The 57,671-nt window shown below is 72.2% G+C and carries 42 protein-coding genes and 2 pseudogenes (1 of these 44 running past the window's edge); 21 read left to right on the forward strand and 23 right to left on the reverse strand.

What is annotated here, in order from left to right; translation table 11 throughout:
* The 9 genes and pseudogenes from DN069_RS40810 to DN069_RS39755 all read right to left on the reverse strand — a co-directional run.
* Positions 1-427: pseudogene (locus DN069_RS40810) on the reverse strand (hypothetical protein); the annotation flags it as partial.
* A 401-nt stretch (positions 428-828) separates the two neighbouring features.
* Positions 829-1,371, reverse strand: coding sequence for a hypothetical protein (locus DN069_RS00645; protein WP_111498692.1), 543 nt, complete (start codon positions 1,369-1,371; stop codon positions 829-831).
* Positions 1,372-1,482: 111 nt separating this feature from the next.
* Complete coding sequence (locus DN069_RS00650) at positions 1,483-2,580, reverse strand: S1C family serine protease (RefSeq protein ID WP_111498693.1); 1,098 nt, start codon at positions 2,578-2,580, stop codon at positions 1,483-1,485.
* A gap of 138 nt (positions 2,581-2,718) precedes the next feature.
* Entirely contained in the window at positions 2,719-5,595 is a 2,877-nt protein-coding gene (locus tag DN069_RS00655; RefSeq protein ID WP_111498727.1) for an NHLP bacteriocin export ABC transporter permease/ATPase subunit, read from the reverse strand.
* 166 nt (positions 5,596-5,761) lie between these two features.
* Positions 5,762-8,053: an NHLP family bacteriocin export ABC transporter peptidase/permease/ATPase subunit gene (locus DN069_RS00660; RefSeq protein ID WP_111498694.1), complete on the reverse strand. Its 2,292-nt coding sequence runs from the start codon at positions 8,051-8,053 to the stop codon at positions 5,762-5,764.
* Positions 8,050-8,889: an HlyD family efflux transporter periplasmic adaptor subunit gene (locus DN069_RS00665; RefSeq protein WP_111498695.1), complete on the reverse strand. Its 840-nt coding sequence runs from the start codon at positions 8,887-8,889 to the stop codon at positions 8,050-8,052. Before DN069_RS00665 ends, DN069_RS00660 begins: the two co-directional genes overlap by 4 nt.
* 126 nt (positions 8,890-9,015) lie before the next feature.
* Entirely contained in the window at positions 9,016-9,279 is a 264-nt protein-coding gene (locus DN069_RS00670) for a type A2 lantipeptide (RefSeq protein WP_111498696.1), read from the reverse strand.
* Positions 9,280-9,868: 589 nt separating this feature from the next.
* On the reverse strand, positions 9,869-10,135 hold the full coding sequence (locus DN069_RS00675) for a DUF4190 domain-containing protein (RefSeq protein ID WP_111498697.1): 267 nt from the start codon (positions 10,133-10,135) through the stop codon (positions 9,869-9,871).
* 20 nt (positions 10,136-10,155) lie between these two features.
* A complete protein-coding gene (locus DN069_RS39755) occupies positions 10,156-10,311 on the reverse strand; it encodes a hypothetical protein (RefSeq protein WP_165845327.1) in 156 nt (51 codons plus the stop codon).
* Positions 10,312-10,444: 133 nt separating this feature from the next.
* Between DN069_RS39755 and DN069_RS00680 the strand changes: the two genes are divergently transcribed.
* Positions 10,445-11,065, forward strand: a complete 621-nt coding sequence (locus DN069_RS00680) for a TetR family transcriptional regulator (RefSeq protein ID WP_111498698.1) — start codon at positions 10,445-10,447, stop codon at positions 11,063-11,065.
* Between the two features lie 7 nt (positions 11,066-11,072).
* Here the strand turns inward: DN069_RS00680 and DN069_RS00685 are convergent, their stop codons facing one another.
* Positions 11,073-11,495 carry a VOC family protein gene (locus DN069_RS00685; RefSeq protein WP_111498699.1) on the reverse strand — a complete coding sequence of 141 codons (423 nt, stop codon included), beginning with the start codon at positions 11,493-11,495 and terminating at the stop codon, positions 11,073-11,075.
* A gap of 74 nt (positions 11,496-11,569) precedes the next feature.
* Between DN069_RS00685 and DN069_RS00690 the strand changes: the two genes are divergently transcribed.
* Positions 11,570-13,273: a DUF885 domain-containing protein gene (locus tag DN069_RS00690; RefSeq protein WP_111498700.1), complete on the forward strand. Its 1,704-nt coding sequence runs from the start codon at positions 11,570-11,572 to the stop codon at positions 13,271-13,273.
* Between the two features lie 38 nt (positions 13,274-13,311).
* Here the strand turns inward: DN069_RS00690 and DN069_RS00695 are convergent, their stop codons facing one another.
* From DN069_RS00695 to DN069_RS00705, 3 genes are read right to left on the reverse strand one after another with little or no spacing between them, the layout of a single operon-like run.
* A complete protein-coding gene (locus DN069_RS00695) occupies positions 13,312-14,202 on the reverse strand; it encodes a hypothetical protein (protein ID WP_111498701.1) in 891 nt (296 codons plus the stop codon).
* 42 nt (positions 14,203-14,244) lie between these two features.
* Positions 14,245-14,724, reverse strand: a complete 480-nt coding sequence (locus DN069_RS00700) for a DUF3291 domain-containing protein (RefSeq protein WP_111498702.1) — start codon at positions 14,722-14,724, stop codon at positions 14,245-14,247.
* Between the two features lie 55 nt (positions 14,725-14,779).
* The gene (locus tag DN069_RS00705; RefSeq protein WP_111498703.1) at positions 14,780-15,433 is read right to left on the reverse strand and encodes a helix-turn-helix transcriptional regulator; all 654 of its coding nucleotides are present in this window, start codon (positions 15,431-15,433) and stop codon (positions 14,780-14,782) included.
* 297 nt (positions 15,434-15,730) lie between these two features.
* Between DN069_RS00705 and DN069_RS00710 the strand changes: the two genes are divergently transcribed.
* Positions 15,731-17,086: a lipase family protein gene (locus DN069_RS00710; RefSeq protein WP_111498728.1), complete on the forward strand. Its 1,356-nt coding sequence runs from the start codon at positions 15,731-15,733 to the stop codon at positions 17,084-17,086.
* Positions 17,087-17,109: 23 nt separating this feature from the next.
* Here DN069_RS00710 and DN069_RS00715 read toward each other — a convergent pair whose 3' ends face one another.
* Positions 17,110-19,308 carry an MMPL family transporter gene (locus tag DN069_RS00715; RefSeq protein ID WP_111498704.1) on the reverse strand — a complete coding sequence of 733 codons (2,199 nt, stop codon included), beginning with the start codon at positions 19,306-19,308 and terminating at the stop codon, positions 17,110-17,112.
* A 100-nt stretch (positions 19,309-19,408) separates the two neighbouring features.
* Between DN069_RS00715 and DN069_RS00720 the strand changes: the two genes are divergently transcribed.
* Positions 19,409-20,029, forward strand: a complete 621-nt coding sequence (locus tag DN069_RS00720; protein ID WP_111498705.1) for an L-threonylcarbamoyladenylate synthase — start codon at positions 19,409-19,411, stop codon at positions 20,027-20,029.
* On the opposite strand, the gene DN069_RS00725 is transcribed toward DN069_RS00720, so the two are convergent.
* Positions 20,030-21,772 carry a putative Ig domain-containing protein gene (locus tag DN069_RS00725; protein ID WP_207892009.1) on the reverse strand — a complete coding sequence of 581 codons (1,743 nt, stop codon included), beginning with the start codon at positions 21,770-21,772 and terminating at the stop codon, positions 20,030-20,032. It abuts the gene before it with no gap.
* Positions 21,773-22,075: 303 nt separating this feature from the next.
* On the opposite strand from DN069_RS00725, the gene DN069_RS00730 reads away from it, so the two are divergent.
* The 7 genes from DN069_RS00730 (at position 22,076) to DN069_RS00760 (ending at position 32,370) form a co-directional block, all read left to right on the forward strand.
* Positions 22,076-23,029, forward strand: coding sequence for a carbohydrate ABC transporter permease (locus DN069_RS00730; protein WP_165845324.1), 954 nt, complete (start codon positions 22,076-22,078; stop codon positions 23,027-23,029).
* A 52-nt stretch (positions 23,030-23,081) separates the two neighbouring features.
* Entirely contained in the window at positions 23,082-24,401 is a 1,320-nt protein-coding gene (locus DN069_RS00735) for an extracellular solute-binding protein (protein WP_111498707.1), read from the forward strand.
* A gap of 4 nt (positions 24,402-24,405) precedes the next feature.
* Positions 24,406-25,284 (forward strand): carbohydrate ABC transporter permease, encoded by an 879-nt coding sequence (locus tag DN069_RS00740; protein WP_111498708.1) that lies wholly within the window; start codon positions 24,406-24,408, stop codon positions 25,282-25,284.
* A complete protein-coding gene (locus DN069_RS00745) occupies positions 25,277-26,044 on the forward strand; it encodes an HAD family hydrolase (RefSeq protein ID WP_111498709.1) in 768 nt (255 codons plus the stop codon). Before DN069_RS00740 ends, DN069_RS00745 begins: the two co-directional genes overlap by 8 nt.
* Positions 26,041-27,315, forward strand: a complete 1,275-nt coding sequence (locus DN069_RS00750; protein ID WP_111498710.1) for an MBL fold metallo-hydrolase — start codon at positions 26,041-26,043, stop codon at positions 27,313-27,315. The genes DN069_RS00745 and DN069_RS00750 overlap by 4 nt, the downstream gene beginning before the upstream one ends.
* 79 nt (positions 27,316-27,394) lie before the next feature.
* Positions 27,395-30,151, forward strand: a complete 2,757-nt coding sequence (locus DN069_RS00755) for a SpoIIE family protein phosphatase (RefSeq protein ID WP_111498711.1) — start codon at positions 27,395-27,397, stop codon at positions 30,149-30,151.
* Positions 30,152-30,252: 101 nt separating this feature from the next.
* Positions 30,253-32,370, forward strand: coding sequence for a SpoIIE family protein phosphatase (locus DN069_RS00760; RefSeq protein WP_243638809.1), 2,118 nt, complete (start codon positions 30,253-30,255; stop codon positions 32,368-32,370).
* Here DN069_RS00760 and DN069_RS00765 read toward each other — a convergent pair.
* Positions 32,357-33,007: a TetR/AcrR family transcriptional regulator gene (locus tag DN069_RS00765; RefSeq protein ID WP_111498730.1), complete on the reverse strand. Its 651-nt coding sequence runs from the start codon at positions 33,005-33,007 to the stop codon at positions 32,357-32,359. The two genes, DN069_RS00760 and DN069_RS00765, sit on opposite strands and share 14 nt — an antisense overlap.
* 105 nt (positions 33,008-33,112) lie before the next feature.
* Here DN069_RS00765 and DN069_RS00770 point away from each other — a divergent pair, with 105 nt between their 5' ends.
* Positions 33,113-34,144: a medium chain dehydrogenase/reductase family protein gene (locus tag DN069_RS00770; protein ID WP_111498712.1), complete on the forward strand. Its 1,032-nt coding sequence runs from the start codon at positions 33,113-33,115 to the stop codon at positions 34,142-34,144.
* A 111-nt stretch (positions 34,145-34,255) separates the two neighbouring features.
* The gene (locus tag DN069_RS00775; protein WP_111498713.1) at positions 34,256-34,828 is read left to right on the forward strand and encodes a hypothetical protein; all 573 of its coding nucleotides are present in this window, start codon (positions 34,256-34,258) and stop codon (positions 34,826-34,828) included.
* A gap of 37 nt (positions 34,829-34,865) precedes the next feature.
* On the opposite strand, the gene DN069_RS00780 is transcribed toward DN069_RS00775, so the two are convergent.
* Positions 34,866-36,026 (reverse strand): serine hydrolase domain-containing protein, encoded by a 1,161-nt coding sequence (locus DN069_RS00780; protein ID WP_111498714.1) that lies wholly within the window; start codon positions 36,024-36,026, stop codon positions 34,866-34,868.
* A gap of 147 nt (positions 36,027-36,173) precedes the next feature.
* Positions 36,174-37,922, reverse strand: a complete 1,749-nt coding sequence (locus tag DN069_RS42265) for a serine/threonine-protein kinase (RefSeq protein WP_279387861.1) — start codon at positions 37,920-37,922, stop codon at positions 36,174-36,176.
* Between the two features lie 465 nt (positions 37,923-38,387).
* Here DN069_RS42265 and DN069_RS00790 point away from each other — a divergent pair, with 465 nt between their 5' ends.
* Complete coding sequence (locus DN069_RS00790; RefSeq protein ID WP_111498715.1) at positions 38,388-39,497, forward strand: hypothetical protein; 1,110 nt, start codon at positions 38,388-38,390, stop codon at positions 39,495-39,497.
* Between the two features lie 60 nt (positions 39,498-39,557).
* Here DN069_RS00790 and DN069_RS00795 read toward each other — a convergent pair whose 3' ends face one another.
* Entirely contained in the window at positions 39,558-42,098 is a 2,541-nt protein-coding gene (locus DN069_RS00795) for a bifunctional lysylphosphatidylglycerol flippase/synthetase MprF (RefSeq protein WP_111498716.1), read from the reverse strand.
* A gap of 127 nt (positions 42,099-42,225) precedes the next feature.
* On the opposite strand from DN069_RS00795, the gene DN069_RS00800 reads away from it, so the two are divergent.
* Positions 42,226-43,875: a bifunctional aspartate transaminase/aspartate 4-decarboxylase gene (locus tag DN069_RS00800; protein ID WP_243638810.1), complete on the forward strand. Its 1,650-nt coding sequence runs from the start codon at positions 42,226-42,228 to the stop codon at positions 43,873-43,875.
* Positions 43,876-43,903: 28 nt separating this feature from the next.
* Here DN069_RS00800 and DN069_RS00805 read toward each other — a convergent pair whose 3' ends face one another.
* A complete protein-coding gene (locus DN069_RS00805) occupies positions 43,904-44,227 on the reverse strand; it encodes a hypothetical protein (RefSeq protein WP_111498718.1) in 324 nt (107 codons plus the stop codon).
* Positions 44,228-44,563: 336 nt separating this feature from the next.
* Between DN069_RS00805 and DN069_RS00810 the strand changes: the two genes are divergently transcribed.
* Positions 44,564-48,151: a GH92 family glycosyl hydrolase gene (locus DN069_RS00810; RefSeq protein WP_165845325.1), complete on the forward strand. Its 3,588-nt coding sequence runs from the start codon at positions 44,564-44,566 to the stop codon at positions 48,149-48,151.
* 194 nt (positions 48,152-48,345) lie between these two features.
* On the opposite strand, the gene DN069_RS00815 is transcribed toward DN069_RS00810, so the two are convergent.
* Positions 48,346-48,813: a hypothetical protein gene (locus DN069_RS00815; protein WP_111498720.1), complete on the reverse strand. Its 468-nt coding sequence runs from the start codon at positions 48,811-48,813 to the stop codon at positions 48,346-48,348.
* A gap of 289 nt (positions 48,814-49,102) precedes the next feature.
* On the opposite strand from DN069_RS00815, the gene DN069_RS00820 reads away from it, so the two are divergent.
* Both DN069_RS00820 and DN069_RS00825 read left to right on the forward strand, forming a co-directional pair.
* Positions 49,103-49,297, forward strand: a complete 195-nt coding sequence (locus DN069_RS00820) for a ferredoxin (RefSeq protein ID WP_111498721.1) — start codon at positions 49,103-49,105, stop codon at positions 49,295-49,297.
* A gap of 5 nt (positions 49,298-49,302) precedes the next feature.
* Entirely contained in the window at positions 49,303-50,502 is a 1,200-nt protein-coding gene (locus tag DN069_RS00825; RefSeq protein WP_111498722.1) for a cytochrome P450, read from the forward strand.
* Between the two features lie 83 nt (positions 50,503-50,585).
* Here the strand turns inward: DN069_RS00825 and DN069_RS00830 are convergent, their stop codons facing one another.
* Together DN069_RS00830 and DN069_RS00835 are read right to left on the reverse strand one after the other, a co-directional pair.
* On the reverse strand, positions 50,586-53,168 hold the full coding sequence (locus DN069_RS00830; protein ID WP_111498723.1) for a DUF7825 domain-containing protein: 2,583 nt from the start codon (positions 53,166-53,168) through the stop codon (positions 50,586-50,588).
* Positions 53,165-54,601 carry an SWIM zinc finger family protein gene (locus DN069_RS00835; protein ID WP_111498724.1) on the reverse strand — a complete coding sequence of 479 codons (1,437 nt, stop codon included), beginning with the start codon at positions 54,599-54,601 and terminating at the stop codon, positions 53,165-53,167. The genes DN069_RS00830 and DN069_RS00835 overlap by 4 nt, the downstream gene beginning before the upstream one ends.
* A gap of 187 nt (positions 54,602-54,788) precedes the next feature.
* On the opposite strand from DN069_RS00835, the gene DN069_RS00840 reads away from it, so the two are divergent.
* The 3 genes and pseudogenes from DN069_RS00840 to DN069_RS00850 form a co-directional block, all read left to right on the forward strand.
* A complete protein-coding gene (locus DN069_RS00840) occupies positions 54,789-56,066 on the forward strand; it encodes an alpha/beta hydrolase family protein (RefSeq protein ID WP_111498725.1) in 1,278 nt (425 codons plus the stop codon).
* 176 nt (positions 56,067-56,242) lie between these two features.
* Positions 56,243-57,322 (forward strand): hypothetical protein, encoded by a 1,080-nt coding sequence (locus DN069_RS00845; RefSeq protein WP_111498726.1) that lies wholly within the window; start codon positions 56,243-56,245, stop codon positions 57,320-57,322.
* A 137-nt stretch (positions 57,323-57,459) separates the two neighbouring features.
* Positions 57,460-57,671 (forward strand): annotated as a pseudogene (locus tag DN069_RS00850) (hypothetical protein) (its annotated part continues 295 nt past the right edge of the window); the annotation flags it as partial.

The raw sequence follows: 57,671 nt of genomic DNA on the forward strand, positions 1-57,671 counted from the left end.
CCGTCGCCTTGGCGTCGGCGGCAGCCTTCGCGTCGGCGGCGGCCTTGGCCTTCGCGGCGGCGTCAGCCTTCGCCTTGGCGTCGGCGGCAGCCTTCGCGTCGGCGGCGGCCTTGGCCTTCGCGGCGGCGTCAGCCTTCGCCTTGGCGTCGGCGGCGGCCTTGGCGGCGGCCGCGGACTGGCTGGCCAGCGGGGCGCGCTGCTCGGAGCGGTTCGCGGTGTCGGTGGTGGGACGCGCGGCGGCCTGGGTGCTCGCGGCGGCGGCCATGTGGGTCGAGCCGTCGTTGCCGGTCAGGGCGACGGCGGTGCCGGTCGCGGCACCGGTGACGAGCAGCGCGGCGCCGATGCCGGCCGACACGCGCTTGTTCAGGCGCACGGTGGCGAGACGCTTGTTGAGCTGCACGAGGGAAAGGCGGAAGCGGGGACGCATGTCACTCCAATGTCGACGGAACTGCCCGAGGCCGAGGACGTACGCATCCGCGCGCTCGCCGAGAACGGCGTCGCTACGAGAGGGGTCTCGCACACGGCTCATCGGGACTGGCCCGACCGAGCAGGGGAGCGGATCGGCGTTTGACAGGTCGGCGCTGTGTGCACCGGATCGCCGCGCTCCCGGCGGGTTCTCTTTCGACCCGCCTCAGGCACATTCACATGAGCTTTACAAGCGGAGCAAGCGTTACCGCTAGTAAGTGCCGCACGCCACAGCAGGCCCGTGACCTGCGTCTCAGCGGCTCCGGAAGGGACCTACGTCCCCGAACTGCCCCCCGCGAACGGCGGAAGGCCGCCCCCGCCGAGCGGCGGGGGCGGCCTCCTACCTGGGCTTTAGTGCGGAACTCAGTGGAGAACGGCCGTGCACTGACCGTCGGAGAACATCGGCGTCGTGTCGACCGTCAGCCCCGGGTCCGGGTTGACCACGATGTCCGCGTTGTCCCGCGTGACGGAGGCCTCGCAGTCGTCCAGGGCGGGCTCGGGCTGCATGGCGTCGTTCGGACCCATCCAGAGGTCGACGTGGCGGACGCCGTTGTTCCAGTCACTGGTGCACTCGACGCAGCCGTCCTCCATGATGAAGTACTTCTGCAGGTGCGGGACGTAGATGATCGTCCCGGGGGCGAACTCGTTCTCGTCGGTCGCGAAGGTCACCGGGTCGTCGTAACTGCCGCTGCCCTCGGTGGCGATGCTGTGGATCTGCGGGTAGGCGATCACGGCGTTGCCGTAGCTGCCGTCACCGTTGTCGTTGTCGTTGTATCCGTAGGACGTGACGTTGACCTGCAGCGTCTGGCTGTCCGCGGTCTGCGCGTGGGCGGGCGAGGCCACGACGAGCAGGCCGAGTGTGGCGAGAGCGGCCGCCACGGCGCGGGGTGCGCGCGAGGAACGCATGCGGGGACTCCTCTGCGAGATTGAGTGGTGGGGGACATGTCAATCTGCGAGCTCGCAAGGGGAGCCTAGGTGGGGGACGAGTCGCCCCACAAGGGTTGTTAATAAACTTTCTTAACCAGCCGGCCCGTTGCCCAGGGCGAGGCGGGACGACTGCGCCTGGCCGTTGCCGTCGGTCCAGCCGAGGGTGACCGTGTTGCCGGGGTGGTAGCGGCCGAGCAGCGCGGTGAGCGCGTTGGCGTCCGCGACCGAGGAGCCGTCGAGCGAGGTGATCACGTCGCCCGGGACCAGCCCCAGCTGGTCGGCGGGGGAGTTCGGCACCACCTGCACGACCGTCGCACCGGCGCCGGCCAGGTTCTGGTTCGAGCTGCTGACCGCGATGCCCAGCCAGGCCGTCGCGCCGATGTGCACGGTCGAGGAGGACTGACCGGCGGCGATGGCGTTCGCCGTCGCCCGGGCCTGGTCGGCCGGAATGGCGAAGCCCTGGGCGGGCGCGTTCTGGAACTGGTAGCCGACGGAGGCGGCCGTGTCGATGCCGATCACCTGGCCCTGGGCGTTCACCAGCGGGCCGCCGGAGTCGCCGGCCTGGATCGGGGCGTCCACCTGGATCAGGCCGCTGAGCTGCTCGGAGCTGCCGGTCGACTCGTCCGAGGCGGTGATCTGCTGGTCCAGCGCGGTGACGGAACCGCTCGCCCGGCTCGGCTGACCGCCCCGTCCGCCCGCGTTGCCGAGCGCGGTGACCGCCTCGCCCACGGAGACCCGCGTGCCCGACGCCAGGTCGAGCGTCTGCAGGCCGGAGGCCCCGTGCAGCTGGACCAGGGCGAGGTCGTGGCTGCGGTCGTAGCCGATCACGGACGCGCTGTAGCTGTGGCCGTTGCCGATGTCCACGGCGGTCAGCGAGGTGGCTCCGCTGATCACGTGGTTGTTGGTGAGCACCTCCCCGTCGGAGGTCAGCACGATGCCGGTACCGGCCGCCTCGGTGCCGGACAGGCTCTGCTCGCTGACCAGGTCGACGCTGCCCGCGGCGACCTGGGCGAGCGTCCGGGACCCGGATCCGCCGCCCGCGCCGGAGGACGTCGACGAGGTCGACGACGCCGGCGTGTGCGTGGGCCACGACGACGTCGTGGACGTCGACGACGAGACCGTGCACCCGGCGATGCCGAGGGACACGGCTATTCCGCAGGCCGTGAGTCCGGCTGCGCTCCACCTCATGGCGCCACCTCCGTGCTCGGCGCGCCCCCTCTCCGATGACTGACCAGTGCCCGCCGGACCGGACCGTCACGCCTGAGGTGGGGTGATTTGAAGGCCTTTCTCATACTGCCCGGCCCTCATGAAGGACGCAGCCCGGGCTCACTGCATCTGGCGACGGGCCAGCTGGTGGAAGGGGCCGGTGGTGTCCGCGAGCAGCGCGGTCGGGGTGCCCTCCTGGACGATCCGGCCGCCCGCCATCACGATCACCCGGTCCGCGTCCAGCACGGTCGACAGCCGGTGCGCGATCACGACGCGGGTCGCCCGCAGCCGCCGGGTGCTCTCGATCACGATCCGCTGCGTCTCGTTGTCGAGCGCGCTGGTGGCCTCGTCGAACAGCAGGATGCGCGGACGGCGGACCAGCGCCTGAGCGATCATCAGACGCTGTCGCTGGCCGCCGGAGACTGTGCCGCCGCCGTCGGACAGGACGGTGTGCAGGCCCATCGGCATGGCCTTGATGTCGTCCGCGAGACCGGCCATCGCCGCGGCCTCCCAGACCTCCTCCATGGTGTGCGGCTCGGTGCCGCGGATGCAGTCGAGGATCGAGCCGTTGAAGGGCTGCGCGTTCTGCAGCACCACGCCGCACTGGCGGCGCACCGCCGCCTGGTCCAGTGAGGTGAGGTCCTGCCCGTCGAAAAGCACCCCGCCCGAGTCGGGGCGGTCGAAGCCGATCAGCAGCCGCAGCAGCGTCGACTTGCCGCTGCCGCTCGCCCCCACCACCGCGACGAACTCGCCCGGCGCGATCCGCAGGTTCACGCCGTCCAGCACGACCGGACCGTTCTCGGTGTAGCGGAAGGAGAGGTCGCGGACCTCGATCTCGCCGGTCAGCGTGCCGGGCGCGGCGCTGCCGCCGCGCACCTCGGGGACCTCCTGCAGCACCGGCTTGATCTGCTCGAACAGCGGCAGCGAGGCGGCCGCCGAGAGCAGCGAGCCGGTGAGCTGGGTGACCGAGGTCAGCACCATCGTCACCGAGCTGCTGAAGGTGAGGAAGCTGCTCGCCGACATGCTGCCGCGCGCCGGACCGGCCAGCAGCATGAACATCACCAGCATGCACAGCGGCAGATAGACCGAGTTGGCGACGGTGATCAGGTTCTTGATCCGGCCCACCCGGCGCTGCAGTTCGCGGCTGCGCGCGAACTCGCTCGCCCAGGCGCCGTAGGCGAAGTCCTCGGCCGCGGCGACGCGCAGCTTGGGCAGGCCGCGCAGGGTCTGGAAGGCCTGGTTGTTCAGCTTGTTGTTGAGCGCGGTCAGCTTGCGCGCCCAGCGCAGCTGCCACAGGCCGAGGCCCAGGAAGAGGGCGGCGATCAGGATCAGCATGCCGATCGCGGCCAGGGCGAGCGGGACGCTGTAACAGAGCAGCAGCACCAGGTTGACCAGCCCGACCGTGCCGGCCTGCACGACCACCGAGCTGATGCCGGACAGGATCCGGCGGATCGCGCTGATGCCCATCGCGGCCGAGGCCAGCTCGCCCGTCGACCGTCCGGTGAAGAAGCGTGTCGGCAGCCGCAGCAACCGGTCCCAGACCGCCGGTTGCAGGGTCGCCTCGATACGGCCCTCCAGCCGCAGGATGGAGAGGTTCTCCATCAGCATGAAGGCTGCGGAGACCAGCGTGGTGGCGACGATCGCCAGTGAGAACAGCACGATGAGGTCGTTCTCGGCGTTCGGCACGAAGTCGCCGAGCACCTGACCGGTCGCGATCGGCACCAGCGTGCCGAGCACGACCGCGACCAGGCCGCTGACGACCAGCCGCCGCACGTCCGCGCGGGTGCCGCGCAGGCTGAACCGCAGCAACTGCCGGGCCGAGAGCGGCTTCTCGGGCAGCGGGCGGTAGAACATGATCGCCAGCGGCTCGAACTGGTCCGCGTTGTCCTCGTCGATCCGGGTGCGCCGGCCGCCCGACGGCTCGACCGCCTCGTAGCCGCCGCGCCGCCACAGCAGCGCCAGCGGCGCGCCGTTGGCCAGCTTGAACCCCAGCAGCGGCCCGGCGTCCTGACGCCACCAGCGCCCCTGCAGCCGCACCTGCCGGGTGCGGAAGCGCGAGGCGACGGCGATCTTCTCGATGGGCGAGAGCCGGTCCTCCGTGGGGCCGCCGCCGGTGGGCGTGGTGAGGGTGATCCCGGCCGCCTCGCCCACCATGCGGCAGGCGGCGAGCACCGCGTCGTCGAGTCCGGCCGCGGAGCCACGCCCGCCCGCCGCTCCCGCGCGCCCGCGGTCCGAGCGCTGCAGCGAGGTGAGCAGCGCCTGGTCGGCCTGGGCGCGCGCGGCCTCCCCGGCCTTGACGCCGGCCTCGGCGCGGTCCTCGTAGGCCCGCTCCAACTGGTCGATCCAGCGGTCCAGCGCGAACAGCAGCCGGCTCTGCTGGTCCACCAGCCGCTGCCAGGTCGCCGGATCGATGAACAGGTCCTGTGCGGTCTCCTGGCTGTAGACGCCGCCGAGCACCAGGCTGCCCGGGGTCACCGACATCCACTGGATGTCGTCGCCCATGTCCTCGACCACCGCGTCGCGCCCCGCCAGCCGGCCGTCGGCGCGCGCCTCGAAGAGCAGCCGCAGGCTGCGGCCGATGCCGCGCGCGAAGGCGTCCTCCAGCGGGGTCAGCAGGCCGTTGGCGCCGTAGTAGTTCCACTCGGGCGCGTACTGCGGGCCGAAGAACAACTCGCGCAACTGGATCCGGCGCAGCACGCAGCCGGTCAGCGGCCGCCCGATGACGGTGTGCTGCGGCCCGTCCACGGGCCCCGGCAGCAGCGCGCCCGCCTCGAGCCGGCCGAGGAAGTGCCAGCGCCCTTCGAGCACCGCGTCCACGGCGAACAGGTCCATCGCCCCGGCGACGACCAGCCAGACCACGTGCGGTCCCTCCAGCGACAGCCGACGCACGCCGGTGGTGTCGACGCCGGTCCCGAGCGCGCCCAGCGTGGCGAGCACGCCGTCGTCGGCCGGGCCCGGCTGCCCGCCGTACTCGGCCTGCGGCGGGACCTGGGGCAACTGGCCGGTGTGGTACGCGTCCTGCTGCACCTGCGGCAGCTGCCCGGTCCCGTACGAGTCCTGGGGGACCGGAGGCACCTCTCCCGTCCGGTACTGCGGGATCTGGCCGGACTGGTACGGGTCCTGGGCGTCCTGGGGGAACGTCGGGGGGTTGGCGAACGACACGTCAGTGCTCCCTGACCAGCTGGGCGTAGGGCCCTCCGGCCACGACGAGGTCCTCGTGGCGGCCGCGCTCGACGACCACGCCGCGGTCCAGCACGACGATCTCGTCGCTGTCGCGGACCGTGCTGAGCCGGTGGGCGATGACCACGCAGGCGCAGCCGCGGCGGCGCAGGTTGTCCATGACGACCAGTTCGGTCTCCGCGTCCAGCGCGCTGGTCACCTCGTCCAGCACCAGCACGCTGGGCTGGCGCACCAGGGCGCGGGCGATCTCCAGGCGCTGGCGCTGGCCGCCGGAGAAGTTGCGGCCGTCCTGCTCGACCCGGCTGTGGATGCCGCCGGGACGCCGGGAGACGGCGTCGAGCACGGCGGCGTCGCGCAGCGCGGCGGTGACGGCCTCGTCGGAGATGGAGGGGTCCCAGAGCGCCACGTTGTCGCGGACGGTGCCCTCGAAGAGGAAGACGTCCTGGTCGACGAAGGAGACCGACGCGGAGAGCGAGCTGCGCGGAATGTCGGTCAGCCGCCGGCCGTCGACGGTGATCTCGCCCTCCCACGGCTGGTAAAGGCCGGAGATCAGCCGGGACACCGTGGACTTGCCGCTGCCGGACCCGCCGACCAGCGCCACCTGGCGGCCGGGGCCCACGTCGAGCGAGAAGCCCTTGAGCAGCGGCGCGTCCAGCGCGCTGTAGCCGAAGGTGACGTCCTCCAGCAGCACGTGGCCGCTGAGCCGGCGCGTGCCGGCACCGGCGCGGGAGCGGGCGAGCCGGGCGTCGGCCGGAAAGCTCTCGACGTCCTTGAGCCGGGCCATGTCGGCGGTGAAGTCCTGCACCCGGCCGGCCACGCCGTTGAGCCGGGCGACCGGCGCGGTGAAGCTGGCCACCAGCGCCTGGAACGCGACCAGCAGACCGATGGAGATCTGTCCCTCGACCGCCCGCAGACCGCCGATCAGCAGGATCAGCGCGCTGTTGAGCGCGGCCAGCGTCGGGGCGACGACGCTCAGCGCCGCACTCGGCACGCCCAGCCGCTGCTCGCCGTTGAGCGTGACCGCGTGCTGTCCGGCCCAGCGGCGGAAGTAGCCCGTCTCGCCGCCGGTGGCCTTCATCGTCTCGATCAGCTGCAGGCCGCTGTAGGAGGTGTTGGTCAGCCGGGCGCTGTCGGCGCGCAGCTTCTGCACGCCGGTGCCGCGGATCCGCACCACCACGCGCAGCGCCACCACGTTGAGCAGCGCGATGCCGATGCCGAGGACGGTGAGCTGCGGGTCGTACGTCCACAGCAGCACCGCGTAGAGGACGACGACGATGGCGTCGACGCCGACCGCCGCGAGGTCCCGCGCCAGGGTCTCGGCCACCGAGTCGTTGGACTGTAGGCGTTGCACGAGGTCGGCCGGGTTGCGCTGGGTGAAGAAGGCCACCGGCAGCCGGAGCAGATGACGCAGGAAGCGTGCGCTGCTGAGGGTGGAGGCGAGCATCCGGCCGCGCAGCAGGTTGGCCTGCTGCACGCCGGTGAGCACACCGGTCAGCACCACCATGGTCGCCATCGACGCGAACAGGACCGGCAGCAGCGAGGTCTGGCCGCCGATCAGGAAGGAGTCGATGTACGTGCGGCTCAGCGCGGGCAGCGCCACGCCGACGGCGACGAGCAGCAGGCTCGCCAGCAGCACGGCGGGCGTGGTGCCCTGGGTGCCGCGCAGCCGCGCCGGCAGCGCGCTCAGCACGCCGGGCCGCTTGCCGCCGGGACGGAAGTCGGGACCTGGCTCCATGGTCAGCACCACGCCGGTGAAGCTGGAGTCGAAGTCCTCCTCGGCCACGAACCGACGCCCGCGCGCGGGGTCGTTGAGCTGCACGCCGCGCTTGCGCAGCCGGCGGCTGATGCCCTCGTAGACGACGAAGTGGTTGAACTCCCAGAAGAGGACGGCCGGGGTCTGCACCTCCTCCGCCAGGGCGGTCGGCTCCATCTGCATGCCCTTGGCCGTGAGCCCGTAACTGCGGGCGGCCTTCAGCACGTTGCTCGCACGCGAACCGTCGCGGGAGACGCCGCAGGCGATGCGCAGCTCCTCCAGCGGGACGTGCCGGCCGTAGTGGCCGAGCACCATGGAGAGCGCGGCGGCACCGCACTCCACGGCCTCCATCTGCAGGACGGTGGGGGTGCGGACGGTCTTCTGGCGCTTGGCGCTCTTCCGCGCCGGGGGACGTTGGCGGGCGCGGCCGCGCCCGCCGCTCGGCGTGGGCGCGGCCGTGCGGTTCGCGGCGCGCGGGTTCGAGGCCGGGCGCGGGTTGGCGGCGGCGCGTCGTCCGCTCACGGCAGGATCCAATCGATCGGGTGCTGTCCGGCCAGATGCACGGCAGCGCTCAGCAGTTGCGTCGACTGCAACGCGTACGGCGGACCCTGCTGCGAGGACCAGGCGTAGCCCGACTTCGTGCCGCTCGACCGCTCCAACTGGACGACGACCGGCACCGGCTCGCCCTGCGTGCTGAACGCCTGGCCGAGCTGCGCGCTGCCGAGGAAGTCGGCGATCTGCTGCGCGGCCTCGGGGCTGTGGCCGATCGACACGACGTGTCCGCGCAGCAAGCCGTACTGGGAGACCGGCACGGACTGGACCGTGAGGTCGACCTCCGCGCCGACAGGGATCGACTCGGCGTTGTTCGGGGCCGCGTACAGCACCGCGACCAGCGGCTCGTCGGCGCTGTTGATCCGCTCCACGGTGGCCAGCTGGGAGCCGACCGTGACGACCGAGCCGAGCGCGGCGGTGAACGTGCTGAGGCGTCCCGCCGACACGGCGCGGACGAGCTGCGTCTTCGGCGCCGCCGTGCCCGTGCCCGTGCTCACGCTTGCACTCGTGCGCACGCCGAGCAGCGGCGCGTTGGCGGCCACCGTGTCACCCGGCTGTGCGTACACGGCGACGACCTGGCCGGCGACGGGGCTCTGCAGCGTGTAGCTGCCCTCCGCGTGGAAGAGGATCCCGGGCGCGCTCACCTTGGACGAGACCGTGCCGGTCACTGCCCAGAAGCACGCGGCCGCCACCACCGCCGCCGTGACCAGGAGCACGAGGCGCCCCTGCGGACGGGCCAGATGAGCCGGCACGTCGAGATCCTCGGGCGACTGCTGCTTGGCCAGCGCCTGCTGCCGGAACTGCACAGGGTATTTCCTTAGAACTGCTCGACGTCAAATACACCGAATTGAATCAGAGCGCGATACAGGCCCTGGAACAAAATTGTTCCAGGGCCTGATCCCGAACCGTTCGGCTCGGCGGAGATATCTGAATCAGATACCCGAGACCACGGAGGTCAGGTTGCCGACGGTGCCGGTCAGGCCGGTCAGGCCGGTGACGGTGGAGACCAGGCCGCCCACCGGGACGATGTTGCCCACGGTGGTCAGTGCGTCGCCGACGCCGTTCACGTGAACGCCGAGGCCGCCAAGCCCGTTCAGGCCGGCACCGGCGCCGAGGCCGAGGCCGCCGGCCACGCCGTCAAGGTCGGTGTCGGCGATCTCGCGGGTCTCGACCTGCGGCGTGAAGTCGCTGCGCATGAGTGTATTTCCTCTCAATGCTCTGAGCATTACCAGTAGAGGGAACGGGAAAAACCCGCCCCTTTCTTGGCATGATCCAACCAGCAGATGAGCATACATGTCCACTCGGGCCGATCGGGTTTTTGTGTGAACGTTCGCAATGGTTCGTGAGCGGGTGGATTCGCGGGTCCGCCGAATTTATGGGGCTCTCGTGAACAAGAGTGAACGACCTTGGTGCATCTGCGTTCGTTCTGTGATGCCCCGGAGGTGCTGATGTGTCCGGATCGGGTGCTCGTGTGCCGAACGCGCAGAAGGTGCGCACGAAGTGAGGAGTCGTCCGATGTTTGCCCGGCGCGGAACCGCGTGTGAACGTTCTGCGAAGCATCCGGCTCCGGATCCGTCGATCGGCGGTACGGGTGCCTCCGAACGGTGGTACCCGACCCCCGGGCGGATCCGGAACCATGGGATGCGGAACGCCCGTCCGCGACCGTGGACGGGGGCCGCCCCGGCCGTCGTGCTCGGCCGGGGCTCAAACAGACGTCGGCACAACGCACTCGGGGCCCGGTGAGAAGTCACCGGGCCCCGAGGGGTGTTGCGGGGGGAGACGCCGTCAGGCGGTGTGCCAGATGGTGCCGTGGCTGGCCATGACCGTGACCGCGAGGACGGCGAGGTCGGCGGCGCCCAGGGCGATGCCGAGGCCGGCCCGGACGGGGCGGCGGGTGCGGCGGAACAGGGCGACGACCGCGAGGCCGATCGCGCACGGGCCCAGCACCAGGTTGAAGACGAGCAGCCCGAGCAGGCCGAGGATGAACGACGCGACGGCCATCTGGTCGGCGTCGAAGACGCGTTGACGTTGCGTGGTGACGGTGGTGTCCACGGTGTGACTCCGGGGGATGGTCAGTGCTGCTTCCGGCGGGCGATTGCCTCGCGTGCGGCGAAGGCGAGCAGCCAGGCGGTGATCACCGTGGCGCCGTAGACGAGGGCGGACGTGCTGGTGTGGAACGCCGCGCCCGGCAGCAGGCTGACGGCGACGAGGGCGAGCAGGAGACTCACAGCGAGGCTCTTCTCTTGGCGGAGGTGCGGGCGGCGTGAACATTCAGCGAACACTTGAGATGACAACTGTTCGCTGACTTCTTCATCCTACGCCGAGTGGCGGATTTCAGCAAACAGTTGTTTACTCAATGGCGTGAGTCACACGACAGGGGTCCGCCAGGCCCAGAAGCAGCAGTCCCGCCGCGCTCTGATGGACGCGGCACTGCAGCTGTTGGAGCATCAGAGCTTCTCCAGCCTCGGCATGCGCGAGGTCACCCGGGAGGCGGGCATGTCCCCGGCCGGCTTCTACCGGCACTTCCGCGATCTCGCGGACCTGGGCGTGGCGCTGGTCGAGGAGGCGCTCGACAGCCTGCACGCGATGGTGCGCGCCGCGTTCGCCGAGCAGGGCGACCCGGAGGAGCTGATAGACCACGCCGTGCAGGTGATCGCCGACCACGTCCGCGAGCACCGCGCCCACGTCCGCTTCATCGCGCGCGAGCGCTTCGGCGGAGTGCGCCCGGTCCGCGAGGCGATCGATGCGGAGCTCGCGCGGTTCACCGACGAGGTCGCGGCGGCGCTGGCGGCCCAGCCGGTCTCGGCGAAGTGGAGCCCCGAGGACATCCGGATGGTCGCCCAGCTCTACGTGGACCACATGGTGCTCACGGCGGCGGCGCTGCAGGAGGCGGACGCCGAGGGGGAGCGGCGGATCGCCGCGACCGCCCGCCGCCAACTGCGCCTGATCAGCCTCGGCCGGCATCACTGGATGGCGGACTGAGGACGGCTCAGTCGCCCCCGCCCGGGAGCGTCAGCTGCCAGGAGACGCCGAACCGGTCGTTGACCCAGCCGAACCTGGCGCTGAAGCCGTAGGAGCCCAGCGGCATCAGCGCCTGGCCCCCGTCGGCGAGCGCGGCGTAGAGGCGGTCGATCTCCTCCTCGCTGTCGCACTGCACGTAGAGCGACATCGAGGGCGTGAAGCCGAAACCGTGCTTCGCGGGGCTGTCGATGCACATGAACGGCTGCCCGGCCAGGCTGAACAGGGCGTGCCGCACGGTGCCCTCGGGGCCGTCCTCGCCCGGGCCGTAGTGGCTGACGGACAGCACCTCGGCGTCCGGGAACAGCGAGGTGTACCAGCGCATGGCCTCCTCGGCCCGGCCCTCGAACATGAGGAACGTGGTGATTTTCTGGGGCGACGTCGAGATGGCCATCGGGATCGTCCGCCTTTCCGGGTGTTGTCGGTGACCGTGTCCGTCTACCAGGATGATCGAACACGCACCGACCGATGGGGGAGACACTCTTGACCACGCCGAACACCCCGCGGGCCCTCGCCGACGACCACGTGACCCGGGTCGCCGCCCTGGACCCGGGGGTGACCACCTGGCTGGGCCTGGACCCGACCGACGACCGGCTGCCGGACGTCTCGCCGCAGGGCCTGGAGGCGCTCGCCGAGGTGGCGCGCGCCACGCTGCGGCAGCTGGACGCGCTGCCCGGCGACGCGACCGCGGACCCCGCCGAGCAGGTCTGCGCGCGGCTGATGCGTGAGCGGCTCACCGCCGAACTGCAGGTCTTCGACGCGGGCGAGCACCACCGCGCCGTGCGGAACATGCAGACTCCCGTGCACGGGCTGCGCGGCATCCTCACCCAGATGCCCACCGCCACCGACGCGGACTGGGCGCCCGTGCTCGGCCGGCTGCGCAAGCTGCCCGCCGCGCTGGAGGGCCACCGGGCCACCCTCGCCGAGGGCGTCAAGCGCGGGCTGCTCGCCGCTCCCCGCCAAGCCGAGGTGCAGGCCCAGCAGTTGACGGAGTGGACGGGCGAGAACGACGGCGGGGCCGGCTGGTTCGCCGAGTTCGTCGAGCCCGCGCCGCAGGCGCTCCGCCCCCAGCTCGACGCCGCGGCCCGCGCCGCGACCGAGGCCGTCGCCTCCTTCCGGGACTGGCTGCTGGGTGACTACGCGGCCGCCGCCGAGGGCACCCCCGACGCCGTCGGTCGCGAGCGCTACCTGGTGGAGGCCCGCGAGTTCACCGGCTCGGACCTCGACCTGGACGAGACCTACGCCTGGGGCTGGGAGGAGTTCCACCGCGTCTGGGCCGAGCTGCGCGCCGAGGCCGAGCGCGTGCTGCCCGGCGCCACCGTGCAGGAGGCGCGCGAGCACCTGAACCGGAACGGGCACGTCGTCCAGGGCGCCGAGCAGATGCGGGCCTGGCTCCAGCAGCTCACCGAACAGGCCATCGAGGACCTCGACGGCACCCACTTCGACATCCAGGGCCCGCTGCGCCGCGTCGAGACCCGGATCGCCCCGTCCGGCAGCGCCGCCGCGCCGTACTACAGCGGCCCGAGCCTCGACTTCAGCCGTCCGGGCCGCACCTTCCTGCCGCTCGCCAACGGCGACGCCGAGGAGCGGTTCCACACCTGGCGGCTGGTCAGCACCTGGTACCACGAGGGCGTGCCGGGCCACCACCTGCAGATCGCCTCATGGGCCGCGGCCGCGGACCAGCTCTCGCGCTACCAGGTCACGCTCGGCAAGATCAGCGCCAACGTCGAGGGCTGGGCCCTGTACGCGGAGCGCCTGATGGACGAGCTCGGCCACCTCACCGATCCCGCCCGCCGGCTGGGCTACCTGGGCAAGCAGATGATGCGCATCGTCCGGGTCGTCATCGACATCGGCATGCACCTCGAACTGGCCATCCCGGCGCACTCCCCGTTCCATCCGGGCGAGACCTGGACGCCGGCACTGGCCACGGGCTTCCTGCACGAGTACGTCGGGATGCCGCCCGCGGCCCGGGACAGCGAGATCCTGCGCTACCTGGGCCGTCCCGGCCAGGCCATCGGCTACAAGCTCGGCGAGCGCGCCTGGCTCTCCGGCCGTGACGCGGCCCGCGCCCGGCTCGGGTCCGCGTTCGACCTGAAGACCTGGCACATGGCCGCGCTGCGCCAGGGGTCCCTGGGCCTGGACGACCTGGCGGACCACCTGGCTGCGCTCTGACCCGTCGCGGGCGTCTCCGTTCTCAGAGCGCGCGGTGCTCAGGAGGCGCCCGCGAGGTCCTTCGCGAGGGCGAGGGCCATGGCGGGGAACGGGCCCCGGCAGCTTCCGCAGGCCGGGCCCGGGCCCGGATCGTTGAGCCAGAATCCGTCGACGTGCGGCCGCACGGCCCGTGCGGCGTTCTCCACCTGACCGGCGGTCACCGTCCGGCCGTTCGGGTTGGTGCTGATCCCGGCGAGCACGCGCAGGTGCGCGTTCGCCTGGCGCGCCTGCGCGGCGGCGGCGTCGACGAACCGGGAGAACTCGGCCTGATCGCTCTCCGAGCCCTGGGCCTGGACGTCGACGACGTCGGTGAAGGGGGCGATCTGCCGCAGCAGGCCCAGGTTCAGGAACGCCTGGTAGACGTCGGTCGCGCCCGGCTGCAGCACCTTGACCAGGTCGGTCGCGGGCGAGGCGAGGAAGAGCAGGTGGTGGCTGTGCACCAGCGTCGCCGCGAGCCGGTCGTAGCGGACCGGGTCCTGCTGCTCGTTCGTCGGCGTCAGCTTCCAGTGCTCGTTGTCGTAGAGCACGGCGCGGATCCGCGGATCGACGGTGTGTCCGGCGAAGGCGGCCTGCAGGGCCGCGTAGCTCGAGAAGCTCGCCGTCGGGGTGCTGCTCCAGCCGGAGGGGATGCCCCAACTGGCCTTGCTCGTCAGGACATACGTGCTGGGGTGGTCGAACGCCCGCTGCGCCCCCGCGCCGTTCTCGGCGACCAGCCGACCGAGCTCCGCACCGCTGATGATCCACGCGGGACCGGAGCTCGTCACCGTCCCCGCCGCGCCGGGTGACGCCGCGGCGGCACCACCCCCGAGTACGCCCGCGCACCCCGCGAGCGCGACCAAGACCCCGGTCACCAAGGCGAGCACGGCCTTGCGCGGTCGGAATTCCCCCATCTCGCACCTCCGTCGTCATCGTCGAGCCGACCACGAACGACGCTAGGAAGGCTCCTTGTGGAAACCCTGTGACGGGGCCGGGTGCGGGTCCCGGAACGTGAACGCCCGTGGCCCGGGGCCGTGTCGGCGGAGTAGGGCCAGACGTTCCATGGCTTCGGCGACGCTCGGTCGATGACCCGCGGGGACCCACCACATCGCCAGGTGCGGCTCCCCGGGTCTGACGAACCACTCGCGGCGCTTGGCGAGCACGGTCAGGTGGTCGCTGCGGTAGACGTAGTCGCGCAGGGCCTCGAGGGACTCCCAGACCGAGCAGTTGACGAGCAGCAGCTCGTCGGCGTCGTCGGGCCGTACGGCCGTCGCGTCCGCGCCGTCCTCGTCGACCATGCGCCAGATGAAGCCGGGTGATTCGTCCGCGAGCCGGTTGATGCGCGGAAGCTCCGCGACGAAGCCGGCGAGCTCCGGGCCGTCGAGTGGGCCGACGATGTGCCCGACATTGACCTGGGCGAGGTGAAAGCCAGTCATGGAACAAGGATGGCTGTCTCCTTGCTCTATCGTCAATGGATATTGGTTTTAGAAGTCAGGCCGATTCGGGTCGCCTCCGGAGCGCGACGCAGCAACGGTCCGGGCCGGGAGCCATCTCGGCCGTCCACTCGCCGTCCGCGCCGACCAGGCCCTCGATCAGGGCGAGGTTCATGCCGCAGACCAGCGCCGGGTACTCCTCCGCGAGCGCGTGGAACGGGCAGTTGCGGAGCCGGATCAGCTCGTCGTCCGCGTCGGGGGAGGGCGCGTAGCCCTGCGCGCGCAGCGTCCCGACCGGGTCGTCGGAGGTCCGCGCCGCGCCCCGCTCGCGGGCGACCGCCTGCAATTCGCGGTCCAGGCCGGCGCGTTCGAGGGTTTCGGCGAGCAGCCGCCCGGCCGTGTCGTAGCTGCGCGGGGGCAGCGAGAGCGTGTGCTCGCGCCGGGCCCGCCGGTACAGCTTGGCGGGCCGCCCGGCGCCCGGGCCGCTGCGGCCCGACAGCCGCCGGAACGTCACCTCCAGCAGCCCGGCCTCGACGAGCTTGTCCAGATGGAACGCGGCCAGCGCGCGCGAGACCCCGGCGACCTCCGCCGCGGCGTCCCGGCTGACCTCCCCGGGTGCGGCCGCCACCACGTGGTACAGCCCGCGTCGCACCGGCTCGCCCAGGACGCCGAAGGCGTCGAGCACCGCGTCCTCGTCCACTTCGTCGCTCATCGCCCGAGTCTACGACCGCCCGCCGATCCGGCGGGGCGGTCCGATGGCGTCACTCCATCGGGTTCACCTGGAGCTTTCCATCCGGCCGCACGCCGCCCGCCTCGCCCAGCCGGCGGCGCGCTGACCAGGTGTCAACGGACCACGAGCACCCTTACGGCCTCGGCGCGTACCGCCCGGTGCGCGCCGGGGCCGCCGTAAATTTCTCGTGTCGGACCTCTGGGCAGCAGCTTTACCACGCGGTAACTTACCCCGCAGTCAGGTCCACCTGTGATCCGTTTCACGCACCTGGGGGAGCTCATGTCCAGACGAGCCGTTCGGCTGCTGGCCACCGCCGTCGCCGCCGTGACCACCGCCGCGGTCGTCCCGGCCACCGCCGCGGAGGCGGCCGGCGCCACGCCGGCGAAGTCGGCGACGCGGGTGAACTCCGCGGCCGGCGACCCGTTCTACACGTACACCGGCAGCACGCCGCTTGCCTCCTACACGCCCGGCACGGTGCTGAAACAGCGGACGCTCCAGTACCACGTGCTCGGCCTGCCCACACCGGTGCAGGCGATCCAACTGCTCTACCGCACTGTCGACGCCCAGGGCCGCCCGGCCGCCGGTGTCACCTCGGTGGTGCGCAGCCTGACGGGCGACAGCAGCAAGGCCGTCTCCTACCAGTCGTTCTACGACTCCCTCGACCCGGCGGACAGCCCCTCGCGGGCCATCGCCGGCGACGTCACGCTGGGCGGCGTGATCCCGAACGCCGAGTCGCTGCTGATGGTCCCGCTGCTGCTGCAGGGCTACAGCCTGATCATCCCGGACACCGAGGGTCAGACCGCCGACTTCGCCGCCGGTCCCGAGTACGGCGAAACGACGCTGGACTCGATCCGCGCCGCGAGCCGGGCCGGGGGCACGACCGTGAACAGCACCACCCGGGTCGGGCTGATGGGCTACTCCGGCGGGGCGATCGCGACCGACTGGGCCGCGGCGCTGGCGCCGACCTACGCGCCGGAGGTGAACCGTCGGCTGGTCGGCTTCGCCGAAGGCGGCGTGCTGGTGGACCCGGCGCACAACCTCAAGTACGTGGACGGCTCGCTGGTCTGGTCCGGCGTCATCCCGATGGCGCTGATCGGAGTGGCCCGCTCCTACGGTCTGGACCTCCAGCCCTACCTGAGCAGCTACGGCCAGCAGGTCTTCAACGACCTGCAGCACACCTCGATCGTCGGTGCGCTCGGCCGCTACCCGGGGCTGACCTGGAAGAAGATGGCCAAGCCGCAGTACGCGAACCCGGACTCGGTGCCCGCCTTCGTCAACGCGGTGAACCGGATCAACCTCGGCTCGGCCGGCACCCCGACCATCCCCGGCTACATCGGCCAGGGCGACGGCGGCGTCTTCGAGGGCACCTTCAGCAACGTCACGGGCATCGGCACCGGCGACGGTGTGATGGTCGCGGGGGACGTGCGCGCGCTCGCCCGGCAGTACTGCGCCACCGGCAACCACGCCATCGACTACCAGCAGTTCGACCTGCTCAGCCACGTCGGCACGGCCGTGCCGTGGGCGCCGCTCGCGATCGCGTGGCTGGACGCGCGCTTCGCCGGACTGCAGGCGCCCTCCGACTGCGGTTCGATCGCCGCCGGCAACTCGCTGGCGCAGGAGGTGACGACGGGCTGACGGTCCGTCGCAGAGTACGCGCCTCAGACCCGGGCGTCGGTGGAGCCGTGCGGGACCCCGAGCTGGTCCTCCAGACGGCTGCCCTCGATGTCCGGGTCGGGCACGTAACGGGCGAACCAGCGCGGATGGTACCAGATCCGGGCGCCCACGATCGCCATGACCGCCGGGACGACGGTCAGCCGGACCACGAAGGCGTCGAGGAAGACCCCGACGGCGAAGCTGAAGCCGATCGCCTTGATGGTCGGATCGCTGGTGAACATGAAGGCCACGAAGATCGAGAACATGATCAGCGCGGCCGCGGTGACCACCCGCGCGGAGCGCGCGGTGCCGCGTCTGACGGCGCCGCGCGCGTCGTCGCTCGCGGTGTAGTCCTCCTTGATCCGCGAGACGACGAAGACCTCGTAGTCGCTGGAGAGGCCGAAGATGATGGCCAGCATGATCAGCGGCAGGAAGCTGATGGTCTCCGTCGGAGTGATGCCGAAGATGTGACGTCCCCAGCCCCACTGGAACATCGCCACCTGCGCGCCGAACGCCGCCGCGACCGAGAGCAGGAAGCCGATGATCGACTTGATCGGCACCAGGATCGTCCGGAAGGCCAGCGTCAGCAGCACGAAGGCCAGCCCGACGACCACGGCCAGGAAGACGGGCAGCGCGTCGGCCAGCTTCTGCGAGACGTCGATGTTGGACGCCGTCGTCCCGCCGATCAGCACCGGTGCGCCGACGACCGCCTCGATCGCGGCGCGGTGGTCGCGCAGGCCGTGCACGAGGTCCGCGGTCGCAGGGTCGTTCGGCCCGGTCTTGGGCACCACCCGCACGATCGCGACCTGCGGGTTCGCCGCGAGCGGCGCGGCGGCGGCCACGCCCTGCTGGGTGGCCAGCGCCGCGGCCAGGCGCTGCGCGGCGGCCGGCGGCACGCCGTGTTCGGTGACGACGAGCAGCGGGCCGTTGTAGCCGGGGCCGAAGTGAGCGCTGATCAGGTCGTAGGCGCGCCGCTGCGTGTTGGAGGTGGGCTTCGAGGCGCCGCTCGGCAGTCCGAGCTGCATGTCCAGGGCGGGCAGGGCCAGCAGCAGGAGCAGCGCGACCCCGGTGAACGCGACCAGCCAGTCGCGCCGCACCACGAAACGGGACCAGCGCGCCCCGCGCGTGGTGGGGGACTCGGCGGCGGAGGTCTTGGCGACGCGCTCGTGGTGGCCGGGACGCACCCGGGTGCTGATGAACCTCGTGATCCGGTGGCCCGCGAAGCCCAGCAGCGCGGGCAGCAGTGTCAGTGCGATCAGCAGCGCGATGGCGACGGCCGCCGCCGCGGACAGGCCCATCACCGTCAGGAACGGGATGCCGACCACGGACATGCCGCACAGCGCGATGATCACCGTCAGCGCGGCGAAGACCACCGAACCGCCGGCGGTGCCGACCGCCAGGCCGACCGACTGCTCCGTCTCCATGCCCTGCAGCAGCTGGTTGCGGTGGCGGAAGAGGATGAACAGGCCGTAGTCCACGCCGCAGGAGAGCCCCAGCATGATGGCCACCGTGGTCGAAGCCGAGGCGATGTTGATGACCGAGGCCAGCGCGGTGATGCCCATCAGCGAGACGACCACGCCCAGGATTGCCGTCAGGATCGGCATTCCGGCGGCCACCAGCGCACCGAAGGTGATCAGCAGGATGACGAACGCGATGATCAGGCCGATCAACTCGGGCAGCTCCGAGGGCACCAGCCGCCACCCCGGGTAGACGCTGCCGGAGTACTCCACCTGCACGCCCGCCTGCCGGGCGGGGGTGACCGCCGTCTCCAGGGCGTCCAGCGAGGCGTCCTTCACGTCCGGCGGCTGCGCGCCCCACTGCACCGAGACCAGCGCGACCTGCCCGTCGGGCGAGACGCCGTGCGCGGTGTAGGGGTCGGAGACGGTCGCGACCTGCGGCACGCCCTTGATCCGCGCCAGTGAGGCGTCGACCGCGGCGCGCGGTCCGGGGTCGGTGATGTGCCGGCCGGCCGGCGCCGCGAAGACCACCTGCGTCTGCCCGCCCGCCAGCGCCGGGAGCGTGTGCTGCAGCAGGTCCGTGGTCCGCTGCGACTCGGTGCCGGGGATGGTGAAGGTGTCGTTGGTCTTCCCGCCGCTGGCGGTGGCCAGGACCACGGCGAGCACGGCGACGAGCAGCCAGATCCCGAGCACGAGGCGTCGCCGCCGGAACGCCCAGCGCCCGAGCGCGAAGAGATAGGTGGACACTTACGCATTCTCGGGAACGTCTGTGCGAGCCCGCGATCCGAGGGGTCCATCCGGGGTGCTGAGTCGCTCGGATCGGGGCTCGATCCCCTACGCTCGGCGGATGGCGAAGTACTTCGACGTGCATCCGCAGAACCCCCAAGCGCGCATCCTCGACAACGTGGCCGACCTGGTCCGGTCCGGGTCGCTGATCGCCTATCCCACCGACTCCTGTTTCGCACTCGGCTGCCAGGTCGGCAACCGCGAGGGCCTGGCCCGGATCCGGACCATCCGCCACCTCGACGACCGGCACCACTTCACGCTCGTGTGCCAGAACTTCGCCCAGCTGGGCCGGTTCGTCCACATCGACAACAACGTCTTCCGGGCGATCAAGGCGGCGACGCCGGGCAGCTTCACCTTCATCCTGCCCGCGACGAACGAGGTGCCGCGCCAGCTGCTGCACCCCAAGAAGCGGACGGTCGGGGTGCGGATCCCGGACCACGTCGTCACCCAGGCCCTGCTCGCGGAGCTGGGCGAGCCGCTGCTCTCCAGCACCCTGCTGCTCCCCGACGAGGAGGAGCCGATGACGCAGGGCTGGGAGATCAAGGAGCGGCTCGACCACGTGGTGGACGCCGTGCTCGACTCCGGTGACTGCGGCACCGAGCCGACCACCGTGATCGACTTCTCCAGTGGCGTCGCCGAGATCGTCCGTCAGGGCGCCGGCGACGCCACGCGATTCGAGTGATCAGGAGACGTTGAGCGCGGTGTCGTCGAGGACGAAGGAGGTCTGGTACTCGTTGTCCTCGGTGCCGGTGAACTTCAGCGTCACCGTCTGGCCGGTGTAGCCGGACAGGTCGAAGGAGTGCTGGGTGTAGCCGGTGTTGGCGTCGAGGTTGGAGTAGCCGGCCAGGGTGCCGAGCACGGTGCCGGAGCCGCTCAGGACCTGGACCTGGAGAGTGTCGTAGGCCTTGGTGGTGCTGGTCTCGGCGGTGTCGACGTGGAGCCAGAAGGAGAGCTTCGCGGTGGTGCAGCCGGCCGGGACGGTGACGGTCTGGGCGAGGGTGTCGGTGTGGGTGCTGCCGTAGCCGTCGAGCCAGGCGTCGTAGCCGCCGGAGTGGGCGGGCTCGGAGGTCAGGTCGCTGTTGATGACGCTGGCGGAGGTGGTCCACGGGGAGGCGGAGCCGCTCTCGAAGCCGGGGTTGCCGAGCAGCTGCGCCGCGGTGCAGCCGCCCGTGCCGCCGCCACCGCCGGTGGTCGGGTTGACCGTCCAGGTGAAGGAGGCCGAGCCGGAAGCGCCGGTGGTGTCGGTGGCGGTGACGGTGACGTTGGAGGTGCCGGCTGTGGTCGGGGTGCCGGAGACCAGACCGGCCGAGGAGATGCTCAGACCCGCCGGGAGACCGGTGGCCGAGTAGCTGAGCGCCGCACCGCCGGAGTCGGTGCCGCTGACCTGCAGCGACGCGGCGGTCCCGACGGTGCCGGTCTGGTTGCCCGGGCCGGTCACCGACACCGTGTTGCCGGAGCTGGAGCCGCCGGTGCCGGAGGCGAGCCAGGCGGTCGCGTTCAGCGCGAGCTGCGCGTCGGTGCCCTTGGGGTCGTCCCAGCCGTTGTAGACGGTGTGGCCGGGCTCGCCGGTGCCGTCGTCGATGGCGGAGCTGTCGCCCCAGATCGCGACCCGGCCGCTGCCGAAGGTGCTGGTGGAGAAGAACGCGCCGGAGGTGCCGCCCGGGGTCGAGCCGGTCGTGTAGACCAGGCCCTTGACGTTCGGGTTGTCGGCCGGGTGCAGCGTCTCGGTGGTGCCGTTGTAGATGACGCTGCCGGTGACGGTGCCGAAGGCGCCGTGCAGCACGGGGTTGGTCGCGTCGTTGATCGCGGTCGGGTAGTCGTTGACGATGTTCTTCAGGTCGACGCTGAAGCCGAACGGGTCGTTGTTGTCGACGCCGTTGTTGGTCAGCAGGTCGTTGACGATGGCGGGCGAGTCCCAGCCGTTGTTGTTGCGGTCGCTGCCGGTGTGGTCGACCACCATGAACAGACCGCCGCCGTTCTGCACGTAGTGCATCACCGCGGCCTTCTCGGCCGCCGACAGCTGGTCCTGGGGCTCGGGCAGGACGAAGGTGTCGAAGTGCGACAGGTCCAGCGGGTTGCTGCTGTCCCCGTAGGTGATCGTGTTGCCGGGCGGGAGCGTGTTCAGGCTGTAGCCGCCGGCCTTCTGCAGCGCGACGCCCCAGGCGGAGATGGCGCCGGTCCAGTCGGTCTCCGTCTGCGGGTTCGGGTTCTGCTGAAGCGGGTCGGGCATGCTCGTGCTGATGATCCAGTCCGAGTTGCCCGCCGTCTCCGACTTGCTGTCGTCGAAGAGGACGTGATGGACCGTCGAGGACGAGGCCGAGGTGGCCGCCGTGGCGCCCGGGGCCACGGCGATCGCGGTGGCCGTCGCGAGGACGACAGAGGAGGCGAGCAGGGCGCTGCGCCCGAGGGTGGAAGTTCTGAACATGAGTCGAACTCCTGACTGCCGTTCCGTTTGTGGCGGTTCGGCGCTCGTGGGACCGCTACGCGCGTAGGGCAGCGGATGCCACGAGCATCGGGTTCGCAGGAGTACCGCGACCACCGTAATGACATGTCCACTACATGAACGGCAGATGCCCGGTTGTGGACGGAAGGGCGGCGGGCCGGCGTCAGATTGGAGAAGTGCCGAACATTACAGAATATCTGACGCCGTGGAATGTAGCCCACCGCGTCGGCAACTTGTCACCGACCGTTGGTTCCGATGACATCTTCGCTCGCGACAGTTCCCGCCGTGACCGCAACGACCACGGCCGGGCCGGCCGTCGCCACCCGCAGCCGTACGCGCCGCCGGACCCCGGCCCGTGACTTCCGCACCACCCGCTGGGGCTGGGCCTACTCCGCCCCCGCGGTGCTGATCTTCGCGACCTTCGTCATCGTCCCGACCGGCTACACCTTCTACGTCTCGCTGTGGAAGTGGAACGCCCTGAACCCGGCCATGTCCGTCTACCGTGGCCTCGGCAACTACCAGCGGCTCTTCGACTCCACCCAGCCGACGTTCGGGTCCAGCCTGTGGCACTCGCTCTACTTCAGCGGCGCGATGGTGATCGGCGGGACCGCCCTCTCGCTCGCTCTGGCGCTGCTGCTGCAGCGTGGCGGGGCGCTGCTCAACGCCTCACGGGTGGCGCTCTTCCTGCCGCACGCCACGCCGGTGATCGCGACCTCGATGATCTGGGTCTGGATTTTCAACCCCCGCTTCGGCCTGGCCGACTGGCTGCTGCACAGCCTGCACCTGCCCACCTCCCAATGGCTGCAGTCCTCGACCTCGGCCATGCCGGCCGTCATCGTCTACAGCCTGTGGCACGAGGTCGGCTTCACCACGGTGGTCTTCCTCGGCGGGCTGGCCGTGCTGCCCAACGAGCTCAGCGAGGCTGCCCGGATGGACGGTTGCAACGCCTGGCAGGAGTTCTGGCACATCACCTGGCACCAACTGCGGCCGGTCACCGTGTTCGTGGTCGCGATCACCGCGATCACCTCGCTGCAGGCGTTCACGCAGTTCTACCAACTCTCCGACGGCGGCCCGGTCTACGCGACGACGACGCTCAGCTACCTGGTCTACCAGGAGGCCTTCGTCCTCAGTGACACCGGCTACGGCGCCGCACTGGCCGTCGTGCTCTTCGCCGTCACGGTCTTCTTCACCCTCGTCCGGCGTCGCACCGCCTCCGGCGCCGACTCCGCCCTCGCCTGAACCACAACCCTCCCCGCACTCCCCGCACACAGAACGAAGGAACGGACCTCCCATGCGTTTCCGCATCGCCGCTGTCGCCTCGCTCGCGGCCCTCAGCCTCACCGCCTGTGCCGGCGGCGGCACGCCGGCCGCCACGACCTCGGCGCCCGCCGCTGCCTCCGGCACCGAACTCGCGGTCCCCACCAAGCCGGTGACCATCACCTTCGAGGAGGCGATGACGATCGGGACGCTGAAGCCGGCGATGGAGAAGCTGGTCGCCGACTTCCAGGCGAAGTACCCGAACATCACCGTCAAGCTCCAGGGCGACCCGGACTACGCGACGATGTACACCAAGGAGAAGGCCGAGGTCCAGGCCGGCAACGCGCCCACCATGGGCCAGGCCTACGAGAGCTGGGCCTCCTACTTCCAGTCCGGCGGCGCGATCACCCCGATCAGCGAGCTGGCCGGTACCGACACCCCGCCCCAGGTGTCCACCTTCTACAAGGGCGTGCAGAAGGACCTGACCCTCGGCGACGGCAAAACCTGGATGTGGCCGTTCAACAAGAGCGTGCTGATCCTCTTCTCCAACGCCGACATGCTGAAGGCCGACGGCCAGAGCGCGCCCAAGACCTGGGACGACTACGCCTCGGTGATGAAGGCGGTCTCCAAGGGCGGCGTCACCGGCTCCACCATCGACCCCGGTTCGGCGGCCGGTGCCACCTTCGGCACCCAGTGGTTCGAGATCCTGGACAAGTCAGACGGTGGGACGCTCTACGACAACGACGGCACGCCGCACCTGAACGACGCGGGCGCGGTCAAGGCGCTGACCTACCTGAAGGGCCTCAAGGACGCGAACGCGCTGGCCACCGGCAAGAACTACCCGGGCGAGACCGCGCTGGGCGCGCAGAAGGGCGCCTTCGACATCTCCTCCGCGGCCGGCTACGGCTTCGAGAAGAAGACCGTCGGCGGCAAGTTCGACCTGGGCATCTCGGCCCTGCCGACCGGCGCCTCCGGCCCGGTCAACGAGCTGACCGGCACCAACATCGTGGTGTTCAAGAACGCCACGGCCGACCAGAAGGCCGCCGCCTGGGCGTTCCTCAAGTTCATCACCAGCCCCGCCGAGCAGGCCGGTTGGGGATCCACCTCGGGCTACCTGCCGGTCACCCCGCAGGCGCTGCCGCTGATGCAGAAGTTCGTCGCGCAGAACCCCTACGAGACGGCCGCCGTCTCCGAGCTCGACACCGCGTTCGCGCTGCCGCCGTTCAGCTGGATCTTCAAGTGCCAGGGCTACGAGGCCACCGCGATCCAGGACGTGCTCGACAACGGTGCCGCGCCCGCCGACGCCCTGAACACCGCGCAGACCGCCTGCACCGCCGCGAAGACCCAGGGCTGAACGCATGAAGCTCGCCTCCTCACGGGGGATCCGGTCGATCACCGGAGCCGGCCGCGCCGGGCGTCTCGCCCGGCGCGCGCTGGCGCTGCTGATCGGTGCCGCGTTCGTCTTCCCGTTCTACTGGACCGTCGTGATCTCGCTCGGGCGTCCCGGCGAGTTCAGCGACTTCCCGCCCGTGCTGCTGCCGCACTGGGACTGGTCCAACTGGTCCCGCGCCTGGCATGCGGCGCCGTGGCTGCGGCTGTTCGGCAACACGGTCCTGATCGCCTCGGCGACGGTGCTGCTGTGCCTGGCGACCTCGCTGCTGGCCGGCTTCGCCTTCGGCGTGCTGCGGTTCCCCGGGCGCAAGGTGCTGACCGTGGTGGTGCTGTCGGTGCTGATGATGCCGGGCACCGTGCTGATCATCCCCGACTACGTGCTCGCCAACGACCTGCACCTGCTCAACACCTACTGGATCCAGATCATCCCCTGGGGCGCCAGCGTCTTCGGCATCTTCCTGGTCCGCCAGTTCTTCCTGGCGATCCCTCAGGAGATCCTGGACGCCGCCGCGCTGGACGGCGCGTCCCGGCTGCGGGTGCTCCGGTCGATCGGCGTGCCGATGGTCCGCCCGGCGCTGGTCATCATCGCCGTCAACGTCTTCCTGGGCTCGTGGAACTCCTTCCTGTGGCCGGTCATCATGACTAGCAGCAGCATGGACTCCAGCAACACGGTCCAGCCGGTCGAGGTCGGCCTGTCCACCTTCGCGTCCGCCGAGGGCACCGACTTCCCGGGGCTGGCCGCCGCGGTCACCTTCACCACCCTGCCCGTGATGGCGTTCTTCCTGGTGCTGCAGCGGCAGTTCATCCGGGGCGCCCTGTCCGCCGCCGGAGGCGTGCGTGGCTGACGACCGACCGATCCTGGTCAGCGACTTCGACGGCACGGTGTACCGGGGCGACGACCCGGTGCGCCACTACGCCCGACAGGTCGCGGCCGCCCTGCCGAGGGAGGAGGCCGGCGGCCTCCTGGACACCTTCGAGCGCTTCCTCGCCGAGGGCATCGCCGCCGCCGGCTCCGCCGCGACGCCGGCGGAGGCGCGTGCGCTGCGCGCGGCGCAGGACGGCTGGGGGCTGGTCCAGCTCCTCGCCGCCGACCTGGGGCTCGCCGAGGCGGTGACGCAGCAGGCGTTCCTGGACAGCCGGATCCACATGCTCGACGAGGCCTGCGCGTTGGACGTCGTCGAGCCTCTGGTCGCGCACTTCGCCGCGCTGCGCGGCGACGGCCGAGTGCGGGTCGTGCTGGCCACCAACAGCCCGCCCGAAGGGCTCGCGCCGCTGCTCGTGCGCATGGGTCTGACGGACGCGTTCGACGAGGTCGTCCCCGCCGCAGGAAAGCCCGCGGGCCTGCGCTCGTGGATGGCCCGCGCGCTCGGCGGGCGGCCCGCGTCCGCGCTCTTCTCGCTGGGCGACCACTACCGCAACGAAATCGAACCCGCCGTGGCCATCGGCGCCGCCACCGGATACATCGACCGCTTCGGCAGGGCCGACGGCCCCGCCACCGCCACGGCGGAGCGCGTCGAGGACCTCCTGCCGGCGCTGACGACCTGGGCACTCGCCCCGGCCGTCGGCCACGCACCTTCTCTGGACAGTGAGCACACGAACGTATGACGACTGTGGAATTCTGGGGCGGCGTAGGCCTCATCGGCTCCAGCAAGGTCCTGGTCAGCGAGGGCTCGCACCGGGTCCTGCTGGACTTCGGCACGGACATCCCGGCCGACGCCGACCTGTTCCGCCCGCCGGTCGCGCTGCGACCGGGCCGCGAGCTGGCCCAGCGGCTCCGGGTGGGCGCCGCCCCGCGTATCGGCGGGCTCTACGACCCGGCGCAGCTCGACGCGGGCGACCCGCTGGCGGAGCGGGGCGCGCACACGGAGGTGTTCCTCACCCACGGCCACATCGACCACTGCGGTCTGGCCGGCTTTGTCGACCCGCGGATCCCGGTGCACGCCTCCCCGGCCACCATCGCCCTGCTGACCGCGCTCGCCGCGTGCGGCGACGGCCTGCCCGGCGGCGACCCGGCCTGGCAGCCGCTGCCGGAGCAGCAGCCCGTGCAGGTCGGCCCGATGACGGTGGAGCGCATCACCGTCGACCACGACACCCCCGGCGCCAGCGGCTACCTGGTCACCACTTCCGACGGCGTGCTCGCCTTCACCGGGGACATCCGCTTCCACGGCCGCAACCCGGAGCGCTCCTGGCACTTCGCCGAGCGGGCCGCCGGCTGCGACGTGCTGGTCACCGAGGGCACCGCCCTGGGGCTCGGCCTGCCCGCCGGCCCGCCGCGCACCGAGGACGACGTGGCCGCCGACTTCGCCGCGGCGCTCGCCGCCGCCGACCGCGACCTGGTGCTGCTGGCGCTCTACCCGCGCGATCTGGAGCGGGTCACCGAGTTCCTCGACATCGCCGCCGCGGCCGGGCGCCGCATCGTCTGGGGCGACCGCGTCGCGGCCTTCCTCGCCGAGGCGGGCATCGCCGACGTGCTCGCCTGGAGCTCCCTCGGCGCCGACGCGCTCCGCGCCGACCCGGGCGGCTTCGTTCTCCAGCCCGACCTGGGTGACCTCCGCGGCATCGCCGACCTGGGCGACCTGCCGCTGGGACCGAAGACGGTCTGGCTGCACGCGAACGGGGAGCCGCTCGGTCCGTTCGAGCCGCGCTGGGAGCTGTTCACCGAGTGGCTCGCCGCGCTGGACGTCCCGTTGCGGCGGATCGGCTCCTTCGGCCACGCCACCGCCGACGACCTGCACACCTTCGTGCACCGCGTGGCCCCGAAGGTCCTCGTGCCGATCCACACCCAGGCCCCGGACCTGCTCCATCCGCTGCCCCCGACGCGCCGGGTGATCCCCGCGTACGCGCGCCCTTACCGGATGGACGGCAGCGAGGCCTGAACCGCCGCGGCCGCCGGCCGGCTTCCGCCGGGCGGCGGCCTGCCGCGTTCACCGAGCGTGAGCGGGGTAAAAATGGCTTATGGGCAGGTTCGGCCTCTTTCCCACGCAAGGCCGCCATGGCGCGCGGAGGGGGAGGGCACGGCCGACCCCGCTCTTCGGGCTGCGGAGCGTCGCCGGGCAGACGTTCGTGTGGCAGTTGGCGGTGCTGCTGCTCCTGGCCGCTGCCGCGACGGTCGCCCTGGCGCTGAAGACCACGCACGACGCCCAGAGCGACGCCCGGGACAAGGCGCTCGCCGTCGCGGCGGGCTTCGCCCACGCGCCCGGGCTGGTGCAGGCCCTGCAGTCGCCGCATCCGACGGGGGCCCTCGAACCGCTCACCCTGGCGGCCCAGCAGGGCTCCGGCGTGGACTTCGTCGACGTGCTCAGCAAGGACGGCATCCGCTACACGGATCCGGACCCGACGCTGATCGGCAAACGCGCCCAGGGCGACATCGCCCGCGCCGCGGCCGGAGAGTCCTTCACCGAGATCTTCAACGGCTCGCCGCAGAACGCCGTCCGGGCCCTCGTGCCGGTCAAGGACGCGCACGGCACGGTGGTCGGGCTCGTCTCCACCGGTGTGCAGACCACGGACGTCGCGGCCATGGCCAACCGCCAGCAGCCCCTGCTGATCGGTGCCGCGGTGGGCGCGCTGGTCCTGGCCGCGGGCGGGGCGACCCTGGTGGGCTGGCGGCTGCGCCGGCAGACGCACGGCCTCGGCCCGGTCGAGATGACGCGGATGTACGAGCACCACGACGCCGTGCTGCACGCGGTCCGCGAGGGCGTGCTGATCCTGGACGCCGAGCAGCGTCTGGTGCTGGCCAACGACGAGGCGCAGCACCTGCTCGGCCTGCCGCCGGACGCCCCGGGACGGCCGCTGCACGAGCTGGGGCTGGACCCGGGCATGGCCGCGCTGCTGGCGTCCGGGCGGACCGTCACCGACGAGGTGCACCCGGCCGGGGACCGGCTGCTGGCCGTCAACCTGCGGCCCACGCAGGTCAGCAGCGGCCCCGCGGGATACGTGGCGACCTTCCGCGACACCACCGAGCTGCTCGCCGTCGCCGACCGGGCCGACGAGGCCAGGGAGCGGCTGAACCTGCTCTACGACGCCGGCCTGCGCATCGGCACCACCCTGGACGTCCTCGCCACCGCGCAGGAGCTGGCGGACGTGGCGGTGCCCCGGCTCGCCGACTTCGTCAGCGTCGACCTGCTGGAGGGCCTGCTGAGCGGCGAGGAGCCCGCCGCCGGGCCGGTCACCGGGGCGGTGCTGCGCCGGGTGGCCAACCGGTCCGTGATCCAGGGCTCGCCGGAGGCCGTGGTCCAGGTGGGCGAGGTCGACTTCTACACCGACGCCTCGCCCCAGGCGCGCGGCCTGGAGGCCGGTCGGTCCGAGCTGCACCAGGTGCGGGACCCGGCCATCGGCGCCTGGCTGGCGCAGGATCCGGCCCGGTCCGCCGTCTGCCGGACGTACGGGATCCACTCGTGGATGGTGGTGCCGGTGATCGCGCGGGGCACGACCCTGGGCGTGGTGGACTTCCTCCGCTCGCGGCGGCCGGAGCCGTTCCAGGCCGACGACCTGGCCCTGGCCGAGGAGTTGGTCGCCCGGGCCGCCGTCTGCCTGGACAACGCCCGTCGCTTCACCCGGGAGCACGCCGCCGCGCTGACGCTCCAGCACAGCCTGCTGCCGCGGCGGCTGCCGCAACAGCCCGCGGTCGAGGCCGCCTTCCGCTACCTGCCGGCCGACGCCCGGCTCGGCGTGGGCGGGGACTGGTTCGACGTGATCCCGCTCTCCGGCGCGCGGGTGGCGCTGGTCGTCGGCGACGTGGTCGGGCACGGCCTCCAGGCCTCCGCCACGATGGGCCAACTGCGCTCCGCGGTGCGAACGCTGGCCGACGCCGACCTCGCGCCCGACGAACTGCTCACCCAGCTCGACGACCTGGTCATCCGGCTGGCCGCCGACACCGTCACCGAGGACGACCCCACCGGGGCGGAGGTCGGCGCCACCTGCCTGTACGCCGTCTACGACCCGGTGTCGGGCGGCTGCTCGCTGGCCCGCGCCGGGCACCCGGCGCCCGCCGTGGCGCATCCCGACGGTCAGGCGTCCTTCCTGGAACTGCCGGCCGGACCGCCGCTCGGCCTCGGCGGGCTGCCCTTTGAGACGGTCGAGACCGTCCTGCCCGAGGGGAGCCTGCTGGCGCTCTACACCGACGGACTGGTCGAGGGCCGGCAGCGGGCCGTGGACAGCGGCCTGGAGGCGCTGCGGCACGCCCTCGCGTCCCCGGACGGCTCACTGGAGGCGCTGTGCGACCGGATCCTGGCCACCGTGCTGCCGGAGCGTCCCGGCGACGACGCCGCGCTGCTCGTGGCCCGGGTGCGCCGCCTGGCGCCCGACCGGGTCGCGACCTGGGACGTGCCCCCCGACCCGGCGGCGGTCGCGGGGGTCCGGGCGAACGCGATGCGCGCCCTTTCGGGCTGGGGCCTGGAGGAGGCCGGGTTCGCCACCGAGCTCGTGATCAGTGAGCTCGTCACCAACGCCATCCGTTACGGGAGCCCCCCGATCCAGCTCCGGTTGATCTTCCCCGAGCCGCCCGGCGAGACGGGCGACGCCCCGGTGCGCACGCTGATCTGCGAGGTGTCGGACGGCAGCAACACCGCACCCCACCTGCGTCGGGCCCGGGTGTTCGACGAGGGCGGCCGGGGCCTGCTGCTGGTCGCCCAGCTCACCCAGCGCTGGGGGACCCGGCAGACCGCGACCGGCAAGATCATCTGGTGTGAGCAGACCCTCCTCGCCGACACCTGAGCTCCCACCCACTGGCATCTGCGCGCGGTCGCGAGACGATGAGGGGAGGAATCCCGGGTGCCGGGGCGCGACCAGGTGGGTCCGGCGGAGGGAGGTGGCCGATGGACGCGGCCGAGATGACCGGGCCGGAGCCGGCTCGTGAGCCCCAGCGCGGGCCGGAGCGCGGCGGAGGCGGCCCCTCGCAGGAGCCCGGCGGCCTGCTGGACGTCCTGGGCGTCGCGGCGGTGGTGCTGAACGCCGAGGGCCGGATCGTGCTGTGGAGCCCGCAGGCCGAGGCCCTGTTCGGCTGGTCCGCGGCCGAGGCGCTGGGCCGGCCGGCCGCCCGGGTGCTGGTGGACGAGGAGCACGTCACCTGGGTGCTGTCGTGGTTCGCCAGGATCATGTCCGGTGGCGGATCCTGGGCGGGCGTCTTCCCGGTCCGGCACAAGGACGGCTCGCGGCAGCTGACCGAGTTCCGCAACATGCGCCTGGAGGACAGCCGGGGCGGCCACTACGCGCTGATGCTGGCCACCGACCAGGTGACGCTGCGACGGCTGGAGCGCGATCTGGCCCTGTCGCTGCGCCTGGTCGAGCAGTCGCCGATCGGGCTCGCCGCGGTCGGCCCCGACCTGCGGTACATCCTGGTCAACCCGGCGCTGGAGCGGATCAACGGGATCCCCGCCGCCCAGCAGCTGGGCCACACCGTCGGCGAGGCGCTCCCGTTCCTCGACGTCCGGGGGATCGAGTCGGCCATGCGCACCGTCCTCGCCGGCGGGAACCCGCTGCTGGACCAGCTGACCGTCGGCCGCACCCCCGCCGATCCGGAGCGCGAGCGGGCCTGGTCGGTGTCCTACTACCGGCTGGACGACACGGGCGGACGGGTGGTCGGCGTCGCCACCTCGGTCGTCGACGTCACCGAACAGCACAGCTCCGCCATCGCCGCGGCGGCGGCCCGGCGTCGGCTCACCGTGCTCGCCGACGCCTCGGAGCGGATCGGCACCACCCTCGATCTCGACGTCACCGCACGGGAGTTGGCCGATGTGCTGGTGCCCGAGTTCGCCGACTTCGCCGCGGTCGACGTGCTGGACTCGGTGCTCTTCGACACCACCGCGCGGACCGGCGACGGCAGCCCGGCGGTCTTCCGCGCGCTAGCGATCAAGACCGCCTACCGCACGCCGATGGCCGACGCGGCCGACCCGGTCGGCGAGATCGCGCGCTACGACGCCAGGCGCCTGGTCACCCGTAGCGTCCGCAAGGGGCGCCCGCTCCTGGTCGCCCACGTCACCGAGGCCGACCTGCCGCGGATCGCGCGCGACGAGGCCGCGGCGGAACAGCTGAAGCAGGCCCGGATCCACTCCTACATGGCCGTGCCGCTGCGGGCCCGCGGGCAGGTCCTCGGCGCACTCGACATGATCCGCGCCCGCAACCCGCGTCCCTTCACCGACGACGACGTCGTGCTGGCGACCGAGCTGGCCGCGCGGGCGGCGGTCTGCATCGACAACGCGCGCTGGTACCAGCGGCAGCGCCACGCCGCCCTTGCGCTGCAACGTCACCTGCTGCCCGACCGGCCGCCACAGCCCCCGGGCCTGGAGGTCGCCTACCGCTACCAGCCGGCCGACAGCGCCGTCGAGGTGGGCGGTGACTGGTTCGACGTCATCGCCCTCGCGGACGACAAGACCGCCCTGGTCGTCGGCGACGTCATGGGCAGCGGCATCAACGCGGCCGCGGCGATGGGCCAACTGCGCACCGCCGCCCGCACCCTGGCCCGCCTGGACCTGGCTCCCGCGGTCGTGCTCACCCACCTCGACGGCATCGCCGAGGGGCTGGACGAGACCATCGCCACCTGTATCTACGCCGTCTACGACCCGCGCGGCCGCAGCTGCCGGGTCGCCTGCGCCGGCCATCTGCCCCCGGTGCTCACCCGCCTCGGCAACCCGCCCCGTCTGCTCGACCTGCCCACCGGCGTGCCGCTCGGCGTCGGCGGCACCTCCTTCGAGGACGTGCTGCTGGAGTTCGGCGAGGGCGACGAACTCCTGCTCTACACCGACGGTCTGGTGGAGACCCGGGACCACGCGATCGACACCCGGCTGCGCGCCCTCACCGACCTGCTCAACCGCGAACGCCGCTCCCTGGAGGAGACCTGCGACCTGCTCCTGGACGCACTCCACCACCACGACGGCAGCGACGACGTCGCCCTGCTCCTGGCCCGCGCCCGGACCTGGCCGCTCAGCCGCCGGTGACGGCCTCGGCCTCGGCGTCGTAGAGCCGGGCCGGGTCGAAGCCCATGCCGGTGAAGTGGCCCGCGAGTTCGAGCGAGAGCACGCCGTGCAGGCGGGTCCAGAAGGCGAGGGCCCGGTGCAGGGCCGGTGGCGTGGCGGGGTGCTCGCCCGCCCAGGCGCGGTGGTCGGCCAGATGCGCCTGGAGCGGTGACGGCGGCAGCTCGGGCAGCCCCTCGGCCGCGCAGGCGTCGAGCAGCACGGCCATGACCTCGGCGGAGAGCCGGGTGGTGTCCTCGGGGGCGTGGTAGCCGGGCACCGGGGTGCCGTAGATCAGCAGGTAGCGCTGCGGGTCGTCGAGCGCCCAGACGCGCAGCGTGTCGGCCAGCCCCCGGAGGCTCGTACCGGCCTCGGCCCGGGCGCGGAAGGTGTCGGCCAGGCTCTGGTAGGCGTCCCGGATCAGCTCGGTGATCAGCTCGTCGCGGTTGGCGAAGTAGCGGTACAGGGCCGGGCCGCTGAGGCCCATCTGCTTGGCGATCGCGTTCAGCGAGAGCGCCGACGCGCCGGCCGCCGCGATCTGCTCCCAGGCGTGCCGCTTGATCTCCGCGCGCACCTGCGCGCGGTACCGCTGCCGTGGCGTCGTCGCTTCCGTCGGGTCCATGCGGTCCATGCGTTAGAAGGTATCACGCAAACAATTGCCATTCACTGAAGCGAGGTGTTATACCTTGTAACAAGCGCAAGACCTTCTCAAGATTGGTGGCCGACCATGTCCGATCACACCCTCGTCGAGGTGGTTCTGCCGGGCGTCGTGGAGCCTGAGGGCCTGCAGGTCCGCCGGTCCGCGGTGCCGCGGCCCGGGCCCGGCCAGGTTCTCGTCGCCATGGAGGCGACCGGCGTCTCCTTCGCCGAGCAGCAGATGCGCCGCGGCCGGTACTACGACCAGCCCGCGTTCCCTTTCGTGCCCGGCTACGACCTGGTCGGCCGGGTGCTGGCCGCCGGCCCCGGCGTGGGGGAGGAGCTGGTCGGCCGGCGGGTGGCGGCGCTGACCAAGGTCGGCGGCTGGGCCAGCCACGTGCTCGTCGACGCCAGGGACGCGGTCGAGGTCCCCGAGGGGCTCGGCGCCGAGCAGGCCGAGACCGTCGTGGTCAACGGCGTCACCGCCTGGCAGATGCTGCACCGCCACGCGCGGGTGCGAGCCGGGCAGACCGTCCTGGTGCACGGCGCCAGCGGGGGAGTCGGGTCCGTGCTGGCCCAGCTCGCGCTCGCGGCCGGCGCGACGGTGATCGGCACCGCCTCCGCCCGGCACCACGACGCGCTGCGGCGGCTCGGCGTCACGCCGGTCGACTACCGCGCCGGCGACGTGCCCGGCCAGGTCCGTGCGCTCGCCCCCGGCGGAGTGGACGCCGTCTTCGACCACGTCGGCGGCCGCAGCGTCGTCGACTCCTGGCACCTGCTCGCCCCCGGCGGTGCCCTCGTCGCCTACGGCAGTGCGTCGACGCGCGACGACTCCGGCTCCAAGCAGTGGCCGGTGCTGAAGATCCTCGCCCGCACCTGGCTGTGGAACGCCCTGCCGAACGGCCGCCGGGCCCGTTTCTACAACATCTGGGCCGGCCGGAGCCTCAGCGCGAACCGCTTCCGCACCCGCCTGCGCGCCGACCTCGGGGCGGTGTTCACCGCGCTGCGGCGCGGTGAGATCACCGCGCCCATCGCCGCCCGCCTCCCGCTCGCGAGTGCCGCCGAGGCGCTGCGTCTCGCGGAGTCCGGCACCGTCTCCGGCAAGATCGTCCTGACGCCCTGAGCCGGGCTTCGGGCGGTGACCCGCCGCTGACCCGCGGCGATGCCCCCGGTACAGTCTCCCCCGCTCGAACGATCACCGAACGGGCGTCAGGGACGAGGGGGAGCAGACGTCATGGTGTACCGGGACCGGAAACCGATGACCCGCGGCAAGCGCGGCGTCGCGGCGGCGATCCTCGTCCTCGTCGGTGTCCTGATGGTCGGCGGCTGCGCCAACATGCTCCGCTACACGGCCGGGTGGTCCGGGACACCGGGCACGTTCCGGCTGCTCTCGTGCGAGACAGTCGGCTCCGGCAAGGGACAGCACACGGAATGCTCCGGCCTATACCGGTCCGACGACCGGCGGACCACCGACCCGGACGCCGTGATGTCGCACGCATACGCCCCGGGGACCGTCGTCGCCGTGGAACGGGCCGGCACCGGCACCTACTACCCGACCGGGTTCGGCCCCGACGCGGGCGCGCTGGCCGGGATCTCCTTCGGCCTGCTGTTCCTCTCGGTCGCCGGGCTGGCCTGCGTGCAGCTGTCGCGCCGCTACCCGTCCGCCACGCCCGGCGGGCGCCCGCGGGCCGCCGAACTGCCGCGACCGCTGGGCTCGCTGACGCGGTTCTTCAGCTTCGTCGGCCTGGGCGGCCTCGGGGCGTTCGTGTTCTTCCTCATCGCCGCCCTCGCCACCAACGGGATCTGACGGATACCAGTGCCGTGGTGACGGACCCGGCCGGGGCTCAGCCGCAGAAGACGGCGGTCTGGGCCGGGCCGAGCGCGCCCGAGGCAGGGTTCGGGCGCTGCTGCTTCAGGTCCTTGCCGAGATCGAAGACCGTGCCGACCAGGATGAGTTGGCGGTCGGCGTCGGCCGAGGTCAGCGAGATGCTGGTGAACCCGGGCCCGCCGCCGTCCGTCTCCCAGGCGGCGACCTCGCGCCCGCCGCCGCAGTCGACCGAGGCCCTGGTCACGCCGAGTGCGTAGCCGTCGTTGTCGGGGACGTCCGGGACGGTCTCCAGGGCGCGCTGCTCGGCCGCGGGCAGCAGCCGGCCGGAGAACAGCGCCCGGTCGAACGTGGCCAGGTCGCCGAGCGTGGAGACCATCGCGCCGGCGGTCCAGTCGTACGACGGGCTGAACACGGTGACGTCGCGGTGCTCCAGGTCGTAGCCGTGCAGGTGACGGCCGTGGATGTGCGGATCGGTCAGCGGCAGCGTGGTGTGGGTCAGGCCGAGCGGACGCAGGATCCGCGCGCTGATCTCCTCGCCCGCGCTGCGCCTGGTGACCGCCTCGATCACCAGGCCCGCCAGCAGGTAGTTGGTGTTGGAGTAGTTCCACCGCGTCCCGGGCGGGAAGAGCGGCGGATGAGCCACCGCCTCGGCCACCACCCGGCGCGGGGTGTAGACGTAGTCCATGTCGTGGCGCTGCAGGTAGGGCGCGAAGAAGGCCGGGTCAGTGGTGGGGTCGTAGATGCCGCTGGTCTGGTTCAGCAGCTGCCGCACGGTGATCCGTCGCCCGTCGTTGCCCGCGCCGGAGACCACGCCCGGCAGCCAGCGGTCGACGCTGTCGTCCAGGCTCAGCCGGTGCTCGGCGACCAGTTGGAGCAGCACCGTGGCCACGAAGGACTTGGTGTTGCTGGCGATCCGGAACCGGTCGTCGGTCCGCGCCGGGCGTCCGGTCGCCACGTCCGCCGACCCCGCGGCCGCGGCGGCGGTCTGCCGGCCCCGGCGGGCGTAGGCGACGGCGGCGGGGTAGCCGTCCTTGACGGCCTGGGCGATCGTGGTGCGCAGGACGCCTTCGAGCGATGGAGGAGTCGGGCTCGGGCCGGCGCCCGCGTTCGCGGGGGCGGCGGCGCAGCTGAGCAGAGCGGCGGCGACGGTGAGCAGGGCGGCGCGACGGTGGCGCATGGGAGGGACCTCGTCGTCAGGTGGGTGCGCGTGCGGTGGTCGCTCTCAGCCTGTCAGCGACCGACCGCACGGCCCATGGAGAAGCCCCCCGACGCCACCGGGGGACAACCCCACCGGCGGCGTCGGTCCCCCGCTCCGCGGTCCGCGCTACTCCGGTGTCGTCGTGCAGATGGACTGCGACCAAGGCGACCGGCCGTAGGAGTTGTCGGCACGGAGCCAGATGCAGATGTTGTCGCCGGTGTACTGCGAGTTGATCGTGTAGCTGCTCGAGTCGCCGACGGGGATGACCTTGTCGGTCCGGTCGCCGGGGTTGCCCTTGCCGTCGTTCGTGTAGCGGATGTCGTAGCTGGTCGCGCCCGAGACCTGGGTCCAGCTGACCAGGATGGGGATCTGCGCGTACCCGACGTAGAAGCCCTGGAAGTAGGCGCTCCAGTGCGTCACCGTGCCGGGGGCCGAGCCCGACCCGCCACCGGATCCGTTGGTGCCGCCCGACCCGCCCGACGTCCCGTGGGTGCCGCCGCTGGTGCCGCCGGACGAGCCGCCGACGGTGCTGCCTGACGTACCGCCGGGGCTGCCGCCGTGGTTCCCGCCCGTCGGGCCGGAGCTGGGGCTGGACGCGGGCGGGGAACCGGCACTGGCCCCGCCCGAGGGCGTCCTGCCAGACGTCGGCGTGCCCGACGCGCCGCCCGAGGGTGAGGTCGATCCGGACGGGCCGGTGCTCGGTGCGCCGCCGGAGGTGGTGACGGAGACCGAGGGGGACGGTGTGCCGATGCCCCCGGCGATCGGGAAGAACTTGGGCAGCAGGATCACGGAGAAGGCCGTGCCCGCCGCCAGCAGGATCGGCAGCGCGGTCAGCAGCAGCTTCGACCGCCGTCTCGGGCGCTCGGTGGGCGGCTCGGCGCTGAGCACCACCGGCGCCTTGCTGAGCGGCTCCGCCGCCGGGTCCGGTTCCGCTCCCGCCTCCGGCACGGGCGCCGCCTCGGGCTGCGCGGATGCCTCCGGCGGGGTCGCGACGACCGGGGCCGGGACGACCGGGGCCGGGACGCGGGCGAAGGCCGACCGCTCGGCCAGGGCCAGCATCACCTCGTGCGGCCAACCAGGCTGCGGCGCACCGCACTTCTGCCGGCCGAGCTGGTGCAGCCGGTCCGCGCTCGGCCGGGCCTGCGGGTTCTTGTCCAGGCAGGCGGCCAGGCACTCGGCGAGCCCGGCGTCGAGCGCGCGGACCCGCCCGAGATCCGGCTCGGTGTGCACGATCCGGTAGAGCAGGTCCACGCCCGAGCCCTCGCCGAAGGGCGGTTCGCCCGCGGCCGCGTACGCGATGAGTGCACCGAGTGCCCAGACGTCCGTCGCGCCGGTGAACGCCTTGAGTCCGTTGGCCTGCTCGGGCGACATGTACGCGGGCGTGCCCAGCAGCATCCCGGTCTTGGTCAGCCGGCTCTGGTCCGCGGCGCGCGCCACGCCGAAGTCGATGAGGGTGACGCCCTCCTCGGTGAGCATCACGTTGGACGGCTTGAGGTCGCGGTGCACCATGTCGAGCGCGTGCACGGCCTTGAGCTCGGCCGCGATCTCCCGCAGCAGCAGCCACAGCATCGGGACCGAGAGCGGTCCGCCGTGCAGCTCGGTGGCCTGACTGAGCGTCAGTCCCGGCACGTACGCGGTCGCGAACCACGGCGGCCGGGCTGTCCGGTCGCTGGCCAGCAGCGCCGCGCTGACGTCCTGCGGAAGTCGCGCCAGGTTGTCCAGTTCGTGGCCGAAATGCCGTAGGAAGTCGCGGTCCTCCGCGAACGCCGGCAGCACCTGTTTGACCGCCGCGTACCTACCGTCCACCACGCCGAGGTAGACCCGTCCCATTCCGCCGGAGCCCAGCCGGCCCAGCAGGGGGATCGATCCGATCACCCGTGGGTCCTCCGCCTCCAGTGGCGACGCCCCGCTTCCGCCGAGGTCGAACTGCATTGACCCGTTCCCCGTTTCAGCCACGCAGAGTGCTCTCAATCAATCCCGTGTCGATGCCGTGCCAAGTCTGTCAGTTGTCCGGTGGCTGCTCGTGTGAGGGTATTGGGGAGGCTCGCGCGCAGGGCCCCGGAATGGTTCCCTCCGTCCCGAAATTTCGTCCGTTCACGGTCGTACACCCACCGTTGACCTGCTGGTCAGCTGCTGCTAACTTCGCCGCACGCAAGACAGCGGATCTTGATCGGCCGAACGGGCCGAGCCCCGCTTGTGCTCAATTCCACCCTCGTACCACGGAAGCCGGTCCGGCTCAGCGGCGATCCCGCATGCCCTCCTCCGGCGCTCCGGTCCCGAAGGTGCCCACCGCAAAAGCGCGGGGGACGCCACGTCTCGAATCGAGAGGCAGCACAGCACATGACGCTCGGATTCATCTCCCGCCACCGCACCACCGCGGCGATCGTGGGCGCGGCCGCGCTTGCGGCCGCCGGAGCCGTGATATCCACCGGCTCCGCCTCCGCCGCGACCACCGCCGGCGGCAGCTCCTCCCACGCCTTCACCAACCGCGGCCACGGATACATGCCGGAGCTCGCCAACTGGAAGGCCGCGCAGAAGGGCGCGCGCCACACCTCGGGCACGCTGACCTACGGCGGCGGCACCGGCGGCGTCGGTGTCATGGACGTCCAGCCCAAGGTCTACCTGGTCTTCTACGGAAGCCAGTGGGGCACCCAGGGCACCGACGCCAACGGCAACCTGACCTTCAGCAACGACCCGTACAACGCCGCCCCGGTCGCGCAGAACCTGTTCAAGGGCATCGGCACCGGCGGCGAGCAGTGGTCCGGCACCATGACCCAGTACTGCGACGGCGCGGGCGTCACCAAGGGTGCGACCACCTGCCCGGCCGGCTCGTCCCACGTGCCCTACCCGAGCAACGGCGTCTACGCCGGCGTCTGGTACGACAACACCGCGGCCTCCCCTGCCCAGGCCACGGGCAACCAGCTCGGCGTCGAGGCCCTGAACGCCGCCCACCACTTCGGCAACACCACGTCCGCGGCCAACCGCGGCGCGTACTACGTCATCCTGTCGCCCCATGGCACGAACCCGGACAACTACCAGAGCACCACCACCGGCTTCTGCGCCTGGCACGACTACAACGGCGACAGCACGCTGACCGGCGGGGCCGTCACCTCCGACGTGGGCAACTTCGCGTTCTCGAACCAGCCCTACAACATGGACGCCGGCGCCAACTGCGGCGTCAACTTCATCAACTCGGGCACCTCCGGCACGCTCGACGGCTGGACCATGACGCTCGGCCACGAGTACTCCGAGACGGTCACCGACCAGTTCCCGGCGGGCGGTTGGACCAACCCGAGCAACGGCCAGGAGAACGCGGACGAGTGCGCCTGGCTCAAGACCGGCACCGGCGCCGCGGGCAGCGTCACCATGGGCAACGGCACCTACACCCTCCAGGGCAGCTGGTCCAACGACACCAACGGCTGCGCCCTGACCCACCCGACGGTCGGCTGACCCAGCAGCGGTCACCGGCACGGTAGGTGAAGGCAGTACCCATGGTGCGGGGCCGCGTCGTCAGCGACGCGGCCCCGCACCACTGCCTTTCGCCGAGGGGTGGGGGCCGGCGGTGAGGCGGCGGCTGAGGCGCACCATCTGGGCCGGGGTCGTGTGCGGCAGATAGGCCTTGCCGATCGCGTTGGCGATGGCCGGGAGTTGGGCCGCGTCGGGATAGACCAGGTACAGCGGCAGGTAGGTGGGCTGGAACTTCGCCTTGAAGGCGAGCAACGAGCGGAAACCGTAGGCCGGTTCGAGCGCCCGGCCGGCCACGTCGAGCACGCGCTGCAGGGCGGCCGGCCGCTCGCCCCGGTCCATCCGGGCCAGCGGGGCGCCGGACAGGCTCAGGAACCGGGCCCCCTCCTCCTTGAACGCCAGGGCCGCCGTGGCGATGAGGAACTCCATCACGCCCTGGAACGCGCCGTTGCCGCGACGCATGAAGTCCAGCGTCCAGCCGACCGGAACGCCGTCCTCGTAGCAGGGGAGCCAACTCGTCACGCCGTGCAGCCGGTTGTCCTCGTCGAGGGCGACCAGGAGGCGCACCCGGGGGTCGTCCAGCTCCGCGAGGCCGCCCAGGGTGAAGCCCATCTCCGGCAGGCCCTTGTCCGCGACCCACTCCTCGGACAGGGCGCGGACCTGCTCCTGGACGGCGATCGGCGCGGTGGGCCAGGTGTGCCAGTGCGCGGTCACCCCGGCCTTGCCGGCCCGGTTGAGCGCGGAGCGGACGTCCTGCCACTTCTTGCCGGTGAAGGCGAGGTCGGGGAGGAGCAGCAGGGTGTCCTCGGCCACCTGGAGCGAGGACCAGCCGAGCGCGTCCGTCGTGTCCTTGGTCTCCTCGGTGACGCTGTAGAGGCACGGCGACCAGCCCCTGGCGTCGCAGAACGCGGCGAACTCCGCGACCGCGTCGTCGCGGGCGCGCGGATCGCCGTAGGGACCGCCCAGCGTCAGTGCGGTGCTGCCGACGACGCGGTAGGCGACGGCGGCCCGGCCGTCCGGGGAGAGCCAGTGGTCGTTGCCCGGCCAGGTGGTCATCCAGGACAGCGTGGAGCCGCCGTAGCGCAGCAGCACCTGCTCCGCCTCGGCCGAGTTGTCGACCCTGCGGCGGGCGGCGGCCCGCCAGAACGCCACCAGCAGTCCGCCGAGCACGACCAGCCAGAAGACCGGCCCGGTGAACTCCCACAGCGCCTTGGCGTGCAGCGTGACCGGGAGGAACGCGCCCAGGTGCTTGCCCAGCAGCGGCAGGTACGCGGGCGGGACCAGTCGCTTGGGGTAGTCCGACAGGACCTGGTGGAACGCCGGGACCGGGGTGAACTGGGCGCGGGCGTCGTAGGCGAACTTGATGTAGACCGCGCCGGTGACGACGAAGGCGAGGACGGCGATGCCCAGGAAGGTCAGGGCCGTCTCCCGCTCGACCCGGATCCGGAAGTGACGTCGGGTCAGGATCAGGACCAGGAGCACGCTGGCCGGGACGCACAACTGCAGGATCGAGTAGAAGGTGAACGGCCCGCCGGCGGTGCCGCGGTGCAGGAAGTAGTAGCGCAGCTCGGCGGCGATCAGCACCACGCGCAGCAGTACGGCTGTCCACCAGGCCATCCTCCGGCCGCGCCACAGGCCGACGGCGACGATGACGATGAGGCAGACCGGCACCCAGTAGACGAACACGTCGGGGCTGTTCGCCAGCGCGCGGTCGACCTGGGCGTTGGTGCACGCCTGGGTGTGCGCCAGGGGCCCGGCGCAGGCCGCCGCGACGGAGGCGGTGGAGCTGCCGACGCCGATGAACAGCTGCCGGTACAGCGCCAGGGGCCCGTCGGTGTCGCGGGTGAACCAGGTGATCAGCGGACCGAGCGCGGAGACGGAGGCGAAGACCGCCACCAGCAGCCGGGTCTCCGCGTGCGAGGAGGGCAGCGGCCGGACGTCCCGCAGCGGGCGCCGGTCGGTGAGCAGCAGCGCGCCGGACAGCAGGCCGACCAGCGCGGCGCCGGTCCGCGCGACGTCGACGACCTCACCGGCGTAGAGCAGGAACAGCAGGGTCCCGGTGATCAGCAGCAGTCGCAGCCGACGGCGCCAGAGCGCGGTGAGCGAGGCACTGAGGGCCAGGCCGACCCCGACCAGCCCCGGCGTCGGGCCGACGGTCCGGTTGCCGACGAGGGTGGCCAGCCACGGGTCGCCGGTCGCCGCCCCGAGCTCGATCACGGCGATCGCCAGCAGCGCGCCGGCGACCTGGCAGAGCAGGAAGAGCCCCACTGCGGGACCCGAGCCCAGGCGTCGCTCCGCGGGGAGCATGGTGATCAGCGCCAGCGCCGTCGCCACCGCGAACCCGAAGACGCCGTAGTCCCAGACGCCGTAGGTGAACAGCGTCCACCAGCGACCCTCCGCGACGGTCTGGGTGCCCATGCCCGCCCAGCTCCGTGCGCCCCCGGCGCCGAGGCCCAGCACCCAGAAGAGCACCACCAGCGTGATCGTCGCCGGCGCCTTCGCCAGGCCGTCCAGTACCGCGACAACCGCCGCCCACCAGCGGCGCAGTCGGCCACTGCCCGTCCGCTCGACCGCAGCCTCGGCCATGACACCAGGATTCCAGACAGGGCCACGAGTCGCTCGGTCGGATCAGCTGCGCAGGTCCCGGGCGGTGGACTGTGGTCGAGTGGTGGGTGTCTGCGCGCGCAGGCGCGCCCAGAGGAGAGAGCTCCGAGTGACGTCGACGCCCAAGGCCAGGACCTCCGCGCGGCTGGGGACGAGCCGCAAGAAGGTCAAGCGGCTCTCCTCGCTGAGCCCGTTCGAGCTGAAGAACGCGCTGCTCGACCTGGCCTCCGAGTCCACCCGCCCGTCCTCCGAGCAGTTGCTCAACGCCGGACGGGGCAATCCGAACTGGAACGCCCTGGGCCCGCGTGAGGCGTTCCTCGCGCTCGGCCACTTCGCCCTGGAGGAGTCCCGGCGGGTCTGGAGCATGGACGACCTCGGCGGGATGCCGGAACAGACCGACGCCCGGCTGCGCTTCGAGCGGTTCTGCGAGGCCAACCCGGGGCTGACCGGCATGCGGATGCTGCGCGCGTGCGTGGAGTACGGGATCGACCGGCTGGGCTTCGACCCGGACGCCTGGGTGCACGAACTGGTCGACGGCTATCTGGGTGACAACTACCCCGTCCCGGAACGCGCGCTGCACCACTGCGAGCGGGTCCTGCGCGCGTTCCTGGCCGAGGAGCTGTACCGCGGCGGGGTCGACCCCGACACGGTGGACGTCTTCCCGACCGAGGGCGGCACCGCGGCCATGTGCTACCTGTTCGACACCCTCGTCACCAACCGGATCCTCAGGCGCGGCGACACCGTCGCCATCATGACGCCGATCTTCACCCCGTACCTGGAGATCCCGGAGCTGGACCGCTACGCGTTCGAAGTGGTGCGGGTCAAGGCCGACATGATGACCGAGGAAGGCGTCCACATGTGGCGCTACCCGAACGAGGAGGTCGACAAGCTCGCCGACCCGAAGGTCAAGGCGCTGATGCTGGTCAACCCGTCCAACCCGCCGTCCATGGCGATGTCGGACCGGGTCCGCGAGCGGATCGCGGAGATCGTGCGGACCAGCAACCCCGGCCTGGTCGTGATCACCGACGACGTCTACAGCACCTTCGTGCCCGGCTTCCGCTCCCTCGCCGAGGTGTGCCCGCGCAACACGGCCCTGGTCTACTCGTTCTCCAAGCACTTCGGCTGCACGGGCTGGCGGCTGGGCGTCATCGCCGTCCCGAGGGACAACGTCTGCGACGAGAAGATCAGGGCGCTGCCGGCGGCCGAGCGCAGGACGCTGCGCAGGCGCTACGCCACCCTGACGCTGGAGCCGGAGAAGCTGAGCTTCGTCGACCGCCTCGTCGCCGACTCCCGCCAGGTCGCCCTCAACCACACCGCCGGCCTGTCCACCCCGCAGCAGACGCAGATGACGCTCTTTGCCCTCTTCGACCTGCTGGAGGAGGGCCGGCGGTACCGGCAGCTGCTGCGCGACATCGTGCACCGCCGCCTGGACCTGCTGATGGAGGGCGCCGGTGGCCACATCAGCGACGACCCGGGCCGCGCCGCGTACTACGTCGAACTCGACATCCTCGCCGAGGCCCGCGCCTTCGACTCCCCGGAGTTCGCGGACTACCTGGAAGCCACCTACGAGCCGACCGACATCCTGTTCCGGCTCGCCCACCAGTCCTCGATCGTGCTGCTCAACGGCGGCGGGTTCGACGGCCCCGAGTGGTCGGTCCGGGTCTCCCTGGCCAACCTCCACGACCTGGACTACCTCAAGATCGGCCACCACCTCCATGCCATCCTGGAGGAGTACCGCCGCGACTACGGCAACCGGTGAGCGTCAGCAGCCGCCGGCGTGACGAGGGTCAGCCGCTGTACTTGTGGAACCAGAGCCCCACGGTGAGCCCGTTGGTGAAGACGGCGCAGATGTGGTTGTCGTACCGGCTCGGGTCGTAGGGGTGCTCGTTGTAGTAGTTGTTGCAGTTGTCGAACGTCCAGAACCAGGTCTGGTACTCCCAGCACGGGTTCGTGTTGCCGTTGTTGGCGCAGTCGGGGCCGGGGGAGACCCGGGTCGAGGCCGTCGCGCGGGTCTGTGCGGCGGGCGCTGCGGCTGAGGCAGGGGTCAAGGTCACGGCGGCGAACACGGCCGCCGCGAGGACGGCCATGAACTTGCTCAAGTGGCGCTTCATGTCACGTAACGTAGTCAGTTGATGACTCTCCGACAAAGTCTTAGTCTCCAGAGCCACTCGAACGGCGGAAGCGAACCAGAAAGGCGGTTCGCCCGGAGTGTCGCTCGGGAGGGCTGACAACGTTGCCAGGGTCGGTCGCGATCCTCATGGCCAGATCATGACGTCACGTCAGCGCCAGTTGTTGCGCGAGGCCTTGACGCTACGGGCGGGGCGTGAGTCACTGCCGCAGTGTCAACGATGACAACGATGTCGATGCCGGTCCTTCGTCAACTCCGTCGTTCGACCCGATTCCGGCTACGGAGCCGGCTCTCCCCGGGTGGGAGGCTGGCCGCGGCGGTGGCGGGATCGCTGGTCCTGGCACTGACCCCCGTCGCCGCGCAGGCCGCCACGGCGCAGGCCGTCACCGCGCCGGGCTCCGTCGCCGACCCCGCGGCGCTGGTCGACCCCATGGTCGGCACCGGGAGCGGGGGCACCGTCGTCGGCCAGGTCGACACCTTCCCCGGCGCGGACCTGCCGTTCGGCATGGTGCAGTGGAGCCCTGACACCCCGTCACGTCCGGACGGCGGGGGCTACAACGTCGCGGACTCCCAGATCACCGGGTTCAGCCTCACCCACCTGTCCGGGCCCGGATGCGCGATCGCGGGGGACTTCCCGATTCTGCCGCTGACCGGTGCGCTGCCGGGCAACCCCGACTCGGCCGCCGAGACGTACGACCGGGCGTCGCAGACCGCGCACCCCGGCTCGTACACGGTGACCGCAGGTGGCGTGCACACGCAGCTGGCCGTGACCGCGCGCACCGGTGTCGCGCGCTTCACCTACCCCGCGAGCCGCCAGGCCCGGCTGCTGGTCAAGGTCGCCGACAGTGCCAACGGCAGCTCCGCCGCCGACTTCCAGGCCATCGGCGACCGCGAGATCACCGGGTCCGTCACCAGCGGCCACTTCTGTGGCCAGCCGAACAGCTACACGGTCCACTTCGCCGCCCGCTTCGACCGGCCGTTCACCGCCTCGGGCACCTGGGGCGGGGCGAGCGCCGCACAGGTCGCCACCCGGGCCGGCGCCACGAGCGTGCGCGAGACGGGCCGGCAGATCCCGCGGTCCAGGACGTACTCGACCACCGGGAGCGCGGCGGGCGCCGCCTCCCAGGGCGCCGGCGTCGTCGCCGGGGGCTGGCTCACCTTCGACACCACCAAGGACACCCACGTCGGTATGCAGGTCGCCGTCTCCTACGTGAGCGTCCAGGGAGCGCTGAACAACCTGAACGCCGAGGCGCGCAGCTACGACGTCGGCCGGGTCGCGCTCGCGGCCAAGGCCGCGTGGAACCGGCAGTTGCGCACCATCTCCGTCGCCGGCGGCAGCCGCACCGCGCAGGCGACCTTCTACACGGCGCTGTACCACGCCTCCCTGGAGCCCAGCCTGTTCAGCGACGCGGACGGGCGGTACCCGGGCTTCGACGAGAAGGTCCACCAGGTGCGGCCGGGGCACGCGCAGTACGCCAACTACTCCGGCTGGGACATCTACCGCTCGCAGACCCCGCTGCTCGCCACCATCGACCCGCCGGTGGCCGCCGACATGGCGACCTCGCTCCTCAACGACGCGGCCCAGGGCGGCGCGCTGCCCAAGTGGCCCTCGGCCAACGGCTACACCGGCGTCATGAACGGCGACTCCGCCGACCCGATCCTCGCCGACACCTACGCCTTCGGGGCGCGTGGGTTCGACGCCGCCACCGCCCTCACCGACATGGTCAACGGGGCCGACGGCAACACGGGAGCGCCGGGCCAGGGTTGGTACGTCGAGCGTCCCAACGGCGCCGCGTACATCAAGGACGGGTACGTGCCGAACATCGGCTCCGACTCGATCAGCCCGGTGCCCAACGGCGCCTCCGAGACGCTCGAGTACGCTCTCGACGACTTCTCGATCTCACGGCTCGCACAGAGTCTCGGCCACGGCTCGGACGCCGCGGTGTTCACCAGGCGCTCGCAGAACTGGGCGAACGTCCTCGACACCGCGAACGGCTACGTCGAGCCGCGCGACGCGGCCGGCGCGTTCCCCTCCGGCCCGCCCGTGACGGTCTCCGGCTTCGGCCAGAGCGGTTTCCAGGAGGGCAACGCCGCGCAGTACACCTGGATGGTGCCGCAGAACCTCGCGGGCCTGGTCCAGGGGCTGGGCGGCAAACAGGCGGCGGCCAAGCGGCTGGACAGCTACTTCACCCAGCTCAACGCGGGCCCGAACGCGCCCTACCAGTGGCAGGGCAACGAGATCGCCCTCGATACGCCGTGGGTCTACGACAGCATCGGCGAGGCCTGGAAGACGCAGTCCGTGGTCCACCGCGTGCTGACCCAGCTGTACGGGCTGAACCCGGGCGGCGAGCCCGGCAACGACGACCTCGGCGCGATGAGCTCGTGGTACGTGTGGGCGGCCCTCGGCGTGTACCCGCAGACACCGGGTGTGCCGATGATGGTGCTGGGCGCCCCGCAGTTCCCGTCCGCGACGGTCCACGGGGCGTACGGCGACCTGACGATCGACGCGCGGGGCGCGGGCGACCCGTACGTGCGGTCCCTGCGTGTCAACGGGCAGGCCACCGGCCACTCCTGGATCGACCTGACCAAGGCGCACCGGCTGGACTACACGCTCTCCAGCACGCCGAACACCGGCTGGGGCGCGGCCGCCGCCGACGTTCCGCCCTCGTTCGGGGCGGGCCCGGTGCACTTCCCGCCGAGCACCAGCGCCGCCGTCGAGCTGACCCCGGGTCAGCTGCGCTTCGCCCCCGGGGCGGGCGCGGCCGTCGCGGTGAAGGTCGACAACAGCCGCGGCACCCGTCCGGCCACGGTCGCCTGGCACGCCACCGCGCCGACCGGACTGTCCGTCACCCCGGCCGCCGGCACGGTCACCGCCCCGGCCGGCGGCACGGCGCAGACCACGGTGCGGATCGCCGCCGGCGCGGCCACCGCCACCGGCTACTACCAGGTGGCCTTCGCCTCGCAGGCCTCGAACGGCGCGACCATTCCCGGCGCCTCGCTGCTGACCACGGTCGCCAAGCCCGGCGAGACGATCCCGACCGCGTACGTGACCAACTACAGCGACAACACCGTGACCCCGGTGGACACCCGGACCCACAACGCCGGCCCGGCCATCCCCGTGGGCAGCGGCCCGGACGGCATGACCGTGGCCGGCGGTGACCTGTTCGTGGCCAACAACAACAGCAACAACGTCACGGTGATCGACACCACGACCAACGCGGTGCGGGGGACCGTCCCCGTCGGCAACGTCGCGGCCGACCTGTCCGCCACCCCGGACGGGAAGACGGTGTGGGTGAGCAACTACGGCGACGGCACCGTCCAGCCGATCGACGTCGCCACCCTCGTCGCGGGCGCGCCCGTCACCGTGGGCAGCCAGGCGGAGCGCCTCGCGGTCAGCCCCGACGGCAAGCAGCTGTGGGTCGCGAACCAGGGCGCCGGCACCGTCAGCGACGTCGACCTGGCGACGCGCTCGGTCACGCACACCGTCGCGGTCGGCGCGGCCCCGTTCGGCGTGGCGGTGACGCCCGACAGCAGCCGGGTCCTCATCACCAACGGCGGCGCCGCCTCGGTCTCGGTCATCGACGCCGCCTCGGCGGCGGTGACGGCCACCATCCCGACCGGCGCCGGCCCTCAGGGCGTCGCCGTCTCCCCGGACGGCACGACCGCCTACGTCGCGGACACCGGCGCGGGCGGCGTCACTCCGATCACCCTCGCGACCACGACCCCCGGCCCCTTCCTCCCGACCGGCTCCGGCGCCTACGCGGTCGCCTTCAGCCACGACGGCTCCACCGCCTGGGTGGTGGACTCCAACGTCAACCAAGTGGCCCCGATCACGGTGTCCACCGGAACCCTCGGCTCCCCGGTCACCGTCGGCAACGTCCCCGACGGCGTCCTGGTCGTCGGCTGACGGCGCGGTCGGACGCGCGCCTCAGCAGCTGAGCGTGCCCGCGTAGACGCGGCGACCCGACTGGAGCGCCTGCACCTCGACGGTGCGCGACGTGCCCACGGCGGAGGTGCCGAGGGCGGCCTTCGAGGCCCAGGGCCTCTCACGCGCGATCGAGCGTGGCCCCGCGGGCGGCTTGCCGGCGGGGCCATGGGGCGTCAGTAGGTGAACGGGCCGGGGGACTGGGCGCTTGTCGCGGTGCAGGTGGCGGTGATGCCGAAGACCGAGACGGTCATCGAGGTGGCGGACAGGCTGTCGCCCGCGGCCACGGTTCCGCTCAGCGGGCCGGTGGAGACCGGGCTGCCCGCGGGGATGTCGGGGTTGGCAGAGCCGCTGAACACCGCGGTGCTGCCGTCGCTGTTGGTCATCGTCAGGTCGGAGCTCACGGAGTTCGCGCCGATCGCGATCGGCGCGGTGATGGCGGAGGTGGTGACGGTGATGGTCGCGTTGGTCCCGTCCTGCGTCGCCGTCAGCGTCGCGGAACCGGAGCCGTAGCTGCCGCAGTCGAACGAGATCGTCGCCGAGTCCGGCGAGACCGCGCCGGCCAGGGGGGCCTGCACCAGCGCCGTGCCCACGAACGCGCAGGTGACGAGGGCGGCTCCGAGGCCGAGCCGGGCATGCTTCATGGTGGTTCCCCTTTCCGGATGTGTGAACGTGGGGTCTCCACGAATCGCTGCCCATTCAGACATGACATGTCTGAGACAACAAGGGTCGTGCGCGAATTCGCCCGATGATTCTTCGTCCTGGCCCGGCTACGGGACTACGCTCGCGAACGCCGTGACGGCCGAATCTGACGAGTGCGGAGCATTTCCGGCCATTGTCCGTCCGCAGGCCGTTGCGTAGTGCACCTACAGCGGGCGTGGTCTAGGTTGGCGACGTAGTTGGTTTGCTCATGCCACCTGCTGGGAGGCTCTCATGCGTGTCAGTGTCGACCCGGACCGCTGCTGCAGCTCCGGGCAGTGCGTGATGGCCGTCCCGGAGGTGTTCGACCAGTCCGAGGACGACGGAGTCGTCCTGCTGATCCAGGCCCGGCCCCCGGCGGAGCTGCAGTCCGCCGTCCGCACGGCGGCCGGCATCTGCCCGGGCCGGGCCATCTCCGTACAGGAGTGACACTCGTGACCACTGTGGAGCCGATCGACGCCATCAACTATCCGGCCGCCCGGGGCGGTTGCCCGTTCGCGCCGCCGCCCGCCTACCAGGAGGCCCTGGAGCAGCGGCCGGTCACCCCCGTCTCGCTCTGGGACGGCTCCCGCGCCTGGCTCGTCACCCGGCACGAGGACGTCCGTTCCGTGATGGGCGACCGGCGGTTCAGCGCCGACGCACGCCACCCCGGCTTCCCGTTCCTCAGCGACGGACGCCGGGAGCTGGCGGCGCAGAACCCGTCCTTCATCCGGATGGACGACCCCGAGCACGCCAGGTTCCGGCGCATGCTGACCGGCGACTTCATCATCAAGCGCGTCGAGGCGCTGCGGCCCGAGATCCAGCGGATCGTCGACGACTTCCTCGACCGCATGACGGCGCACCACCCGCCGGCGGATCTGGTCGCGGAGTTCGCGCTGCCGGTGCCGTCGCTGGTGATCTGCAGGCTGCTGGGCGTTCCGTACCAGGACCACGACTACTTCCAGGAGCGCAGCCGGATCCTGCTGCACAACCACAGCACGACCGAGCAGGTGCGCCAGGCGCGGGACGAACTCGCGCTCTATGTCATGGAGTTGGCCGACCGCAAGGAGTGGGAGCCGGACGACAGGATCATCAGCCGGCTGGTCGCGCGCGGGGATCTCACGCGCGAGCAGGTGGCCACCATGAGCCTGCTGCTGCTCGTCGCGGGCCACGAGACGACGGCCAACATGACCGCGCTGTCCACGCTGGCACTGCTGCGGGACCCCGTCCAACTCGCCCGGCTCCGCGAGGATCCGACGCTGATCAAGGGTGCGGTCGAGGAGATGCTGCGCTTCCTGAGCATCGTCCAGACCGGCACCGTGCGCGTCGCGGTCGAGACGGCGGAGATCGGCGGGACGACCATCGAGCCCGGGGAGGGCGTGGTGTGCATGCTCTCCACCGCCAACCGGGACGGTGCCGTGTTCGCCGCTCCGGACGAGCTCGACCTGGGGCGGGACGCGAGGCGGCATGTCGCCTTCGGGTTCGGCGTGCACCAGTGCCTGGGGCAGCCGCTGGCCAGGTTGGAGCTGCAGATCGCGCTGGAGACCCTGATCCGGCGGCTGCCGGAGCTGCGGCTCGCGGTGCCGGTCGAGGAGCTGCGGTTCCGCACGGACACTGTGGTCTACGGCGTCGAGGAGCTGCCCGTGGCCTGGTGAACCCAGGCCTGGCACGGCGACGGCGGGGCCGCGCAGCCTGACCAGGCCTGACCGGCGGGCTTCTGACCACCGGTCAGGTCTGCTCAGCCCGCGGTCAGGACCGTGTGCAGGGCCCGAGCCTCCTTGAATAGGCGGGAGGAGCCGCGTCGTGTGGCGAGGGCCTCGACCACCGGGAGCGCGCCGGTCGCGCCGGAGCGGGCGGCGCAGTCGGTGGCGATGGCCACCAGCTCCGGCACGCCGCGTATCGGCTCCGGGGCCAGCAGCCCCGGCAGCGCGGCGCGGAGCACCGACCAGACCGTGCCGTAGGCGCCGGACTCGGCGGCCTGGCGGAGCGCGAGCGGCAGCCGGTTGAGCGGGGCCAGGCCGCAGCGAACCGCATCGGCGAGATCGGCGCCCATGCGGTCCGTGTCGAGCACGCCCTGTGCGGCGAGCAGCAGCAACGCGTCGACGGCCGCGGTGCGGTCCTGGGCCGAGGCCGCGCCGAGCGTGCACGCCACCGTCAGGTGGACCGCGAGACCGGCCGGGCCGCCCGCCTCGACCAGCTGCGGCAGCAGGATCGCGTCGCGCTTGGCGTCGGACTGGGCGGAGTCGATGATCGCGTTGCCGAGCCGGGCCGCCAACTCCTCGCGATGGCCGGGCAGGGTCGCCAGCGCGAAGCGCGTCGCGATGTCGCCGATGGCGTAGAGCGGGAACCCCTGCCCGTCCACCAGCGGCCCGAGCAGTCGGCGCAGGACCGGCGGGAGCAGGGACTCGTGCTCGGGCGCCGGCCCGTGCTGGGTGACCATCGGACGCGACCGGAACCTGGGCGGCACCCGGTCGGTGCGCTGGCCGGGCAGTCCACCCCCGGCGAGCCACTGGGCCAGGCGTCGGCCCTCCGCCGAGCGGAGCTGCCCGGCAGCCGCGAGCACCGCCGGATCGTCCGTCGGCAGGACGCGGAGCAGCGCCTGGCCGAAGTCGTCCGCGCCGACCCGGCCGCCCACCGCCTCCAGCGCGGCGAGACGCTCCACCAGAGCCGACGCCTCCAGCCCGCCGTCGGCGTAGCCGGGGGTGGCGACCAGGAAGGGCGTGCGCCCGAACACGATCAAGGCCGCGGCCTCCTGGATCCGGGCGGCCAGGACGGCGCGGAACCGCTCCTGACGGTCCACCTGGAGGGGGCCCTGACCGGGATCCTGCAGCATGGCGTGGGCGAGCGACGGGGGCACCTGACCGGCCGCCGCGGCGGCCGCCAGCCCGATCCAGGTGTGCCATGGTGACCAGACGCTGAGCTCGTCGGCCCACACCCGCTCGCCCAGGACCGGCTTCAGCGCCACCCGCAGCGCCTCCACGTCCCGGGAGGACTCGCGGACCAGACCGTCCAGCGTCCGCTCGAAGGCGGCCACGCTCTCGTCGCCCGCCAGCACGGCGGCCAGCTCCTGAGCGACCGCGACCGGCCCGTCGAGGGGACCGGCCAGCGGCAGCCGCTGGGGGAGCGGCGGCAGCAGCTCCTCGTAGGGCGCGGCGCCGTCCGGGGCGGCGGGTGCGTCGAGGCCGAAGAGCGCCAGCGCGCCGGCGGCCTGGGCGGGGCCCAGCAGTTCGGCGGCCGCCCGCAGTTCGGGCAGCAGGGCCGGACCGGCCGCCTCAAGGTGACGTGCCGCCACCTTGAGCGCCCGCTCCTGCAGTTGGGCGTCGCTCTGCCCGAAGGCCAGGGCAGCGCCGCGCACGGCCGCCGCCGCGAAGTCCGCGGAGCGCCGGCCGGAACGGTCCAGCCAGGCGAGCTGAGCCCGCAGCAGCTTCTTCTCGCTGCGGAAGAAGACCGTTCCCGAGGCCTCCACCAGGTGCTCCGGCTCCAGCAGGCCCGCGGCGTCCAGCTCGCCGAGCCGCGCCTGGGCGTGTGCGGCCACCGTCGACTGGCCGTCCAGCAGCGGCAACCAGGCGCGGATCCGGGCGGCGCTCTCCTGCTGCGTCGGCGCGAGCTCCACCAGCAGTCGCAGGAACCCGCGCTGGTCGCCGGGCCGTCCGCCGCGGGCAAGCCGGACCAGGCAGCGGTCGAGTATCTCGTCGCGCTCGACCACACCGGCCTCGATCAGGCCGAGGATCGCGCCGCGCCACGCCTCGCCCAGCCGGTCGCCGGTGCCGACGACGTCGAACAGGCCGAGGACGAGCGCCGGCGTCGACGGTGCCTCGACCAGCCGGAGCAGCATCCCGCGACGCTTCTCGTCGGTGGCATACGGCCAGTCGTGGTGCTGCTGCCAGGCCAGCACCACACCGTCCGTGACCGGCACCGGCACGCCCGCGGCGCGGGCGAGGCGCTCGACGGCCGGGTACTCGTCGCCGAACCAGCCCGGCCGCCGGCCGGCGATCCGGCGCAGCACCTCCGCCTGCCACTCCGCCGTCTGCTGCTCGACGACGGCCAGGACCGCGCCGTCCTGCCAGACCACGATCCCGGCGGGCGAGCCGATGCCGTTCGCCCAGGAGAACGCCGAGGAGGGCGCCGTGTTGCAGCCCAGCCCCGCCACCAGCAGGGCCCGACTGCGGCTCCCCGCGTGTTCCCACCAGGCGACGGCCATCTCCTGGCGCCGGCGCTTGAGTTCGGGCAGCAGGGCGCGGCGCTCCGCCGCGCCGAGCCCCGCGAGGGCGGCCACCACGCCGTCGACATCCCCGCGATCCACACAGTCCAGCAGGCTCATCGCGCCGCCACCCCCGTCACACTCGTCGTCGCGGCGGCCTCGGCCGCCAACCCCACCGCCAGTACGTGCTTGCACGGCCCGCGCCCGCCGCGGTACTTGGCCCACCACAGGCAGGTGCAGCCCAGTGAGCCGTCCGCGGCGCGGCGGACCCGCTGCACATGATCCTCCACGTGCACCAGCGCCCCGCCGTCGGCCTCCGGACGGACCGCTCCCGCGGCTACCAGGGCACGGGCCGCCCGCAGCCGCGGGTTGCCGGCCTCGGCCCGACCCGCGTCGTAAGGGAGTCGGCGGTGGAAGAACGCCGCCTCGGCGTTGTCGTAGCCGACCTGGCCCGACGTGCCGAGCCTGGTCAACGCCGCGCGGACCCGCTGCGGGGACAGGCCCGCCTGCTCGGCCAGCTCCGCCACGTCGATCCGCGACTCCCAGGCCAGCAGGACGGCGACCAGCTCGGCGTCCTGCTCGCTGCCGGCGGAGGCCAGCGCGTCCAACACGCCGCCCTCGCCGGAGAAGCCGCGGGCCGGGTCGGGGGAGAGGGTGAGCGTCAGGCGCATACCCGGCAGCTCGACCTCCCAGGCGGAGCCGGTCGGCCGGGTGTCCCCGGCCGTCAGCGGCGGGCCGTAGACACGCAGTGCGCGGGCGTGCCGCAGCACCCGCTGCAGCGCGACCAGCCGCCGCGGACCGGGCAGGCAGACGGCACCGGGCACCGGCCGACTGGTCGACCGCAGCAGCCGACCGGCCGGGAGGACCCACTGCGTCGGACCGGCCGAGCCTCGGCCGCTCCCGGTGCCGCCCGCTGCTCCGGTGCCGCCCGCGCCGCCTCCCGCTGTGAGCGAGCGCAGGAACCGGACCGCCTCGGCCGCGGGCAGCTCCGCGCGCAGGTCGAAGCCGGCGGCCACCACCTGCGTCTCGGCGAAGCCGCGCAGCCAGCGCTCCGGCAGCGGCACCTGCTTCTCCACCACCGGGCCGTCCAGCGTGGTGACCTCCAACTCCTCCGGGCCGACCGCGAGCCGCAGCGGCTCGGCCGGGCCGAGCCGGCCGAGCGCGTCCCGCAGTGGGACGTTGACGTCGACGTTGGTGGTGCCGTGGCCGATCTCCCCGCCGTCGACGCCGGATTCGAGCACGTCGAGCCGGGCGTGGACGCCGCCGCAGCCGGAGAAGGACTCGAACCGCAGCCGGTCGCCGTTGGCGGTGACCACCGGATCCAGCGAAGCGGCCGGCCGGGGCAGGTGGTAGCGGGCGGCGGCCACGTCGGCGACCGCGAGCAGCCCGGCGGCCGCGGCCGAAGGGGATGTCAGCACCCCTTCGAAGAACCGGGGATGGGCGACCTCGCCGAGGGGTGTGGACCCACCGGAGGTCTCCAGCCCGAGGCGCCCGTGCCGGTCGTCCAGCACGGAGGAGCGCAGGTAGTGGTACGGGTGAGCGGCTTGCGTCATGTCGCGAACGCTAGGGCAGGGCACTGACAGCGCCCGGCTCCGGGTCCGCGGCATCCGGTTGTCCACCTTCCGGAGGTACGGCTGTCCCCAGGGGTGAAAGGCGTGGAGGCCCGATGGCTGACGGGGAGTCGCGTTGCGAGGATCGGTGCGTCCGCGTACGCACCGCCGCAGCCTGCAGGAGTCTCCCATGCGCAGCACTCGTCTCGTCGCCGCTTCCGTGGCCGGGATCGTCGTCGCCGGTATCGCCGTGTCGAGCGCGGTCCCGGTGTGGGCCGCGCCCGCCTCGCGCGCCGCCGCGACGCCGTCCGTGTCCGCGCGGTCGTCGCACCACGCGAAGCGGGCCACGCTCACGCTTCCCGCGCCACGCGGCCGCTACGCCACCGGTGAGTCGACCTTCCGGCTCGTCGACCCGAAGCGCGCGGACCCGTGGCTGCCGGGACGGCACGACCGCGAGCTGATGATCAGTGTCTTCTACCCGGCGGTGCACACGGGCGGTCGGCCGTTCACGCACCAGTTCCCGCCGGTGGTGGCCGCGGCGGTCGGTCCGGCGGTCGAGCAGAACAACAACCTGCCCGCCGGTCTGGTGAACTGGGCCGCGACCAGGACGCACTCGGTGAAGGACGCGGCGACGGCGCCGGGCCGCTTCCCGGTCGTCCTGTACTCGCCCGGCGCCGGCGACGCGCGGGACTGGAACGTCTCGCTGGTCGAGGACCTCGCGTCGCACGGCTATGTGGTGGTCACCATCGACCACACCGGGGAGGCGCCGGCGACGCAGTTCCCCGACGGCCACGTGGTCGGCAACGCGACGGTGCTGGCGGCCTTCGCCACCGCGTACAAGAACGGCACGACGCTGGCGTTCTTCACCAAGCTGATGACAGCGCGTCAGGCCGACACCGAGCTGGTCCTGGACCGGCTGACGACCCTGCCGCACCGGCTGACCGAGGGCATGGACCTGGGCCGCATCGGCATGTTCGGGCACTCCGCCGGCGGGTTCACGACGGCCAACGCGATGGACACCGATCCGCGGATCAAGGCGGGCGTCGACATGGACGGCACCCTGGAGTACACCGTCAAACCGGACGGCACCCACCTGAGCCAGGTCGCGCAGCACGGGCTGGACCGGCCGTTCCTGCTGATGGGCAGCTCCGGACGGGACGCCAGCAACGTGCACGGCGAGCCGTCGTGGGCGTCGTTCTGGCGGCACCAGCGCGGATGGAAGGCCGACGTCACGCTGGACCACTCCGAGCACGTCTCGTTCACCGACGGCGAGGCGCTGATCCCGCAGCTGGCCGGCCGGGTACCGGCGGCGACGCTCGTCGCGGCGGTCGGCAAGGTCGACCCGCATCGCGCGGTGACGGCCGACCGGGCGCTGGTCACCTCGTTCTTCGACCGCTTCCTGAAGGGCTGCGACGACCACCTCCTGGACGGCGGCCCGACGCCGTACCCGATCACCTTCGTGCACTGACCCCGCGGCGGTCCCTCGGCGTGCTGGCGGATCACCCAGTTCCGGGGCGGCAGCACCGTGTGGATCACCAATGGGCTACCGGCGGGTCGACCGCCAGTCTGTCGGTGCTCGTCCGCACACGCTTCCAGCCGCGCCGACCGCGGCACCGCCGCCGGGGCGCCAGAAGGGACCGCTTGATGTCCATTCGAATTTCGCGCCGCCTCGCCGCGGGGAAGGCGCTCGTGATCGGCGCCGTCCTCGTGGTGGCCGCGCCCGGCCTCGCATACGCCAACACCGTCAGCGCCACCGTGCGCACCCCCGGAGCCACCCTCGGCCCCACCTCGACCTTCTCCGAGATCTCCACCCACGCCGACTGCGGCACCGGCCTGATCTCCGGCGGAGGCATCAACCAGGCCATCGGCACCGGCAGTGCGGCGCCCGGCAACCACGTCAACGGCACCGAGCCCAGCCCCGACGGCAGCACCGAGTACACCGGATCCACGGGTGTCGTGGGCACCGACGTGACCCACTGGCTGGGCATCGGCGGCAGCGGGGGCGCGGTCAACAGCTCCTTCTCGACCACCCCGTACGCGGTCTGCTTCACCAGCAACCTGATCAACCACACGCAGGTCGTCATGAACGACCTCGCCGGGCCGACCTCCGCCGCGACGGTGGGGCTGACCGTCGCCACCTGCCCGTCCGGCACGCGCCTGCTCGGCGGCGGCGCCCGGACCACTCCGGCCAGCGTCGGCAGCCTCAAGCCCGCCGCCAGCTACCCCACCTTCGACAACGCGGCCCACGACTACGGCCAGAAGGGGGCGGCGGACGGGGAGACGAACCCCGACTCCTGGGCCGCGGTCGGCTGGAACGGCGGAGGCGGCGGCACCACCAACACCACCTACGCGTACGCGATCTGCAGCGGGAGCGGCATCAACGTCAGCGGCGCCACCGTGACGGTGCGCTTCAGCGAGGTGAGCGGTCCGAACAGCGCCAACACCGGTCAGACGGCGACCGTGGGCTGCGGTGCGAACGACGGCACGCTGGTGAGCGGCGGGGCCGCGATCAGTGGCGGCAACGTCACCACGACCGACTTCACCGGCCCCGGCTCGGGCGGCGACCACCTCAACGGCAGCTACCCGAGCGACTCGAGCGGCAACCCGGTGTCCGACGGCGCCACCACGGCCGCCTCCTGGACCGCCTACGGGCACACCGGCGGCGGTGGCTCCACGAACAACCACACCGACGTCTGGGCGCTCTGCGCGAACGACGGCTCCTGATCCGTCCCGCACCCGACCGTCGCGGGGGAACGGGCAGCCGGCCTGTCGGCCCACCCTCCCAGCCGCCCGTTCCCCCGCGATCTGACGAACCGTCACGGATCGGCCGACGCCGATCCGGAGAGGCAGCAGCAACCCCCATGAGAAGACCCGTCCTGATCGCGCTCGCCGGCACGGCCGGCCTGCTGGCGGCCGCGCTCGTTCCCCTCGCGGTGAGTCCCGCCGCGGCCGCCGACACCTCGCCCTGCGGCGCGACCGGCGTCCTCGCCACCACCTCGCCGAACGCGTGCACCTACGCGGCCACCGGCACCGACACGTTCACCGTGCCCGCCGGTGTCACGGCGGTCACCGT

The sequence above is a fragment of the Streptacidiphilus pinicola genome (genome assembly GCF_003258295.1).
Taxonomy (GTDB): Bacteria; Actinomycetota; Actinomycetes; order Streptomycetales; family Streptomycetaceae; genus Streptacidiphilus; species Streptacidiphilus pinicola.

Bases quoted from the DNA above. Each gene is read 5' to 3' on its own strand.
- DN069_RS00735 (WP_111498707.1), top strand. From the start codon at position 23,082: ATGCGTTTCCGCATCGCCGCTGTCGCCTCGCTCGCGGCCCTCAGCCTC.
- DN069_RS00750 (WP_111498710.1), top strand. From the start codon at position 26,041: ATGACGACTGTGGAATTCTGGGGCGGCGTAGGCCTCATCGGCTCCAGC.
- DN069_RS00695 (WP_111498701.1), bottom strand. From the start codon at position 14,202: ATGGGGGAATTCCGACCGCGCAAGGCCGTGCTCGCCTTGGTGACCGGG.
- DN069_RS00710 (WP_111498728.1), top strand. From the start codon at position 15,731: ATGTCCAGACGAGCCGTTCGGCTGCTGGCCACCGCCGTCGCCGCCGTG.
- DN069_RS00780 (WP_111498714.1), bottom strand. From the start codon at position 36,026: ATGCGCCACCGTCGCGCCGCCCTGCTCACCGTCGCCGCCGCTCTGCTC.
- DN069_RS00670 (WP_111498696.1), bottom strand. From the start codon at position 9,279: ATGCGCAGCGACTTCACGCCGCAGGTCGAGACCCGCGAGATCGCCGAC.
- DN069_RS00725 (WP_207892009.1), bottom strand. From the start codon at position 21,772: ATGTTCAGAACTTCCACCCTCGGGCGCAGCGCCCTGCTCGCCTCCTCT.
- DN069_RS00815 (WP_111498720.1), bottom strand. From the start codon at position 48,813: ATGAAGCATGCCCGGCTCGGCCTCGGAGCCGCCCTCGTCACCTGCGCG.
- DN069_RS00840 (WP_111498725.1), top strand. From the start codon at position 54,789: ATGCGCAGCACTCGTCTCGTCGCCGCTTCCGTGGCCGGGATCGTCGTC.
- DN069_RS00845 (WP_111498726.1), top strand. From the start codon at position 56,243: ATGTCCATTCGAATTTCGCGCCGCCTCGCCGCGGGGAAGGCGCTCGTG.
- DN069_RS00760 (WP_243638809.1), top strand. From the start codon at position 30,253: ATGGACGCGGCCGAGATGACCGGGCCGGAGCCGGCTCGTGAGCCCCAG.
- DN069_RS00645 (WP_111498692.1), bottom strand. From the start codon at position 1,371: ATGCGTTCCTCGCGCGCACCCCGCGCCGTGGCGGCCGCTCTCGCCACA.
- DN069_RS00685 (WP_111498699.1), bottom strand. From the start codon at position 11,495: ATGGCCATCTCGACGTCGCCCCAGAAAATCACCACGTTCCTCATGTTC.
- DN069_RS00775 (WP_111498713.1), top strand. From the start codon at position 34,256: ATGGTGTACCGGGACCGGAAACCGATGACCCGCGGCAAGCGCGGCGTC.
- DN069_RS00740 (WP_111498708.1), top strand. From the start codon at position 24,406: ATGAAGCTCGCCTCCTCACGGGGGATCCGGTCGATCACCGGAGCCGGC.
- DN069_RS00650 (WP_111498693.1), bottom strand. From the start codon at position 2,580: ATGAGGTGGAGCGCAGCCGGACTCACGGCCTGCGGAATAGCCGTGTCC.
- DN069_RS00700 (WP_111498702.1), bottom strand. From the start codon at position 14,724: ATGACTGGCTTTCACCTCGCCCAGGTCAATGTCGGGCACATCGTCGGC.
- DN069_RS00820 (WP_111498721.1), top strand. From the start codon at position 49,103: ATGCGTGTCAGTGTCGACCCGGACCGCTGCTGCAGCTCCGGGCAGTGC.
- DN069_RS00690 (WP_111498700.1), top strand. From the start codon at position 11,570: ATGGGGGAGACACTCTTGACCACGCCGAACACCCCGCGGGCCCTCGCC.
- DN069_RS00765 (WP_111498730.1), bottom strand. From the start codon at position 33,007: ATGGACCCGACGGAAGCGACGACGCCACGGCAGCGGTACCGCGCGCAG.
- DN069_RS00835 (WP_111498724.1), bottom strand. From the start codon at position 54,601: ATGACGCAAGCCGCTCACCCGTACCACTACCTGCGCTCCTCCGTGCTG.
- DN069_RS00705 (WP_111498703.1), bottom strand. From the start codon at position 15,433: ATGAGCGACGAAGTGGACGAGGACGCGGTGCTCGACGCCTTCGGCGTC.
- DN069_RS00795 (WP_111498716.1), bottom strand. From the start codon at position 42,098: ATGGCCGAGGCTGCGGTCGAGCGGACGGGCAGTGGCCGACTGCGCCGC.
- DN069_RS00770 (WP_111498712.1), top strand. From the start codon at position 33,113: ATGTCCGATCACACCCTCGTCGAGGTGGTTCTGCCGGGCGTCGTGGAG.
- DN069_RS00755 (WP_111498711.1), top strand. From the start codon at position 27,395: ATGGGCAGGTTCGGCCTCTTTCCCACGCAAGGCCGCCATGGCGCGCGG.
- DN069_RS00790 (WP_111498715.1), top strand. From the start codon at position 38,388: ATGACGCTCGGATTCATCTCCCGCCACCGCACCACCGCGGCGATCGTG.
- DN069_RS00830 (WP_111498723.1), bottom strand. From the start codon at position 53,168: ATGAGCCTGCTGGACTGTGTGGATCGCGGGGATGTCGACGGCGTGGTG.
- DN069_RS00805 (WP_111498718.1), bottom strand. From the start codon at position 44,227: ATGAAGCGCCACTTGAGCAAGTTCATGGCCGTCCTCGCGGCGGCCGTG.
- DN069_RS00720 (WP_111498705.1), top strand. From the start codon at position 19,409: ATGGCGAAGTACTTCGACGTGCATCCGCAGAACCCCCAAGCGCGCATC.